Annotated in this window: 48 protein-coding genes; 32 read left to right on the top strand and 16 right to left on the bottom strand. The window is 67.1% G+C overall.

Annotated elements, in window-relative coordinates; genetic code table 11:
• From VB734_RS08695 to VB734_RS08680, 4 genes are all read left to right on the top strand, one after another.
• Nucleotides 1–568: sigma-70 family RNA polymerase sigma factor (locus tag VB734_RS08695; protein ID WP_323243248.1), on the top strand; the 568-nt coding region annotated here is incomplete at its 5' end.
• 239 nt (nucleotides 569–807) lie between these two features.
• Entirely contained in the window at nucleotides 808–2,190 is a 1,383-nt protein-coding gene (locus VB734_RS08690; protein WP_197161096.1) for a glucosyltransferase domain-containing protein, read from the top strand.
• Nucleotides 2,191–2,203: 13 nt separating this feature from the next.
• Nucleotides 2,204–3,349 (top strand): 8-oxo-dGTP diphosphatase MutT, encoded by a 1,146-nt coding sequence (gene mutT, locus VB734_RS08685; RefSeq protein ID WP_322782149.1) that lies wholly within the window; start codon nucleotides 2,204–2,206, stop codon nucleotides 3,347–3,349.
• Entirely contained in the window at nucleotides 3,349–4,356 is a 1,008-nt protein-coding gene (locus tag VB734_RS08680) for a carbohydrate kinase (RefSeq protein ID WP_322782150.1), read from the top strand. Before mutT ends, VB734_RS08680 begins: the two co-directional genes overlap by 1 nt.
• Here the strand turns inward: VB734_RS08680 and tsaE are convergent.
• Entirely contained in the window at nucleotides 4,305–4,811 is a 507-nt protein-coding gene (gene tsaE / locus VB734_RS08675) for a tRNA (adenosine(37)-N6)-threonylcarbamoyltransferase complex ATPase subunit type 1 TsaE (RefSeq protein WP_322782151.1), read from the bottom strand. The two genes, VB734_RS08680 and tsaE, sit on opposite strands and share 52 nt — an antisense overlap.
• A 154-nt stretch (nucleotides 4,812–4,965) precedes the next feature.
• Here tsaE and ahcY point away from each other — a divergent pair, with 154 nt between their 5' ends.
• Both ahcY and VB734_RS08665 read left to right on the top strand, forming a co-directional pair.
• The gene (gene ahcY / locus VB734_RS08670; RefSeq protein WP_322782625.1) at nucleotides 4,966–6,375 is read left to right on the top strand and encodes an adenosylhomocysteinase; all 1,410 of its coding nucleotides are present in this window, start codon (nucleotides 4,966–4,968) and stop codon (nucleotides 6,373–6,375) included.
• Between the two features lie 61 nt (nucleotides 6,376–6,436).
• Nucleotides 6,437–7,093 carry a DedA family protein gene (locus VB734_RS08665; protein ID WP_197161116.1) on the top strand — a complete coding sequence of 219 codons (657 nt, stop codon included), beginning with the start codon at nucleotides 6,437–6,439 and terminating at the stop codon, nucleotides 7,091–7,093.
• A 21-nt stretch (nucleotides 7,094–7,114) separates the two neighbouring features.
• Here the strand turns inward: VB734_RS08665 and VB734_RS08660 are convergent, their stop codons facing one another.
• Nucleotides 7,115–7,510 (bottom strand): single-stranded DNA-binding protein, encoded by a 396-nt coding sequence (locus VB734_RS08660; protein ID WP_197161119.1) that lies wholly within the window; start codon nucleotides 7,508–7,510, stop codon nucleotides 7,115–7,117.
• 171 nt (nucleotides 7,511–7,681) lie between these two features.
• Between VB734_RS08660 and VB734_RS08655 the strand changes: the two genes are divergently transcribed.
• The 7 genes from VB734_RS08655 (at nucleotide 7,682) to VB734_RS08625 (ending at nucleotide 14,160) form a co-directional block, all read left to right on the top strand.
• The gene (locus VB734_RS08655; protein ID WP_197161122.1) at nucleotides 7,682–8,728 is read left to right on the top strand and encodes a rod shape-determining protein; all 1,047 of its coding nucleotides are present in this window, start codon (nucleotides 7,682–7,684) and stop codon (nucleotides 8,726–8,728) included.
• A gap of 5 nt (nucleotides 8,729–8,733) precedes the next feature.
• A complete protein-coding gene (gene mreC, locus VB734_RS08650; protein ID WP_197161124.1) occupies nucleotides 8,734–9,498 on the top strand; it encodes a rod shape-determining protein MreC in 765 nt (254 codons plus the stop codon).
• A gap of 3 nt (nucleotides 9,499–9,501) precedes the next feature.
• Entirely contained in the window at nucleotides 9,502–10,014 is a 513-nt protein-coding gene (gene mreD, locus VB734_RS08645; protein ID WP_197161126.1) for a rod shape-determining protein MreD, read from the top strand.
• Nucleotides 10,015–10,018: 4 nt separating this feature from the next.
• Nucleotides 10,019–11,344: an ABC transporter substrate-binding protein gene (locus VB734_RS08640; RefSeq protein WP_197161128.1), complete on the top strand. Its 1,326-nt coding sequence runs from the start codon at nucleotides 10,019–10,021 to the stop codon at nucleotides 11,342–11,344.
• Between the two features lie 131 nt (nucleotides 11,345–11,475).
• On the top strand, nucleotides 11,476–12,282 hold the full coding sequence (rpaB, locus tag VB734_RS08635) for a response regulator transcription factor RpaB (RefSeq protein ID WP_322782152.1): 807 nt from the start codon (nucleotides 11,476–11,478) through the stop codon (nucleotides 12,280–12,282).
• 46 nt (nucleotides 12,283–12,328) lie between these two features.
• On the top strand, nucleotides 12,329–13,849 hold the full coding sequence (lysS, locus tag VB734_RS08630; protein WP_197161131.1) for a lysine--tRNA ligase: 1,521 nt from the start codon (nucleotides 12,329–12,331) through the stop codon (nucleotides 13,847–13,849).
• A gap of 47 nt (nucleotides 13,850–13,896) precedes the next feature.
• Nucleotides 13,897–14,160 carry a hypothetical protein gene (locus VB734_RS08625; RefSeq protein ID WP_048016474.1) on the top strand — a complete coding sequence of 88 codons (264 nt, stop codon included), beginning with the start codon at nucleotides 13,897–13,899 and terminating at the stop codon, nucleotides 14,158–14,160.
• Nucleotides 14,161–14,196: 36 nt separating this feature from the next.
• Here VB734_RS08625 and VB734_RS08620 read toward each other — a convergent pair whose 3' ends face one another.
• The 5 genes from VB734_RS08620 to egtB all read right to left on the bottom strand — a co-directional run bounded on the left by VB734_RS08620 (nucleotide 14,197) and on the right by egtB (nucleotide 18,093).
• The gene (locus VB734_RS08620) at nucleotides 14,197–14,997 is read right to left on the bottom strand and encodes a YdcF family protein (RefSeq protein ID WP_197161134.1); all 801 of its coding nucleotides are present in this window, start codon (nucleotides 14,995–14,997) and stop codon (nucleotides 14,197–14,199) included.
• Between the two features lie 15 nt (nucleotides 14,998–15,012).
• Nucleotides 15,013–15,552: a hercynine metabolism protein gene (locus tag VB734_RS08615; RefSeq protein WP_197161137.1), complete on the bottom strand. Its 540-nt coding sequence runs from the start codon at nucleotides 15,550–15,552 to the stop codon at nucleotides 15,013–15,015.
• 25 nt (nucleotides 15,553–15,577) lie between these two features.
• The gene (locus VB734_RS08610) at nucleotides 15,578–15,802 is read right to left on the bottom strand and encodes a hercynine metabolism small protein (RefSeq protein ID WP_197161140.1); all 225 of its coding nucleotides are present in this window, start codon (nucleotides 15,800–15,802) and stop codon (nucleotides 15,578–15,580) included.
• A gap of 21 nt (nucleotides 15,803–15,823) precedes the next feature.
• Complete coding sequence (egtD, locus tag VB734_RS08605; protein ID WP_197167282.1) at nucleotides 15,824–16,798, bottom strand: L-histidine N(alpha)-methyltransferase; 975 nt, start codon at nucleotides 16,796–16,798, stop codon at nucleotides 15,824–15,826.
• 71 nt (nucleotides 16,799–16,869) lie between these two features.
• Nucleotides 16,870–18,093, bottom strand: a complete 1,224-nt coding sequence (egtB, locus tag VB734_RS08600) for an ergothioneine biosynthesis protein EgtB (protein ID WP_322782153.1) — start codon at nucleotides 18,091–18,093, stop codon at nucleotides 16,870–16,872.
• A 101-nt stretch (nucleotides 18,094–18,194) separates the two neighbouring features.
• Here egtB and VB734_RS08595 point away from each other — a divergent pair, with 101 nt between their 5' ends.
• The 8 genes from VB734_RS08595 to VB734_RS08560 all read left to right on the top strand — a co-directional run bounded on the left by VB734_RS08595 (nucleotide 18,195) and on the right by VB734_RS08560 (nucleotide 26,404).
• Complete coding sequence (locus tag VB734_RS08595) at nucleotides 18,195–19,220, top strand: cysteine synthase A (protein WP_322782154.1); 1,026 nt, start codon at nucleotides 18,195–18,197, stop codon at nucleotides 19,218–19,220.
• A complete protein-coding gene (locus VB734_RS08590; RefSeq protein WP_322782155.1) occupies nucleotides 19,220–21,265 on the top strand; it encodes a serine/threonine protein kinase in 2,046 nt (681 codons plus the stop codon). Before VB734_RS08595 ends, VB734_RS08590 begins: the two co-directional genes overlap by 1 nt.
• A 102-nt stretch (nucleotides 21,266–21,367) precedes the next feature.
• A complete protein-coding gene (gene queC / locus VB734_RS08585) occupies nucleotides 21,368–22,036 on the top strand; it encodes a 7-cyano-7-deazaguanine synthase QueC (RefSeq protein WP_197167291.1) in 669 nt (222 codons plus the stop codon).
• Nucleotides 22,033–23,367 (top strand): anthranilate synthase component I family protein, encoded by a 1,335-nt coding sequence (locus VB734_RS08580; RefSeq protein ID WP_197161168.1) that lies wholly within the window; start codon nucleotides 22,033–22,035, stop codon nucleotides 23,365–23,367. Before queC ends, VB734_RS08580 begins: the two co-directional genes overlap by 4 nt.
• Nucleotides 23,368–23,429: 62 nt before the next feature.
• Entirely contained in the window at nucleotides 23,430–24,182 is a 753-nt protein-coding gene (locus VB734_RS08575; protein ID WP_231594503.1) for an aminotransferase class IV, read from the top strand.
• Nucleotides 24,183–24,240: 58 nt separating this feature from the next.
• The gene (locus VB734_RS08570; protein WP_322782156.1) at nucleotides 24,241–24,738 is read left to right on the top strand and encodes a hypothetical protein; all 498 of its coding nucleotides are present in this window, start codon (nucleotides 24,241–24,243) and stop codon (nucleotides 24,736–24,738) included.
• A gap of 99 nt (nucleotides 24,739–24,837) precedes the next feature.
• Nucleotides 24,838–26,043, top strand: coding sequence for a formamidase (fmdA, locus tag VB734_RS08565; RefSeq protein WP_037981469.1), 1,206 nt, complete (start codon nucleotides 24,838–24,840; stop codon nucleotides 26,041–26,043).
• An 88-nt stretch (nucleotides 26,044–26,131) separates the two neighbouring features.
• Nucleotides 26,132–26,404: an FmdB family zinc ribbon protein gene (locus tag VB734_RS08560; RefSeq protein ID WP_197161173.1), complete on the top strand. Its 273-nt coding sequence runs from the start codon at nucleotides 26,132–26,134 to the stop codon at nucleotides 26,402–26,404.
• Nucleotides 26,405–26,474: 70 nt separating this feature from the next.
• On the opposite strand, the gene urtE is transcribed toward VB734_RS08560, so the two are convergent.
• From urtE to ureE, 8 genes are all read right to left on the bottom strand, one after another.
• A complete protein-coding gene (urtE, locus tag VB734_RS08555; protein WP_006172925.1) occupies nucleotides 26,475–27,200 on the bottom strand; it encodes an urea ABC transporter ATP-binding subunit UrtE in 726 nt (241 codons plus the stop codon).
• A gap of 29 nt (nucleotides 27,201–27,229) precedes the next feature.
• On the bottom strand, nucleotides 27,230–27,976 hold the full coding sequence (urtD, locus tag VB734_RS08550) for an urea ABC transporter ATP-binding protein UrtD (RefSeq protein WP_037981100.1): 747 nt from the start codon (nucleotides 27,974–27,976) through the stop codon (nucleotides 27,230–27,232).
• 68 nt (nucleotides 27,977–28,044) lie between these two features.
• Complete coding sequence (gene urtC, locus VB734_RS08545; protein WP_322782157.1) at nucleotides 28,045–29,151, bottom strand: urea ABC transporter permease subunit UrtC; 1,107 nt, start codon at nucleotides 29,149–29,151, stop codon at nucleotides 28,045–28,047.
• A gap of 60 nt (nucleotides 29,152–29,211) precedes the next feature.
• On the bottom strand, nucleotides 29,212–30,369 hold the full coding sequence (locus VB734_RS08540; protein ID WP_255142046.1) for an ABC transporter permease: 1,158 nt from the start codon (nucleotides 30,367–30,369) through the stop codon (nucleotides 29,212–29,214).
• Nucleotides 30,370–30,515: 146 nt separating this feature from the next.
• On the bottom strand, nucleotides 30,516–31,817 hold the full coding sequence (urtA, locus tag VB734_RS08535; RefSeq protein ID WP_197161195.1) for an urea ABC transporter substrate-binding protein: 1,302 nt from the start codon (nucleotides 31,815–31,817) through the stop codon (nucleotides 30,516–30,518).
• 148 nt (nucleotides 31,818–31,965) lie between these two features.
• A complete protein-coding gene (gene ureG, locus VB734_RS08530; RefSeq protein ID WP_197161197.1) occupies nucleotides 31,966–32,574 on the bottom strand; it encodes an urease accessory protein UreG in 609 nt (202 codons plus the stop codon).
• A gap of 21 nt (nucleotides 32,575–32,595) precedes the next feature.
• Nucleotides 32,596–33,297, bottom strand: coding sequence for an urease accessory protein UreF (locus VB734_RS08525; RefSeq protein WP_197161200.1), 702 nt, complete (start codon nucleotides 33,295–33,297; stop codon nucleotides 32,596–32,598).
• Nucleotides 33,294–33,785 carry an urease accessory protein UreE gene (gene ureE, locus VB734_RS08520; protein WP_416238049.1) on the bottom strand — a complete coding sequence of 164 codons (492 nt, stop codon included), beginning with the start codon at nucleotides 33,783–33,785 and terminating at the stop codon, nucleotides 33,294–33,296. Before ureE ends, VB734_RS08525 begins: the two co-directional genes overlap by 4 nt.
• 190 nt (nucleotides 33,786–33,975) lie before the next feature.
• On the opposite strand from ureE, the gene VB734_RS08515 reads away from it, so the two are divergent.
• Nucleotides 33,976–34,902, top strand: coding sequence for an urease accessory protein UreD (locus VB734_RS08515; RefSeq protein WP_197161203.1), 927 nt, complete (start codon nucleotides 33,976–33,978; stop codon nucleotides 34,900–34,902).
• A gap of 9 nt (nucleotides 34,903–34,911) precedes the next feature.
• Here the strand turns inward: VB734_RS08515 and VB734_RS08510 are convergent, their stop codons facing one another.
• Nucleotides 34,912–36,276, bottom strand: coding sequence for an MFS transporter (locus VB734_RS08510; protein ID WP_197161206.1), 1,365 nt, complete (start codon nucleotides 36,274–36,276; stop codon nucleotides 34,912–34,914).
• Nucleotides 36,277–36,400: 124 nt separating this feature from the next.
• Between VB734_RS08510 and VB734_RS08505 the strand changes: the two genes are divergently transcribed.
• From VB734_RS08505 to VB734_RS08460, 10 genes are all read left to right on the top strand, one after another.
• Entirely contained in the window at nucleotides 36,401–36,703 is a 303-nt protein-coding gene (locus tag VB734_RS08505; protein ID WP_006172936.1) for an urease subunit gamma, read from the top strand.
• Nucleotides 36,700–37,008: an urease subunit beta gene (locus tag VB734_RS08500; RefSeq protein ID WP_197161221.1), complete on the top strand. Its 309-nt coding sequence runs from the start codon at nucleotides 36,700–36,702 to the stop codon at nucleotides 37,006–37,008. The genes VB734_RS08505 and VB734_RS08500 overlap by 4 nt, the downstream gene beginning before the upstream one ends.
• A gap of 53 nt (nucleotides 37,009–37,061) precedes the next feature.
• A complete protein-coding gene (gene ureC, locus VB734_RS08495) occupies nucleotides 37,062–38,786 on the top strand; it encodes an urease subunit alpha (protein WP_322782159.1) in 1,725 nt (574 codons plus the stop codon).
• A gap of 137 nt (nucleotides 38,787–38,923) precedes the next feature.
• Complete coding sequence (locus VB734_RS08490; RefSeq protein ID WP_322782626.1) at nucleotides 38,924–40,363, top strand: circularly permuted type 2 ATP-grasp protein; 1,440 nt, start codon at nucleotides 38,924–38,926, stop codon at nucleotides 40,361–40,363.
• On the top strand, nucleotides 40,357–41,394 hold the full coding sequence (locus VB734_RS08485) for an alpha-E domain-containing protein (RefSeq protein ID WP_255142039.1): 1,038 nt from the start codon (nucleotides 40,357–40,359) through the stop codon (nucleotides 41,392–41,394). Before VB734_RS08490 ends, VB734_RS08485 begins: the two co-directional genes overlap by 7 nt.
• On the top strand, nucleotides 41,379–42,269 hold the full coding sequence (locus tag VB734_RS08480; RefSeq protein WP_322782160.1) for a transglutaminase family protein: 891 nt from the start codon (nucleotides 41,379–41,381) through the stop codon (nucleotides 42,267–42,269). Before VB734_RS08485 ends, VB734_RS08480 begins: the two co-directional genes overlap by 16 nt.
• A gap of 106 nt (nucleotides 42,270–42,375) precedes the next feature.
• On the top strand, nucleotides 42,376–44,829 hold the full coding sequence (locus VB734_RS08475) for a glycogen/starch/alpha-glucan phosphorylase (RefSeq protein WP_322782161.1): 2,454 nt from the start codon (nucleotides 42,376–42,378) through the stop codon (nucleotides 44,827–44,829).
• Between the two features lie 4 nt (nucleotides 44,830–44,833).
• Complete coding sequence (locus VB734_RS08470) at nucleotides 44,834–46,924, top strand: transglutaminase family protein (protein ID WP_231594505.1); 2,091 nt, start codon at nucleotides 44,834–44,836, stop codon at nucleotides 46,922–46,924.
• A complete protein-coding gene (galE, locus tag VB734_RS08465) occupies nucleotides 46,921–47,961 on the top strand; it encodes a UDP-glucose 4-epimerase GalE (protein WP_197161237.1) in 1,041 nt (346 codons plus the stop codon). Before VB734_RS08470 ends, galE begins: the two co-directional genes overlap by 4 nt.
• Nucleotides 47,942–48,524: NAD-binding protein (locus tag VB734_RS08460; protein ID WP_323243249.1), on the top strand; the 583-nt coding region annotated here is incomplete at its 3' end. The genes galE and VB734_RS08460, both read left to right, overlap by 20 nt.

The raw sequence follows: 48,524 nt of genomic DNA, 5'->3' as shown, positions 1-48,524 counted from the left end.
CAGCACGTATGCGTACTGGTGGATCCGTCAGGGGATCACGCGGGCGATCGCGGAGAAGAGCCGGACGATCCGTCTGCCGATCCACATCACCGAAACGCTGAACAAGCTGAAGAAAGGCCAGCGGGAGCTGAGCCAGGAGCTGGGGAGGACCCCGACGCTGAGCGAACTGGCGGAGTCGGTGGAGCTGCCTGAGGAGGAGGTGAAGGATCTGCTCTGCCGTGCGCGTCAACCGGTGAGCCTGGAGACGAAGGTGGGGGACGGAGAGGACACGGAACTGCTGGACCTGCTGCAGGCGGATGGGACGCTGCCGGCGGAGAGCGTGGACGGGGAGTGCCTGCGTGGAGACATGCGTGCACTGCTGGAGCAGCTGCCGGAGCTGCAGCGGAGCGTGCTGACGATGCGCTACGGCATCGACGTCGAAGAGCCCATGAGCCTCACGGGCATCGGTCGCATCCTGGGCATGAGCCGCGATCGCATCCGCAACCTGGAGCGCGATGGCCTCGCCGCCCTCCGCCGCCTCAGTGATCAGGTGAAGGAGTACAGCGATGCGGCCATGATTCAGGTCTGACAAGATGTGACGTGGACGTTGTTTTCAGCTGCCCACGTTCCACTGCAATCCTGAGTCACGGGTTGACAGTCATCTGGTCGTGGCCTTGTCATCCATGGCCAGATGCTTTTGTCTTGTAGCGCTCAGGAATGATTGGCTCGACCATGTTCAGATATGGTTGGTACGCTCGGGGTCACCGCAGGGTCGTGGATGCAGCACACCCGCGGTGCAGATCGGATTGGTGCTGATCCTGCGGCTGGTTGGTACGGGACTCCGGGGAGAGTCTGTTCGTCAGTTCAAGGTTTGTCTGGCAGCCGGGATTGCTGCTGGTGCTGCCGATTCTGCTCTTCGTTCATCGCTACATCGACGACTACGGCCGCTCGATGGACGGAGAGCTCCGCTGGACCGCAGTGGGGCGTCACCTGGCCGATGGTCTCTTCGCCCTGGTGAATCTGGGAGCACCGGCTGTGGCCGTGGCACCGCTGCACCAGTTGCTGGCCGTTGTCGTGCTGGCGCTGACCTTCGTCATCGCAGCCCGTGCCTATGGCCTGCACTCACCCCTCTGGAGTGCCCTGGCCACGCTTCCACTGCTGGGGCAGCCCTATGCCCTGGAGAACCTGTCCTGCGGATTCGATTGTCTGGCGATGGCCCTGGCCCTGGGGCTTGCGGTTGTGGCTGCGGTGGTGCTCCACCGGGTCGTGACGCGGCAGGCGCTGCTTCTGGCCTCCCTCTGCCTGTACCAGCCAGCCACCAGCGGGTTTCTGCCCTTCGCGCTGATGTTGGCGCTGGGGGAAACCTTCGGTCTGGCGGCGCCGGTGCCCGAACGGCCCTCCCTTCTGCACCGGCTGGCATGGGTGATCGTCACCTATGACCTGGCCCTGGCCAGTTACCTGCTGTTGATGCGACCGGTGCTGAAGGAGCGCACGTCCTACGCCGCCGAACAGGGCCAGGCGCTCGTCATCGACCCCTCCTTGCCCGCCCAGCTCCTGCGCCATGCCCTGGAGTTCTGGCGGATTCACTTCGACGACAGGAGTCGCTGGCCCATCAGTGTCCCCTGGCTGATGCTGGTTCTGGCCTATGCCGTCGTGGTCTGGATCGCGGCCGGGCGGTGGCCGAAGGCACGCCATGGCCGCCTGTCGAGGCTGGCCGACACGGCTCTGGTGCAGGGCTCCGTGGCGCTGATTGCCCTGGTGTCCCCCGGTGCCCTCCTGGGTCTGGCGGATCCCCTGGCCAGGGTGCCGCGACTGTTGCTGTTTCTCGGCCCGTTGCTTTCGGCGCTCGCTCTTCAGATCGTGGCGGGGACGACCCGGTCCCGCAGGAGGGGGATCACCCGGCTGCAGATGCGGCTGCCGGAGACCACGATCACGGCGATCCGCTTCGACGGCGGAATGCCTCAATCCCCGGTGCTGCGCAACAGTCCGAAGAAGTTTCCCCTGCTGGACCGACTGGTGCCCAGGCTGATCAACGACGACTGGAGCTGGGGCCGCAATCAGCTCCAGTTCCATGGTCTGGCGCTCGAGCACAGCCAGCTGGAGCCAGGGGCATTCCGTGATGAGCCCTGCGTTCCCTCGGACACCAGCGCCTGCTCGGCCGAATACAGCCTGCAGGTGCAGGGTGAGACCCTCCTGGTGCGCATGCTCTGAAGCCTTGGGGGACGTGACCCTTCATCTGTCGGCCCTGCGCCGGGATCTGCTCGTCTGGTGGGGATTGCATGGCCGCCAGGGGATTCCCTGGAAACTCCGGCTGGATGGCAGTGAGCCCGAGGACGGTGAACCCCTTTGCCCCTTTCGCATCTGGACTGCCGAAGTGATGCTTCAGCAGACCCAGCTGGCGGTGATGCGCCCTTACTGGGAGCGCTGGATGCTGACGTTCCCAGACATCGATGCCCTGGCGGAGGCGAGTCAACAGCAGGTGCTGCTCCTGTGGCAGGGGCTTGGCTACTACTCCCGTGCCCGCCGGATGCACCAGGCCGCCGGACGGCTGGCCGCCCATGGCTGGCCCGGGGATCTGGAGGGCTGGCAGGCTCTGCCGGGGATCGGCCGCAGCACGGCTGGGAGCATCCTCAGTGCCGCCTTCGATCGCCCCTATCCGATCCTCGATGGCAACGTGCGGCGGGTGCTGGCGCGCCTGCTGGCCTGGCCGCAGCCGCCCCAGCGTTCACTCGCCCGGTTCTGGGCCTGGAGCGAGGAGCTGCTCGATTCGCAGCGGCCGCGGGTCTTCAACCAGGCCCTCATGGATCTGGGTGCCACCGTCTGCACTCCCCGCCGGCCCCGCTGCGGTGAGTGCCCCTGGCGGTCCCACTGTGCTGCGTACGCTGCCGGGGACCCCACCCGCTACCCCGTGAAGGACTCCAGCTCCCCAGCGCCGTTCCAGGTGATCGGTGTGGGGGTTGTTCTCGATGGCGCCGACCGGGTGCTGATCGATCAGCGCCTGGAGGAGGGTCTGCTGGGGGGCCTGTGGGAGTTCCCGGGCGGCAAGCAGGAGCCCGATGAGCCGATCGTCGACACCATTCGCCGGGAACTGCGTGAGGAGCTGGCGATCGAGGTGGAGGTGGGTGAGGAGCTGATCCGCCTCGACCACGCCTACAGCCACAAGCGGCTGCGCTTCATCGTCCATCTCTGTCGCTGGAGCAGTGGCGAGCCCCAGCCTCTGGCCAGCCAGCAGGTGCGATGGGTTGAGCCGCAGCGGCTCGAGGAGTTTCCCTTTCCGGCCGCTAACGCCCGGATCATTGCCGCCCTGCATGCCTGGGTCGGCCGTCATGGCACCCCCCGTCATGCTGGTCGGGAGCTGCCATCGGTCTGATGCCCCCACCGCCCGAGGTGTTGTGTTTCGGAGAGGCGCTGGTCGATCGCCTCGGCCCCCCGGGCGGTGACCCTGCCACCGATCTGCCGGTCGAGGACTGCCTTGGTGGGGCACCCGCCAATGTGGCCTGCGCTCTGGCCAGGCTGGGCACGGGCTCGGCCCTGCTGGGGCGCCTCGGCGAGGATGCGATCGGCGCTGCCTTCCGCGAGCTCTTCACCTCCCGGGGCGTGGACATCCGTGCCGTGCAGTGGGATCCAGTGCGGCCCAGTCGCACGGTGCTGGTGCGTCGTGACAGCGCGGGGGATCGCAGCTTCGGTGGCTTCGCCGGTGAGCAGGGAGACGGGTTCGCGGATCAGGCCCTGGAGGCTTCCGCCCTGGCGGGCCCGCTGGAGGAGCTGCTCGCGGCTGCCCGCTGGTTGCTGGTGGGCACCATTCCGCTGGCCTCCGACGCCTCTGCCGCTGCCCTGCACCTGGCCCAGGCTCGTGCCGAGGCGGCCGGGATCCCGCTGGCCCTTGATGTCAACTGGCGCCCAACCTTCTGGTCCTGCTCCCCTGACCAGGCCCTGGACGTCATCCGGCCCCTGCTGGCCGGTGCAGCCTTGATCAAGGTGTCTGCCGAGGAGGCCGACTGGATTGCCGGCAGCCGTGACCCCCGGCGGATCAGCGCCTCCCTGCCCCACGGCCCGGCCGTGTTGATCACAGATGGTCCCGGCGCCCTGAGCTGGTGGCTGGGCGGCCAGGCCGGTCGCCTCGAGGCGTACAGGGTGCCGGTGGTGGACACCACCGGCGCCGGTGACGCCTTCCTGGCAGGTCTGCTGCACCGTCTCTGTCAGGACCCTGAGCTGCTGGGCTCCGGCAGCGGGGAGCGGGTGATGGACGCCATGCGCTTTGCCAGTGCCTGCGGCGCCCTTGTCTGCCAGGGTGCCGGGGCGATCGAACCCCAGCCCACTCAGGCTCAGGTGCTGGCGTTTCTGGACGCGATGGCCTCGGGCTCCCCGGGAGCCTGAACCCGGGCCAGGCGACCGTCAGCATCGATCAGCAGGTGCACCTGCCAGGCCGGGTCTGGCGTGACGCTCAGTCGCTCGGGCCATTCCACCGCCAGCACCGCCTCCTGGGCCAGGGCTTCCTCCTCCTCCTGGGCGAACAGCTCTTCGGCCGCTTCGGGCTGCTCCAGCCGGTAGAGGTCGAGGTGCACCAGGGCCGTGTCATGGCCGTTCCGCTGACCGCTGTAGTGCTGGGCGAGGGCGAAGGTGGGACTGGTGATCGGCTCGTTGATCCCCAGGGCCAGGGCCAGGCCCTGCACCAGGCAGGTCTTGCCGGCGCCGAGATCGCCGTGCAGCAGCAGGAGCCGGGGACCCTGGCTCAGCAGCATGGGCGCCAGTTCACAGCCCAGCTGACGGGTGGCCGCGGCGTCACTGAGGTGCTGCTGCCAGCTCTGCCTGCACCCGTTGCGCTCGCCCATGCCCTCGCACCGCCTGTAGATTCAGCTCCAGCGAGCCCGAAGCCTCGGCGTCTCTGCAGATATTTCAACCCATCGTCCTCCCTTGAGGGAGCGTCTTCAACCCATGGTGGTTTCCCCCCCCGCGGCCGTGGCCGACTCCACGCTGAGTGAGTCCATGTCGGGCCTGCAGGTCACCGCGTCGTATGTGATCGCTGATCTCGGTCTCGCGGAGTTCGGCCGCAAGGAGATGGCGATCGCCGAAACCGAGATGCCCGGCCTGATGGCCCTGCGCGAGACGTACGGCAGCCGGCAGCCGCTCAAAGGCGCCCGCATCGCCGGCAGCCTGCACATGACGATCCAGACGGCCGTCCTGATCGAAACCCTGGTGGCCCTCGGCGCTGACGTGCGCTGGGCTTCCTGCAACATCTTCTCCACCCAGGACCACGCTGCGGCCGCCATCGCCGCCGCTGGCATCCCTGTGTTCGCCTACAAGGGCGAAAGCCTGGATGAATACTGGGCGTTCACCCACCGGATCATGGAGTGGGCCGATGGCGGCACTCCCAACATGATCCTCGACGACGGCGGTGATGCCACCGGCCTGGTGGTGCTCGGCACGAAGGCGGAGCAGGACCCCTCGGTGCTCGACAATCCCGGCAGCGAGGAGGAGGTCGCCCTCTTCCACTCCATCCGTCAGCGTCTGGCCGCCCAGCCCGGCTTCTACTCGCGCATTCACGCCCAGATCCAGGGCGTCACCGAGGAAACCACCACCGGTGTGGCCCGGCTGTACCAGATGCAGAAGAACGGCGAACTGCCGTTCCCGGCCATCAACGTGAATGATTCGGTCACCAAGAGCAAGTTCGACAACCTCTACGGCTGTCGTGAATCACTGGTGGATTCGATCAAGCGCGCCACCGACGTGATGGTGGCCGGCAAGGTGGCGCTGGTGATCGGGTATGGCGATGTGGGCAAGGGTTCGGCCCAGTCGCTGCGGGGCCTCGGCGCCAGCGTGATGATCGCCGAAGTCGATCCGATCTGTGCCTTGCAGGCGGCCATGGAGGGCTACCGGGTCGTCCGCCTCGACGACGTGGTGGCCGACGTGGACATCTTCGTGACGGCCACAGGCAACTTCCGCGTGATCACCCACGACCACCTGATCCAGATGCGCGATCAGGCGATCGTCTGCAACATCGGCCACTTCGATAACGAGATCGATGTCGCCTCCCTCAGGCAATACCCCTGGGACAACATCAAGCCCCAGGTGGATCACGTGCTGCTGCCCAGCGGCAACAAGATCATCCTGCTGGCGGAAGGCCGTCTGGTGAACCTGGGCTGCGCCACCGGTCATCCCAGCTTCGTGATGAGCAACTCCTTCACCAACCAGGTGCTGGCCCAGATCGAGCTGTTCAGCAAGGGCGACCAGTACGGCAAGCAGGTCTATGTGCTGCCCAAGCACCTCGATGAGATGGTGGCCCGCCTCCACCTCGACAAGATCGGTGCCCGCCTCACCGAGCTCACCTCCGAGCAGGCCGACTACATCAATGTGCCGGTTGAGGGTCCCTTCAAGTCGGACCACTACCGCTACTGAGGTCGTCCACGGAACCGGCTGTCTCCCATGGAAGACTTGCGGGCACCGCGGATGACGCCCGATGGCGATTGAACTGATCCAGAAGCTGCCCGATCTGATCGGTGCGGCCGTGGCTGCCAATCCGATCGCCGGTTATGGGGCCATCTTCGGAGCCATGTTCCTGGAGAACCTCTTCCCGCCCATCCCCTCAGAGCTCATCATGCCTCTGGGGGGCTTTTACGTGCAGCAGGGGCAGCTGGCCCTCGTGCCCGTGGTGCTGGCCGGCCTGGCGGGCACCGTGCTGGGGGCACTGCCCTGGTACGGCGTCGGCCGTCTGGTCAATGAGGAGCGGATCGAGCACTGGCTCGAGCGCCATGGCCGCTGGATCGGCATCAGTCCCCAGGAACTGCACCGCAGCCGCACCTGGTTCGGCCGCCACGGCACGGCTCTGGTGTTCTGGGGCCGGCTGGTACCTGGCATCCGCACGCTGATCTCCGTTCCCGCCGGCATCGAGATGATGCCGCTGGTGCCCTTCCTGATCTGGACCACGGCCGGCAGCCTGATCTGGACCTTGCTGCTGACGGTGGCCGGCATGGCCCTCGGGCAGGGCTACGCCAACGTGGAGGTCTGGCTGCAGCCCGTGACTCAGGTGATCAAGGTGGGGCTGGTGCTGGCGGTGCTGGCCTTCGCGGTCTGGCTGGGGCTGCGGACCTGGAAGAAGCGCCAGACCAGCCGCTGAAGCAGGCCTTCGGGATCAGCGTCAGAACGGCACTTCCTCACTGCTGGGTTCGCCACCGCCGTAGGCACTGCCGCCATCGCCGTAGGCCCCCTGCTCGGCGTCCCGCTTGGAACCCAGCAGTTCCAGCCGGTCGACCCGGACCACCGGCTTGCTGCGCTCCTCACCGGTGGCACGGTCTGTCCAGCGGTCGAGTTTGAAGGATCCGATGATGCCCAGCAGGGAGCCCTTGCGGACGTAATCGGCGGCCACCTGGGCCTGCTTACCCCAGATCTCGAGGTTGAACCAGTCGGGTTCGTCGTCGCGGCTGCGGCGGTTCACGGCCAGCGTGAGATTGGCCACAACGGTGCCGGATTCGAAGTAGCGCACTTCGGGGTCGCGGCCGGCACGGCCGACGAGGGTCACGGAATTCACACCCATGGGGTCTCCAGAAAAAGGGGGGGATGGGGTCTCTTGGACCCATGATGCGCCACGTCCTGCAGCGCTTCTCTCTGCTGGTTCCACCCTTTGGCCTGGGTGTCCCACCCCGGCTCCGGCCGAGGGCCTCTTCAGGGGGTCCACCTATGATTCGCGCCGCTTGGCTGCTCACCAGTGTTCTTTCGTCGTTTCCAGCTCTCCCGTGACATCGGCATCGATCTGGGAACGGCCAACACCCTGATGTATGTCTCAGGCAAGGGGATCGTTCTTCAGGAACCGTCGGTGGTGGCGCTCGATCTGGAGAAGGGGGTCCCCCTGGCGGTGGGCGACGAGGCCAAATTGATGCTGGGCCGCACTCCAGGCAATATCCGCGCCGTGCGTCCCCTGCGCGATGGGGTGATCGCCGACTTCGACGCCGCCGAGATGATGATCAAGTCGTTCATCCAGAAGGGCAACGAAGGACGCGGCATCGTGGCTCCACGGCTGGTGATCGGCATCCCCAGCGGTGTCACCGGCGTGGAGCGCCGGGCGGTGCGGGAGGCCGGTCTGGCCGGTGCCCGCGAGGTGCATCTGATCGATGAGCCGGTGGCGGCCGCGATCGGGGCCGGTCTGCCGGTCACCGAACCCGTCGGCACCATGATCGTCGACATCGGTGGCGGCACCACTGAAGTGGCTGTGCTCAGCCTTGGCGGCACCGTGCTCAGTGAGTCGGTGCGGGTGGCGGGTGATGAGATCAGTGATGCCGTCACGGTGTATCTCAAGAAGGTCCACAACCTGGTGGTGGGTGAGCGCACCGCCGAGGAGATCAAGATCCGGATCGGCTCCGCCTTCCCCGACGACGACCACGATGAGTTCTCGATGGATGTGCGCGGCCTGCACCTGCTCTCCGGTCTGCCCCGCACGATCAACATCCGCGCCGGAGACATCCGCGAGGCGATGGCCGAGCCGCTCAACGTGATCGTCGAAGCCGTCAAACGCACCCTGGAGCGAACTCCGCCCGAGCTTGCCGCCGACATCGTCGATCGCGGCATCATGCTCGCCGGCGGCGGTGCCCTGGTGCGCGGCATCAGCGAGCTGATCAGCCACGAGACCGGCATCCTCACTCACGTGGCCCAGGACCCACTGCTCTGCGTGGTCAACGGCTGTGGCCAGGTGCTGGAGGACTACAAACGTCTGGAGCGGGTCCTCGACACTCCTGACTTCTCTCGTCTCTCCACCTGAGTCCGGTGCCGTTCGGACGCCTCTTCCGCGTCCCCTGGCTGAGGCCGGTGGTCGGAGCCTGGCCCTGGGCCCTGGTGGCCGTTGCCCTGGTGGCCGTGCGCCTCAGCAAGGGCGCCCTGCTCAGTGATGCCTATGCCGTGATCAGCCGCCCCTTCTGGCCCGGCAGCGCCCAGAAGGAGTGGCTGCAGGCGGCGCAGCAGCTGGATCAGCAGACCAGGCTCAGCCAGCTGGAGCTCGACAACCGCCGCCTGCGCCACCTGCTCGATCTGCAGCGGGCCGATCCCGGCAAGGTCACCGCGCCGGTGATTTCCCGTGAGCCGGGCGACTGGTGGCATCAATTGGTCCTGGGGGCCGGAGGGCTTCAGGGGATCCGCCCGGGGGATTCGGTGATCGCTCCCGGCGGCCTGATCGGGCGGGTGGACAGCGTCACCCCCACCACCGCCCGGGTGGTTCTGCTCACCGACAGCGCCAGCAAGGTGGGTGTCTGGGTGGCGAGGACCCAGCGTCATGGGCTGCTCACCGGGGTCGGCAGCAGCAGGCCGGTTCTCCGTTTCCTTGAGAAGGATCCCCAGGTGCGCCCGGGCGATGTGGTGGTCACCTCCCCCGCCAGCACCCTGGTGCCGCCGGGCCTGAGCGTGGGGGTGATCCAGTCGGTGGATGAGAAGGCGGTGCCGGCCACACTGGCGGTGGTGCAGCTGAGCGCGCCGGTGGCTTCGGTCGACTGGGTGCAGGTGCTCACCCGCCGGGGACCCGCTCCGGCGGGAACCTGAACCATGGCCAGCCTGCACCGCCGCCCCCTCTTCGTGGTCAGCGCCCTGGTGGTGCCTCTGCTCACCCTGGCGGCGCCAGGCGTGCTGCGGATCGGCGGGGTTCCCCCCAGCTGGGCGGTGCTCTGGCTGCTGCCCTGGTCGCTCGCGGATGGGCCCCTCTCCGGTGCCCTGGCGGGGCTGGCCCTGGGCCTCCTGCTCGACACCCTCCACCTCGGCGGTGCCACCCAGATGCCTGCCCTGGCCCTGCTGGGCTGGTGGTGGGGGCGGTTGTCGCGGCGGGGCCCGCCGATCGAGCGCAGCTTCAGTCTTGGCCTGCTGGCCATGCTCGGCACGGCTCTCCTGGGGCTGAGTGTGCTGCTGCAGCGGCAGGCGGCCAGCGGCTGGGCGTCGCTGCTCAGCGCGGCGAACCTGCACACCCTGCTGGCCCAGGTGCTGGTGACGGCCCTGCTGGCACCCATGATCTGTTCGTTGCTGCTGTTGCTCTGGCGACGGCACAGTGCCGTCGCACGGGGGTGATGGGATGACGAAACCTTTGCTGAATCGGCCCTTCCATCCCGGACGACGCTGGAGCCGGCGTGAGTTGATGGGCGGCGCCCTGCTCGCCCTGCTGGCCGGCTGTGGGGTCCGTCGCTCCAGCGGACCGGAACTGCAGTTCTGGACCCTTGATCTGGCACCGAAGTTCAACGACTACCTGCGTGGGGTCATCTCCGCCTGGGAACAGGAGAATCCGGGCCTCAAGGTGCGCTGGACGGATGTGCCCTGGGGGTCGGTGGAGCGCAAGCTGCTGGCGGCGGTGTTCGCCCGCACGGCACCGGATGTGGTGAACCTGAATCCGCTGTTCGCGGCCAACCTCGCCAGCAAGGGCGGTCTGATGGATCTGGATCCGCTCCTGCCTCCGGGGGCCTCCGCCACCTACCTGCCCCTGATCTGGCAGGCCAGCCGCCAGGGCGGCAGGCAGTTCGCCATTCCCTGGTACCTCACGGCGAGGATTTCCCTCAGCAACAGCGACCTGCTCACCCAGGCGGGGTATAGCCAGCCCCCCGGCCGCTGGGAGGAGGTGCCGGCCTTTGCCGAGGCCGTCAGGCGCCGCACCGGCAAGTACGCCCTGTTCGTCACGGTGGTGCCCGATGACTCGGCCGAGCTGCTGGAGTCGATGGTGCAGATGGGGGTGACCCTGCAGGATCGGCGCCAGCGGGCTGCCTTCAACACTCCGGCTGGCCGCCGGGCGTTTGCGTTCTGGAGCGACCTCTACAGACGGGGACTTCTGCCTCGGGAGGTGGTGAGCCAGGGCTACCGCCGGGCTGTGGAGCTCTACCAGAGTGGTGAACTGGCCCTGCTCTCCAGCGGCGCCGAGTTCCTGCGCAGCATTCAGACCAATGCCCCCGGCATTGCCGCCGTCACCCGGCCGGGGCCGCCCCTGACGGGCCCCGACGGCCTGGCGAACGTGGCGGTGATGAACCTGGCCGTCTCACGCCAGAGCACGAAGGCGAAGCAGGCGCTCAGCTTTGCCCTCTACCTCACCAATGCCGCCAACCAGGCCCGCTTTGCCGAGGAAGCCCGGGTGCTCCCTTCGGCGAGGCAGGCCCTGGAGCGCATCGAGCAGGGATTGCGCCGGCAGACCCCCGCGGATGCCCAGGAGCGGCTGGTGCGGCAGGCGCGGTTGCAGTCGGCGGAGACCCTCGGCCGGGCGCGGGTGCTGGTGCCAGCCACTCCGGGGGTGAAGCGGTTGCAGGCGATCCTTTACCGCCAGCTGCAGCGGGCGATGCTTGGCCAGATCGAGAGCGATCAGGCCCTGGCGGAAGCGGAGCGCGACTGGAACGCGTATGCCGAAGCCCGCTGGCCCTGAGCGGGGGCTGCCCACCGGGCTTCGTGAATAAATCATTAAGTCTTGACTGAGTCCCCGCGGAGAGGCCTGGCGATCGCCGCTCTGTAACTGCCTCACAAGGTAAGGTTGCTTTTCTTCATGACTGGACTCCGATGCCCCTGGAAGCGGATCCCCAGCAGCGGCAGGGTGAGTCTTCCCCGGAGTCCTCGACAGAACCCCGTGGCACCGTGCTGGTGGTCGACGACGAGGCCACGGTGCGCCGTGTTCTGGTGATGCGCCTGCAACTGGCCGGTTACCGGGTGGTCTGCGCCGAGGATGGTGAGCAGGCCCTTGCCCTGTTCCACGACGAGCAGCCCGACCTGGTGGTGCTCGACGTGATGCTGCCCAAGCTGGATGGCTTCGCGGTCTGCCGCAGGCTGCGGGCCGAGTCCTGTGTGCCGATCATCTTTCTCTCGGCGCTTGATGCCATCGCTGAACGGGTGGCCGGCCTGGATCTCGGCGCCGACGACTATCTGCCCAAACCGTTCAGCCCCAAGGAGCTCGAGGCCCGGATCGCCACCATCCTGCGGCGGGTGGGCAGAGGCTCCGCCGCCGCCGAACCCCGCGACGTGCCTGCCGGGCAGGGGGTGATGCGGGTGGGCGATCTGGTGGTCGACACCAATCGCCGCCAGGTCACCCGCGAGGGTGAGCGCATCGGCCTCACCTACACCGAATTCAGCCTCCTGGAGCTGCTCTTCCGTGATCCCGGCCGGGTGGTGCCGCGAGCCGAGATCCTCGAGCAGCTCTGGGGGTATCCCCCCCGCCGTGCCGCCGACCTGCGCGTGGTCGATGTCTACGTGGCCCGCCTGCGCGGCAAGCTCGAGCCCGATCCACGCAACCCCGAGCTGATCCTCACGGTGCGAGGCACCGGTTATGCCTCCCAGCGGATGGCCGAGGCGGCCGTTGCGGCCACGGCCTGAGACCCTCGGTCCTTCAGGATGGGGCTCCCGTCTGAGATCCGCCCCCTTGCCGGAGACGCGCTTCAACCGCCTGGAGCAGGCCCGACTGGAGAAGGCCGAGGTCCTCAGGGGCCTGGGTCAGGGACCCTATGGCCTGCGCTTCGATCCCAGTCACCGTCACGCCGAGCTGCAGCGTCTGCATGCCGATCTGGCCAACGGTCAGGAACGGGACGAGCGGGTGTCGGTGGCCGGTCGGGTGATGACCCGCCGGGTGATGGGCAAGCTGGCCTTCTTCACTCTGCTCGATGAGACCGGCCCGATCCAGCTCTTCATCGAGAAGGCCACCCTGGCGGCCGCCCTCCCGGATGAGCCCGAGGCCTTCACCCAGCTGACCACCCTGGTGGACGCCGGCGACTGGATCGGCGTGAGCGGAAGCCTGCGCCGCACTGATCGGGGCGAGCTCTCGGTGAAGGTGACCGGCTGGCAGATGCTCACCAAGGCCCTGCAGCCCCTCCCCGACAAGTGGCATGGCCTGGCGGACGTGGAGAAGCGCTACCGCCAGCGCTACCTCGATCTGGTGGTCTCTCCCCAGACCCGTGAGACCTTCCGGCGCCGGGCCCTGCTGGTGAGCGGCATCCGCCGCTGGCTGGATGAGCGCCAGTTTCTGGAGATCGAAACGCCGGTCCTCAACGCCGAGGCCGGTGGCGCCGATGCCCGGCCCTTCACCACCCACCACAACACCCTCGATCTGCCCCTGGTGCTGCGGATCGCCACCGAATTGCACCTCAAGCGCCTGGTGGTGGGTGGTTTCGAGCGGGTCTATGAACTGGGCCGCATCTTCCGCAATGAAGGGGTGAGCACCCGCCACAACCCTGAGTTCACAACGGTCGAGATCTATCAGGCCTACGCCGATTACATCGACATGATGGCGCTCACCGAGGAGCTGATCGCCTCGGTCTGCCAGCAGGTGTGCGGCACCACGGCGATCGAGTACCAGGGCGCCGCCATCGATCTGACCCCTCCCTGGCGCCGGGCCACCATGCATGAGCTGGTGGAGCAGGCCACGGGCCTGGATTTCAACGGCTTCAGCAGTCGCGAGCAGGCCGCCGCCGCCATGGCCGCCGTGGGCCTGGAGGTGCCGGAGGCGGCCGACAGCGTGGGCCGGCTGCTCATCGAAGCCTTCGAGCAACGGGTGGAGGACTCGCTGATTCAGCCCACCTTCGTGACCGACTACCCGGTGGAGAACTCCCCCCTCGCCCGTGCTCACCGCAGCAAGCCCGGTCTGGTGGAGCGTTTCGAGCTGTTCATCGTGGGCCGTGAAACCGCCAACGCCTTCAGTGAGCTGATTGATCCGATCGACCAGCGCCGGCGGCTGGAAGCCCAGCAGGAGCGCCGCGCGGCGGGTGATCTGGAGGCCCACGGGGTCGACGAAGACTTCCTTCATGCCCTTGAAGTGGGCATGCCCCCCACCGGTGGACTGGGCATCGGCATCGATCGGCTGGCGATGCTGCTCACCGACAGCCCGAGCATCCGGGACGTGATCGCTTTCCCCCTGTTGCGGCCGGAAGCGCCGCCGCCGGTGGGCTGAACCGGCGCAATGAGATAATTGACGCTACTCGGACTATCCCCCAGCCCATGAGCGGTGAGCGCGTCGGTTTCCGCTTCAAACACGCGGATGCGGTGGTCAAGCGCAATCCCCAGGGCCGCTCCCGCAGGGGCTGGGTGATGGAGCCAGTTGAGCAGACCACCAGCCGTGGCACCAAGATGCCGGCGTATCGGATCCGCTGGCGCGATAGCGAGCGGCCCGAGATCGTCCTCCAGCACATGCTGATCGCCGATCCCGATCCCACGCCTCCCCCCGAGGGGGTGAGCCTTGTGCCCCCGGCTCCCAAGAAGTAGCCACGTTCCACCCCTCGGCCGCTCCTTCGGTTCAACTCAGCTCCAGCCCCGGAGCTGGTACACCAGCAGGCCGAGGTGCTCCTTGATCGCCAGGCTGCTCAGCAACAGGGAACCGGCGTCTGGCCAGAGCGACAGCATCACCGATCCGACGGTGGGCGTCCCGAGCTGATCACGGGCCGGCAGCAGGTAGTCGCAGGCCACCGGCACGACCTCGAACCCGCTCTGGCGGCGGAAACTGGCCAGGGCCCTGGGCATGTGCAGGGCGCTGGTCACCAGCAGCACCGTCCTCCAGCCGCGGGACAGGCCGATCCGCCGCAGATCCTTCGCTTCCTCGGCGGTGGTCCTGGCCTGATCACTGAGCAGAAGCCGATCCGCGGGCACCCCGAGCTCCAGCGCCAGGCTGCGGGCGCTCAAGGCTTCGGCCGGCGCCGGGTCTCCACTGCTGAAGCTCACCCGGCCTCCGCTCAGCAGCAGCAGGGGCGCCCGCTGCTCCCGCAGCAGCCGGATCCCGCTCAGCAGCCGGTCGCCGGCCTCGTTCACCTCCACTCCGGTCCTGGGGGGCAACGCCGCCCGCAGGCCCCCGCCCAGCACCACAATGGCGTCGCCCACGGGGACTGGGGCGGGTGTCAGGGCCGCGCTGCGGTCCTCCAGCCCCCAGACCAGCTCCCTGGCCGTGAGGGGCATGGCGCTGATCCAGAGCAGAGCCAGGCCCAGCCCCCCAAGGGAACCGCTCCAGCGCCGTCGCGGCCGCATCAGCTGGCCGGTCAGAGCCAGCAGCAGGCCCAGGCTCAGGGGATAGAGCAGTTGCGGCAGCAGTTTCGAGAACAGAAAACCCACGTGACGGATCCCCGCTCAGGGGCCGGAGGGTCTGGTGCGGCGGCGCAGGTCCTCCAGCTCCTGGCGTGACTCGAAATCGGCCCAGGCGCGTTCCAGGTCGGGACCGGTGGTGGCCGGTCCGGCCACCGGTTCTGTGGCGGGCTGGCCGGAGGGCCTGGGCCGGGCCTGTTGGCGCTGCTCCAGCTCCTGCAACTCCTGCTCCACCCGGGCGAACTCCTTGCCGAGCTCTCCCAGCTGCTGCCAGCGGTCGCGCCCCTGCCCCATCAGCTGACCCTGATGGGCTTCGGCGCGGGCCGCCAGCTCCTGGGCACCGGCGGCCCGTGCCCGCCGCACCCGCTCCTGCCACTGGGTGATCTCGCCGGCTATCTGCAGCAGGGCCTGACGCAGCTGCTCCGCCTGGGCCTGGATCTGCAGGCGCCGCCGGCGCAGGCGCCGCTGGCGCTCCAGCAGCTCCTCCAGCTCCAGCAGCTCCTGTTGGCCCGGATGGCTGCCGAGGAACGCCTCCAGCTGCTGCTCCAGCTGCGACTCCAGTTTCTCGAACCAGCTGCTGCTCATGGGCGTGTCTCGGTCAGGGGAGGATTCACTCCGGGGCGCGGGTGATCAGGGGCGCCTCGATCTCTTCCTCCAGGGGGCTGATCGCCGCTTCGCGGGAGCGCAGCAGCAGCTGGGTGAGGCGGGCGATGGCCCCCTCGCCGAGATCCTGCTCACCGATGCGATCGAAAGCCTCGCGGTAGAGCTGCTCCAGTTGCTCGATCAGTCCTTCTCGGGTCTCGCGCATGGCCCGACGCTGGTCGTCCCTGCTCATCGTCGGTCCTCTCCCTGCTGATCAGATGCTGAGTCTGCCTGGTGCGCTTCCCGCTGAAGCCGGTTGCAGCAGGTGCAGGCTGAAGCTGCCATCGTCGGCGCTCCAGCGCTCCAGCGCCTGCCAGCCCGCCGCCGCCGCCAGGGCCGTGAACGCCTCCGGGCTGTACTTGTGGCTGTACTCGGTGATCAGGGCCTCGCCGGCGGCGAACCACCAGCGGCGTCCATGGAGGCTCACCTGCTGGTCCCGTTCGCTCACGAGGGCCATGGCGATGCGGGACTCCTCGTTCTCCCAGTGGGCCTCATAGCGGAAGCTGCCGGGATCGAAGCTGCCCGCGAGCTCCCTGTTGAGCCGCACCAGCAGGTTGCGGGCGAAGGCGGCGGAGTGGCCGGCCCGGTCGTTGTAGGCCGCTTCCAGCACCGCCGGCGAGCGTGGCTGGTCGATTCCGATCAGCAGTCGCCCATCGCCTCCCAGCAGGCGGGCGAACTGGCCCAGCAGGGTCACGGCTTCGCCGGGATCGAAGTTGCCCAGGGAACTGCCGGGGTAGAAGCCGAGCCGCCGCCGCCCTTCCAGCAGGGTGTGCTCCGGCAGCTCCCTGAGCTGGCTGTAGTCGCAGCAGATGCCCAGCACCGGGATCGTGGGGTGGCGTTGCTGCAGGTTGCGGCAGGCCTGCTGCAGATGCTCGGCGCTGATGTCGAGGGCCACATAGGCTGGCGGGGCCAGGGCTTCCAGCAGCGGCGACACCTTGCGGGCGCTGCCGGCGCCGAACTCGACCAGCACACCCTCCCCCATGGCCGCGGCCATCGAGGGGGCGTGGCGGTTGAGCAGGGTGGTTTCGGTGCGGGTGAGACCGTATTCCGGCTGTTCGCAGATGGCGTCGAAGAGGCGTGAGCCCTCGTTGTCGTACAGGAACCAGGCAGGCAGTTGCTTGGGTGTGCGGCTCAGCCCCTCGATCACCAGCCGGGCCATGTCGGCCGGGGCCGGATGCAGATCGAGCATGGTGATGGCAGGCTCCGGCGGCGGCTGGGCGACCTGTGTCACCAGCCTGGGCCTGAGGCCTGGCTGACTGCTCATCGCCGCTCCTGGGCCAGGCGGAGACCACTGGCCACCCAGCGGCTGGCGGGCGGGAAGAAGTTGCGGTAGGAGTGGCGGCCGTGACCGGGAGGGGTGAAGTCGCTGCCGCCGCGCAGCACCATCTGGGAACTCATGAATTTGCCGTTGTATTCACCCACCGCGCCGGCGGCTGGCGTGAAGCCCGGATAGGGACGGTAGGCGCTGGCCGTCCACTGCCAGACCTGACCCTCCAGCTCCCGCAGGGCGGGGTGGCCGCCCCGGGAGGCGGATTCCCACTCGGCTTCCGTGGGCAGGCGGGCACCAGCCCAGCGGGCGTAGGCCTCGGCCTCGAACCAGCTCACATGCCGCACCGGCCCTTCCGGACGCAGGGGACGCCTCCCTTCCAGGCTGAATTCCCAGCTCCAGCCGTCGCGTTCCGAGCCGCGCCAGTAGCGAGGCGCCCGCCAGCCGCGCTCCTGCACCAGGGCCCAGCCTTCGCTCATCCAGAGCTCGGGCCGGCGGTAGCCCCCCGCGGCGATGAAGGCCGCGAATTCGCCGTTGCGCACGAGCCGGCTGGCGATCGCATGGGGCTCCAGCCAGTGCCGGTGCCGTGGCGCCTCGTTGTCGAAGTGGAAGCCGTCCTCGGGGCCCGCGCCGATCTCCACCAGGCCGCCCGGGTGCTCGATCCACTCCAGCGGCTCCGCCGCCTCGACCTGGAGCCCGCCGGGTTGGCGGTAGGCGGGCTCCAGGGGGTTACGGCTGAAGCCGTCGAGCAGATCCATCAGCAGCAGCTCCTGGTGCTGCTGCTCATGCTGCAGTCCCAGCTCCAGCAGCTCCAGCACCGGCGCTGCTGTGGCCTGGGGCTGCCGGACCAGCTGCGCCAGCAGATCCTCCAGCCCGGCATCCACCCGCCTCCGCCAGGCCATCACCTCCCGCATCGGCGGGCGGGAGAGCAGCCCGCGCTGGGGGCGGGGATGGCGCTCGCCGACCGCGTCGTAATAGGAATTGAACAGAAAGCCCCAGCGGCTGTCGGCGGGCTCATAGCCGGGCAGGTGGGGCTGGAGCAGGAACGTCTCGAAGAACCAGGTGCTGTGGCCGAGATGCCACTTGGGCGGACTGGCGTCGGCCATGCCCTGCAGGCAGAGGTCTTCGGCCTCGAGACCAGCCACCAGCTCCTCGCTGCGGCGGCGGATCGTCCCCAGCCGCTCCAGCAGGGCCGCGCTTGGAGCCGCGGAAGCCATGGCATGGGGAACGATCTGGGGTGGAGCCTAGTGGGGATCGGCGGTCGTGGCTGACCCCCTTACGATCGGCCACAGACAACCGTTGCGACAAAGCCGCCGCCATGGGCATCCGCCAGGGATCCTGCACCCAGGCAGGCATCAGCCAGGGTTTTGTCGAAGCCGTCGGCAACACCCCCCTGATCCGTCTGCGCCTGCTCAGCGACCTGACCGGCTGCGAGATCCTCGGCAAGGCGGAGTTCATGAACCCCGGGGGTTCCGTCAAGGACCGCGCTGCCCTCGGCATCCTGCTGGAAGCGGAGGAGTCGGGCACCCTCCAGCCGGGCGGCACCGTGGTGGAAGGCACGGCCGGCAACACCGGCATCGGCCTCACCCATCTCTGCAATGCCCGCGGCTACCGCAGCCTGATCGTCATCCCCGACACCCAGTCGGCGGAGAAGATCGGCCTGCTGCGCAGCCTCGGCGCGGAGGTGCGCACCGTACCGGCGGTGCCTTACCGCGACCCCAACAACTACGTGAAGCTCTCGGGCCGCATCGCCTCCGAAATCCCCGGTGCCATCTGGGCCAATCAGTTCGACAATCTGGCCAACCGCCGCGCCCACTACGCCAGCACCGGTCCGGAGATCTGGGAGCAGACCGGCGGACGCATCGATGCCTGGGTGTCGGCCACCGGCACCGGCGGCACCTATGCCGGCGTGGCCCTGTTCCTCAAGGAGCGCTCCGAGCGGGTGCGCTGCGTGCTGGCCGATCCCCACGGCAGTGCCCTCTATGCCTGGGCCACCGGCGCCGGGCTGCAGGCCGAGGGCAGCTCGATCACCGAGGGCATCGGCAACAGCCGCGTCACCGCCAATCTCGAGGGGGCACCGATCGACGACGCGGTGCGCATCGACGACCAGAGCGCCCTTGAGACCATCTACCAGTTGCTCTGGCGGGAAGGGCTGTTCATGGGCGGCTCGGTGGGCATCAACGTGGCGGCGGCGGTGGAAACGGCCCGTCGGCTCGGGCCTGGCCACACGATCGTCACCGTGCTCTGCGACAGCGGTGACCGCTACCGCTCCCGCCTCTACGACGCCGACTGGCTCGCCTTCCGTGGACTGAGCCAGCCCTGCCGCGAGCGGGTTCCCGCCTGATGGATCCCGTTCAGGCTGCCGAGCCAGGTCTGCTGATCGCGGATCGTTACCGCCTGGAGGCGGAGCTCAGCCGCAGCCCCCAGGGGGTGCTCTGGCGCGCGAGCGATCAGCTGGCCGGCGGGGCGCTGATGGCCCTGCGCCAGCTGGGCCCCGAGCAGGATCAGGAGCGCTGGCGGCAGCTCTGGAGCCGCCTGCAGGGAGTCCTCCATCCCCAGATCCCCCGCATCGGTGAAGCCATCCCGCGGGGGAATGAACTCTGGCTGGTGCGCGAGTGGCAGGGGGGACCCACCTACAGGGAGCTGCTGGAGGCGCGGCGCGAGCGTCAGCTGGTCTTCGGGGCGGGGGAGGTGCTGCTGCTGGTGCGGCAGCTGCTGCCGGTGCTGGCGGCCCTGCATGGCCAGGATCTGGTCCATGGCGATCTCTGTCCGGCCAATCTGCTGCGCCGTGACCGCGACGGCCTGCCGGTCCTGCTGGATTTCGGCCTGGTGCGCGACGGTTCGATCGAGGCTCCCGCCGGTGGGGCCACACCCGGTTACGCGCCAGCTGAGCTGGGCCGGGGCGAACCCGTGCAGCCCTGGATGGATCTGCATTCCCTGGGGGTCGTGGCGCTGGTGCTGCTCAGCGGGGATGAGCCGGCGGCCCTGCTCGATCCCAGCACCCTCGCCTGGAGCTGGCCGTCCGCCGACCAGCTTGATCCGGCCCTGCGGGACCAGCTGGAGCGTTTGCTGAGCTCCGATCCCGATCAGCGCTTCGCCACGGCGTCCCAGGCACTGGAGGCCTTCCAGCAGCTGCCGATGCCCGAGAGCCTCGGCCCCGTGGCCCGGGCCGACCGCACCGTCGTGCTGGTGCCACCCTCTGTGCCGTCTGCGGCGGAGGCCGAGTCCCCGCCGGCTCCTCCGCAGGCTGAGCCTCCCCCCGCCCAGGTTCCCCCGCCGCCGCCTGTCGCCGCTCTGCGAAGCCGTCAGCAGGTCAAGGACGAGGCCGTGGAAGGCCGTCTCTGGCCGGTGGTGATGGCGCTGGTGTTCTCGGCCGTGGTCGGCATCAGCCTCGGCTGGTGGCTGCTCGGCCGCGGCAAGGCCCCCAGCGAGGAGGTCAGGGAAGCCCCCCAGCGCCCCCTCACCGCCAGCCTGCCGCCCGGTGAGGTGGACCAGCGCCAGGAGTTGCTCAACCGGCTGAGGGCCCTGCAGGTCGACCGTGGCTGGTTCCTCAACCTGGTGGACGCCAACCTGATGGCCCAGTTTCCGGAGCGGGGAGGGCGACTGCCCAGTGATGCGCTGGAGGATGCCCCCCTGCGCAAGGTCTGGAATGAGCTGGCGGAGGAGTGGCTGGCCCGGGTGGAGCAGCTGCCGATCGCCGTGCGCCGCAAGCTCGGCAGTTTCAGCGCCTCCGACTGGGAGGGCCAGCAGCGGCGTCTTGCCGCCCAGGGGCTGAGCGCCCCGGTGCTCCGCCAGCTGGTTTCCGGCAACGCCCAGGCCCTTCTGCCCGGCCGATCGAGCATGGACATCCCACCCGAGCCCTTCCGCCAGCTCTGGTATGCCGCCGCCCAGCAGACCCTGGAAAGCCTCCGGGTCGAACCGATCCTGGCCACTCCCGGTCAGGCCCGGGTGCAGTCGGCGGAACTGGAGGCCAACGGCGCCCGGGTCTTCCCGATCCGCATCCCCAGGGGCCACCAGCTAGTGCTGGGGGTGAATGGCTCACCGCTGATGCAGATGAGCGTCTTCGACGCCCAGGGGAATCTGCTCGAGCCCAAGGGTCCCCTGCGGGTGGTGAGTCTGGGGGTTGTGCCCGGGAATCAGGCCCAGCTGCTGATCAGCAATGAAGGCGTGGCCCCGGCCTTCATCACCCTGTCGCTGCGGGCCGACCCTCCCCCGCCTGTGCCGAGCCCGCCTGAGCCCGCTGAGCGCCCCCAGCCGGAGAGCCCACCCGAGGAGTCACCCTCGCGCCAGCAGCCTTCCGCTCCCGCCACCCCTGAGCCCGACCAGCGCCGCCCGTCCCAGCCGCTGACACCTCCCCCCCCGGAGAGCGACTCGCCCCAGACCCGCTGATCAGAGCTTCACAATGGATTCCCAAGCCCCTGCTCAGCGTTGATCGGCGCCATTCCCCAGCCATCCGTTCCGGCGGCTCCGGATCCAGCGTCCCCGGCACCGCTGGCCGTGGCACTGATCTCCGGCGGGCTTGATTCGGCCACGGCCGCGGCCCTGGCGATCGAGGCGGGCTACCGGCTGATCGGTCTGTCGTTCGATTACGGTCAGCGTCACCGCAGGGAGCTGGAGGCTGCCGCCCAGCTGGCGTCTGCACTCGGCCTGATCGAGCACCACACCATCGCCGTCAACCTGGCTGCCTGGGGTGGCTCGGCCCTCACCGACCCTGGCATCGCCCTGCCCGGCGCAGGGGCGGTGGAGGGGGTGATCCCTCCCACCTATGTGCCGGGCAGGAACACGGTGTTCATCGCTCTCGGGCTCAGCCTGGCCGAGGCCCGGGGGGCCTCCCGCCTCGTGCTGGGGGTGAATGCGGTGGATTATTCGGGTTATCCCGATTGCCGTCCCGACTACCTCGCCGCGTTTCAGAGCCTGGCGGATCTGGCCAGCAAGGCCGGCCGGGAAGGACACGGGGCCCGGCTCTGGGCACCGCTGCTGAGCTGGAGCAAGACACGGATCGTTGAGGAGGCCCTGCGTCTGCGGTTGCCGATCGAGAGCACGTGGAGCTGTTATGCCGGCGGGACTGTCCCCTGCGGCCGCTGCGACAGCTGTCGCATCCGCGATGCCGCTCTGCGGGACGCGGGGCATCCCGAGCTGGCCAGCCACGGACCTGGATGAGCCGGGAGCCTTTGATCCGCCCCCTGCCGTGGCGGGAACCCTGGCCCCTGGTGAACCGGCTGGCGCAGCACTACGGGCTGGAGGGGCTGGTCTGGCTGGATGGGGATGGAACGGCCCTGGGACGCACCTCGACCCTGGCCCTGGCCCCCCTGGAGCAGGTGGAGTGCCGGGGCCTGCCGGCTGAGTCCGGAGCCGGCGATCCCTTCGCGGCCCTGCGGCGTGTCCTGGGGACGGGTGGGGCCTGGCTGGGCTGGCTGGGCTATGAGGCGGGAGCCTGGGTGGAGCCGGGATCCCACTGGCGCTCGCCGGACACAGCCACCCTCTGGGCCGCTCGCTACGACCCCCTGCTCCGCTTCGATCTGCAGGAACGGCGTCTCTGGCTGGAGGGGGACGACCCGGGGCGGCTGCGGGACCTGGCGGCCTTGATCGGATCAGGCCCTGAAGACCCAGGAACGGCGGAGGCCGCAGCGCCGCCGGCCCCGGGTCTGCCGCCCGGCCACTGGCACTGGCACACCACCCCGGAGGCCTTCGCCCACCAGGTGACGGCCCTGCGGGAGTGGATCGCCGCGGGGGATCTGTTCCAGGCCAATCTCACCGCCTGCCGCGAACTGCTGCTGCCACAGCCGGTCTCACCCCTGGAGCTCTACGGCCGGCTCAGGCGCCACTGCCCGGCGCCCTTCGGTGGAGTGGCGATCGCCTCGCTCGGCGAGGACGGTGAGGCCGTGCTCTCCGCGTCGCCGGAACGCTTTCTGCGTCTGGAGGAGGATGGCCAGGTGGAGACCCGTCCGATCAAGGGCACCCGGCCCCGTCACACCGCCGCCGCCGCCGATGCCGCCGCCGCTGCCGACCTGATCACCAGCGCCAAGGACCGGGCCGAGAACGTGATGATCGTCGATCTGCTGCGCAATGATCTCGGCCGGGTCTGCCGCAGCGGCTCGATCGGGGTGCCTCAGCTGCTGGGGCTGGAGAGTTACCGCCAGGTGCACCACCTCACCTCCGTGGTGGAGGGATCCCTGCGCCCCGAGGCCGATCTGGTGGACCTGCTGCGGGCCTGCTGGCCGGGCGGGTCGATCACCGGGGCCCCGAAGGTGCGCGCCTGCCAGCGCCTGGGTGCCCTGGAGCCCGTGCCCCGGGGGCCCTACTGCGGATCCCTGTTCCTGCTCGAGGCCGACGGCCGCTTCGACAGCAACATCCTCATCCGCAGCCTGATGCTCAGGGGCCGGCGCCTGCGCGCCCATGCCGGCTGCGGCATCGTGGCCGATTCCAGCCCCGCCGCCGAGGCTGAGGAACTGGCCTGGAAACTGGATCCCCTGCTGGAGGCCCTGGCCTGAACGCGATCGCCTGGATCGATGGACCGGACGGAGGCCGCTGGGGTAAACCGGGCAGCCTGGCGGTGCCGCTCTCGGATCGGGGCCTGAGTCTGGCCGATGGGCTGTTCGAAACCGTGCTGGTGGAGGGGGGGCGCCCCCGGTTGCTGGCCCAGCACCATCAGCGCTGGCGCTGCGGGGCGGAGGTGCTGGGTCTTGAGCCCCCACCGCCGCTGGAGCGGGTGGCGCTGCTGGCCCGCGAGGCGATCGATCGCAGCGGCATCGCCTGCGGGGCCCTGCGCCTCAACTGGAGCCGGGGCGATGGTGCCCGGGGCCTCGAACCCTCCGCGGGACCTGCACGCTTCTGGTTGCAGCTCAGCCCCGCCTGGCCTGATTTCAGCTCGGTGTCCGTGATGGTGAGCCGGCTCGAGCGGCGCAATGCCGCCAGCCGCCTGAGTTCCTGCAAGACCTTCGCCTATGGCGCTTCGGTGCTGGCCAGACTGGAGGCCCGACGGGCGGGTCAGCAGGAGGCGCTGCTGCTGAGCACGGCCGGGGGGCTCTGCTGCGGCACCTGCGCCAACCTGCTGGTGCGTCACTCCGGGGGGTGGTGGACACCGCCGCAGGCCAGCGGCTGCCTTCCCGGCGTGATGCGGGCCAGAGCTTTGGCCCTGGGGCTGGCCCAGGAGGCTCCGGCGCCGATCGAGGCCTCCCAGCTGCGGCACGGTGCTCTGCTCATCAACAGCCTCGGTTGCCGGCCGATCCGGTCCCTGGAGGGGGAGGTGGTCTCCACCTGGCCCGAGCCGGAGCACTTCTGGCGTCGCTTGCTTGCGGACGACTGATCGACTGGTCCAGGGTCCGTCACCGAAGGCACCTGTCATAGCGTCGGGTCATCAGCGGATGAACAGCGTGAGGGTCGGGGCTGCAGCGGTGATCCCGGGGTTGGCGTTCCTGCTGGCGGGGCTTTCGGCCTGCGGCGGGCCGAAGGAGGTGGCCGTTCAGAACGCCCGGCTTGGCGATGCGCTGGTGGAGGTCGAGGGGACCCGGGTCGAGCTGGCCCAGACCTTCAAGCCGGGGGTGTCCAACGGCCTCTACAAGGGAGCCGTGCGCCTGCATGGGCCTGGCCAGCCGGCGGAAGGACGCCTGCATGCGCTCAATGCCGTCTGCAGCATCAAGGACACACCCGGCTGGCCCGCCTACGACAACGTCTATGGCTACCCCATCTCGGACGTTGCCGAGGCCGCTCAGCTGAGCGGCAAGAGTCGCTGGCAGATTCTGTATCACTTTGATGGGCGGATCGAGGCCAGTGGCGGCCTAAAGCCTCAGGCCTGGACGGCGCGCCTCAGGGACAACCTCTGCCGCCGCGGTGATTTCGATGACAGCACGGCACGCCAGTGACAGGGCCGCTGAGCGCGGGGTCCAGTAGCCGATGACACTGTTCCTCCTGGAGGGCTCGCGTTGGATGTGGGCGAAAACCGCAACGAACCCCTCCTTTCGATGCCGAAAACACTGTTCAAGGTTGATCTCACCAAGACGATGGACCAGCAGGAGATGCCGGGCCACAACCGCTGGCATCCCGACATCCCGGCAGTGGTTTCAGTCAATCCGGGTGATGTGTTCAGGATCGAATGCAAGGACTGGACCGATGGCCAGATCAAGGACAACGATGATCCGCAGGACATCGCCGATGTCAATCTCGAGGTTGTCCATGTCCTGAGTGGGCCGATCTGGGTGAATGGTGCCCAGCCCGGCGACATCCTGGTGGTCGATATTCTCGATGTCGGTGCCCTGCAGGGAGATGAATGGGGCTTCACGGGCATTTTCGCCAAGGAAAACGGAGGCGGCTTCCTCACCGATCACTACCCCAAGGCGGCCAAGGCCATCTGGGATTTTGAAGGGATCTACACCAGCTCCAGGCACATCCCCGGCGTGCGTTTCGCTGGCATCACCCACCCCGGCCTGATCGGCTGCGCCCCCTCCCATGAGCTGCTGAGGGAGTGGAACCGGCGTGAAACCGAGCTGGTGAACACCGCCCCCGACCGCCGCACCTATGGCGCCGGTCTCTCGGGCAGTGAGCCGGTGCTGGCGGCTCTTCCCAATCCCAACAGCGCCATCCTCGGAACCCTGCCCAGCTCGGAGTTCGAGCGGGTGGCCAATGAGGCGGCCCGCACGGTGCCTCCCCGGGAGCATGGCGGCAACTGCGACATCAAGAATCTCACCAAAGGAACCAAGATCTACTTCCCCGTCTACGTGGAAGGAGCCAAGCTCTCGATGGGAGACATCCACTTCTCCCAGGGGGATGGTGAAATCTCCTTCTGCGGCGCCATCGAGATGTCTGGCTACCTCGATCTGCACGTGGAGATCATCAAGGGTGGCATGGAGAAGTATGGGATGGTCAATCCCATGTTCAAGACCAGCCCCGTCGAACCTCATTTCACTGATTACCTCGTGTTTGAGGGGATCTCGGTTGATGAGTTCGAAGGCAAGCAGTACTACATGGATGTACATATCGCCTATCGTCGTGCCTGCCTCAATGCGATCGAATATCTCAAGAAGTTCGGCTACACGGGCGAGCAGGCCTATCTGCTGCTGAGCTGTGCACCGGTCGAGGGGCGAATCAGCGGCATTGTCGATATCCCCAATGCCTGTTGCACCCTGGCCATACCAACTTCGATCTTTGACCAGGATATCCTGCCCTGCTGATCAGTAACTGTGGAACGGGGGGCCTGAGCATCAGGCCCCCTTTCTGTTGTGCTGATCATTTTTTGAACGATCTCATCTTCCGCCCGCCATGCCTGTCTACGAATTCAGCTGCACCAACGGTTGTGAAAACTTTGAAGTCTGGCGCAGCATCGATGAGCGCCAGAGCAACACCAACTGTCCCGCCTGTGAGGCAGAGGGCAAGCGCGTGTTCACACCGGTGATGTCCCTCACCGGGCCCCTGCGGCTGAAACAGGAGCAGTCGGAACCGCGACTGGTGCGCAAGCAGGCCACTCCCCCGGCAGGAAAGCCCCGGCTGAAGCAGAGCAGCACCCGCCCCTGGATGCTGAATCGAGGCTGCTGACACTCACGACAGTGAGTGCTCCGACCTGGGCGTTGACTCCTGCTGGGAGCCAACGCCCAGGCGCGTTCGATCAGACCGTCAGGAACTCCTTGATCACCTCGTCGGAGAGCTGATCCGTCTTGCCACTGGCCACAATGCCTCCACGCTGCATGGCGTAATAGAAATCGGACTGGCGCACGAAGTGAAGATGCTGCTCCACCAGCAGCACGCTGATGCCGGTCTCCTTCATGATTCGCTGAACGGCGTGCTCGATGTCGAGGATGATCGAAGGCTGAATCCCTTCGGTCGGTTCATCCAGCAGCAGCAGTTTCGGCTTGCCCAGCAGAGCTCGGGCGATGGCCAGCTGCTGCTGCTGACCGCCACTGAGGTCGCCACCCTTGCGCTTGAGGAACTTCTCGAGAATCGGAAACAGATCGAAGATCAGAGGATCGATGTGGCGGTTCTTCTCGAGCCCTCCGGGAAGGGCCTCCATGCCCAGCAGGAGATTCTCCTTGACCGAAACCTGGGGAATGATGTCCCTGCCCTGGGAGACATAGCCGATGCCTGCACGAGCTCTCCGGTAGGGAGGCTGGCTGGACAGTTGACCGCTGCCGTATTCGATGGTGCCCGAACGCTGCTGCAGCAGTCCGATGATGGTCTTGAGAAACGTGGTTTTGCCGACGCCGTTGCGACCGATCAGGCAGACCATTTTCCCTTCATGGATGCTCAGGTCCACGTTGCGGAGAATATGGCTTTCTCCGTAATACACATTCAGACCGTTGACCTGGAGCAGGGGTTTTTCGCTGGTGGTAGACATGGGGGCGGTGGTTGAAGGTCGGAAAACGGTTACTGTTCGGGCGGCCCCAGGTAGACCTCGATAACCCTTGGATCGGCTTTGACCTGGTCCAGCGGACCCTCAGTGAGCACCTGCCCCTGGTGCAGAACGGTGACGTCGAAATCGAGATCCCGGATGAATTCCATGTCGTGCTCGATCACCACCACGGTGTGGTCGCCGGCCAGGGACTTGATCAGTTCGGCCGTTCGCAGGGTTTCCTCATCGGTCAGACCGGCAACCGGTTCATCCAGGAGCAGCACTTCCGGGGCCTGGGCCACCAGGCAAGCGATGGCCAGCCACTGCTTCTGGCCATGGGAGAGGGAGCCAGCCTTCACGGTGGCGAAGGGTGCCAGGCCCACATAGTTCATGATGCGATGAACCTCGTCCTTGGCCGCCTGGGGAAGGCCCGACCCCAGCAGGCTGAAGGCGTTTTTCAACGGGGAGGCGGCCAGCTCGAGATTGCGAAGCACGCTGAGGTTCTCGAAGACCCTCGGGGTCTGGAACTTGCGGCCGATCCCCTGACGAGAGATCTTCTGCTCTGACACACCGAGAAGCGATTGTCCCTTGAAGGTCACCGAGCCCTTGGTAGGCCGCACCTTGCCGGTGATCACATCCAGAAATGTTGTCTTGCCGGCACCGTTGGGCCCGATGATCGACTTCAACTCACCCTTGTACAGCTTCAGGCTGAGATCGGTGAGGGCATAGAAGCCATCGAAACTCACGCTGACGTCATTGAGCTCAAGTAGAGGTTCTGACATGGACATCGGAAAGGAGCGTATTCGAGAAAGCAGTCACGAAGAAAAACCTGGCAGTATTGTCGGACTGACTAGTCCACGGGGAGAGCCTCCTCATCGATCCGGGGATAGGTTTTTGCCTTCTTGGCGATGCCGAAGGCGGCCAGCAGACTCCTGAATCCGCCGTTGACAACCCAGCCATAAATGCCATCGGGCATGAGCACAACCACGAAGATGAACAGGGCACCCTGGACGAAGAGCCAGGCCTCCGGCAGGGCCTCGCTTACCAGGCTGCGCAGGTAGTTGACCACCGTGGCGCCGATGATGGGACCCACCAGAGTCCCCCGGCCGCCCACGGCCACCCAGATCACCATCTCGATCGAGAAGGAGATCGACATGTACTGGGGCGAAACGATGCCGGACTGCACGGTGTAGAGCGCGCCGGAGATTCCGCACAGGGCTCCCGCCACCAGGAAGACGATGGTCTTGAACGGGACCGGATTGAAACCGGCAAAACGAAATCTTGTCTCATCATCACGGATGGCGATCAGGGCATCACCGAAGCGCCCGCTGGTGAAGTACCGGCAGATCAGAAAAGCCAGGGGGAGCAGGATCACCGTGAGGCGGTAGAACCACACCTGCATGTCAGGGGAACCCACCAGTTGGCCGAACAGCTGCGAGGTGCTGGTTTTGAGGCCGTTGGTGCCGTCGAAAAGCTTCTGCTGGCCGTTGAAGAAGTGGAAGAACACCATCAACGCGGCTTGGGTGATGATGGAGAAATACACTCCTTTGATCCGGTTTCTAAAGATCAACCAACCCACCACACCAGCCACCACGGCTGGGATCACCCAGATGGCGATCAGCGTGAATACAGGTGACCAGAAGGGCTTCCAGAAAAAGGGCAGCTCAGCGACGCCGTAGTTCTCGAAAAATTTGGGGATGCCATTACCGCCAGCCAGGCTCTTGGTTTTGAGCATCAGGTACATGGCCACCGCGTAGCCACCCAACGAGAAGAAGATCCCCTGACCCAGGCTCAGCAGACCGGTGTATCCCCAGATCAGATCGATCGCCAGAGCGGTAATGGCGAGCGCGAAATAGCGACCGAAGAGGTTGAGCCGAAAATCGTCGAGCGCCGCCGGCAGGATGAACAGGGCCACCGCCAGCAGAATCCAGGGGACAAGTCTTTGGAAGAGTTTCAAGGTAGAGGCCTCCTCGTGGGGAGATGGAACGGGAATCTGCAGCGGGTGGGGATGATCGGGTCAGGCATCGACCGAGCGACCCTTCTGAGGGAACATGCCGTTGGGACGGAACTGGAGGAAGACGATGATGAAGATGAAGACGAGGACCAGCGACATGCTCGTGGTCGCGAAGAATTCAGTGACCCCTCGGGCGGCCGCCGGCATATCCGGGAAGATGGTGAGCAAGGTGCCGGAGCCGATCACCGATTGAATGATCCCGAGCAGAATCGCCGCGATCACGGTGCCGAGCAGGTTGCCCACCCCGCCCAGCACGATCACCATGAAGCAGGACACGATATACGCGGCTCCAAGGTTGGGGCCCACCGATCCCAGCAGAGTGATGGCGCACCCAGCCACACCGGCCAGTCCGGATCCGATACCGAAGGTGATGCTGTCCACGCGATCGGTTGGAATACCGAGACAGTTGCTCATCTGACGGTTCTGGGTGACTGCGCGGATCCGCAGACCCCAGACGCTTTTATTCAGGAACCAGTAGGTGGCCAGAAGCAAAAGGGCCGACAGCAGGATGATGAAGATCCTCAGACCGGGCAGTTCGATGGTGCCGATCATCCCCCAGCTACCCTGCAGCCATTTCGGTGCCGTCACATCGATGTTGCGGGGACCGAACCAAGGCTTGGAGAGTGGCCGGAACTGATCGAAGAGATTCACGGCAATCAGACCGATGAGGATGGAGAGAGCCCAGCCCAGTCCATTGAGATAGGTGAAGAAAGGCTTCTGTGAGAACTTCGCGCGCAGTAACTTAGAAAGTAAGACCCCGGAAGCTACACCCACAATGATGCCAAGCATCATGGCCGTTGAGACACTTCGAATCAGCTGGATGAGAATCAGGCTGACTCCCCAAGTGGCGAGCAGTGTTTCCAGGGGTCTGCCGTAAAGCTGTCGGATCAGCGTTCTCTCCAGCAGCACTCCAATCAATCCCGTGACGATGAAGGCAAGCACCAGAGAGACCGGGAAATACAGCTCGAAGATCACACCACCCATGGGTTTGAACGCCGACTGCACCACGTAGGTGACATAGGCGCCCAGCATCATGAACTCACCATGGGCGAGGTTGATGACCCCCATCAAGCCAAAAACGATGGCCAGACCGGTAGCTGCAAGCAGCAGAACCGATCCGATGCTGAGGCCATCGAGGATCTGAGAAAAGAAAAGTTCCAACGGAATGAATGTTGAAAGTTAGGTCCAGCATCGCGTCAGCGATGCTGGACCAGGTCGAACGGGGTGGTGGTGTATCGATCTGGATGGCGGGCGGTGGTTCCTGGAGGAACCACCGATTCTTCATCGCCTCCCGGGGATGGCCCTGATCACATCTTGAACTTGCCGGCATCAGGACGATCCTGAGTCCAGTCGCAGGTGAAACCCTTGGTTTCGGGCACGAACTGGTTCCAGGGGATGGGCGGAATGGCCGTCTTGCTGTCCTCGAGGATCTTGAACTGACCGTTGGCTTCGGCTTCACCGATCAGCACCCGCTCGGAGGTGTGGTGATTGGGGAACATTTCGATCTCGCCCTGGGGCGCATCGAATTTGATGCCGATCATGGTCTTGCGGACCTTGTCGAGATCTTCGAAGGTACCGGCCTTCTCAACAGCGTTCTTCCAGAGGTACACCATGTTGTAGGCCGATTCAGCTGGGTCACCGGTGACCCGATCGGCGCCATACATCGCCTGGAAGTCGGAGGTGAACTTCTTCGAGGCCGGGGTGTCCAGGCTCATGAAGAAGTTCCAGGTGGCATAGGTGCCAGTGGTGTACTCAGGGCCGATCTGACGGATCTCCTCCTCAGCAATCGAGAAGGACATGATCGGGTATTTTGCCGGGTCAATGCCGGCGGCCTTGAATTGCTTGAAGAGGGCAACGTTGGAGTCGCCGTTCAAGGTGTTGATGATGATGCCGCCATCCGGGAACGCCTTCTTGATCTTGGCGATGATCGGGGCTACCTCGGTGTTGCCGAGAGGGATGTAGTCTTCGCCAACGGTTTCACCGCCAAGAGCCTTCATCTGCTCCTTGATGATGGTGTTGGCGGTCCGAGGATAGACGTAGTCTGAGCCAACCAGGTAGACCTTTTTGCCCAGCTTATCGCCGTAGGTCTTCATCAGCCAGTCAACGGCTGGTTCAGCCTGCTGGTTGGGAACGGCGCCCGTGTAGAAGATGTTCCTGGAGCACTCCTGCCCTTCATATTGAATCGGGTAGAAGAGCATATGGTTCTTGGCCTCATACACCGGCAGCATGGCTTTGCGGCTGGCGGAGGTCCAGCCTCCGAACACTACGGCCACCTTGTCGGAGTCGATCAGCTTCTGCGATTTCTCGGCGAAGGTGGGCCAATCGGAGGCACCATCTTCGGCAACAGCGACGATTTTGTACGATTTGCCGTCAACCTTGACGCCGCCGGCGTCGTTGATCTCCTTGATCGCCATCTCTTCGACCTCTTTCAGGGTCGTTTCCGAGATGGCCATGGTGCCACTCAGGGAGTGGAGGATGCCAACTTTGACCTCGCCGTCGAAGTTGCCAGCGGAGTCTCCACCGCCACCGCCACCGCAGGACACCAGAGTGATGCTGACGGCGGAAGCAGCAAGTCCAGCAAACAGCCGCCGAGAGAGATTCTGAACCATTGGTGCTTTGTCAAGGTGAGGGTATGCCGCGATGCTGACGGCAGCTCGGAACTTACGGAGATCGCCCAGGGCGCTATGTATCCGATCGCACGAAACCTCTGTGCTGGCTCAGGGTGTGTGGATTTGCTGGTGAAGCCAGGTCCCTGACTCAGGCCCTTGGGCTGGGTAACTGTTCACGCAGAAAGGATTCGACACGCTCCAGGCCTTCTCCGCTGCGAAGGTTGGTGAAGCACCAGGGGCGGCCCGGTCGCATCAGTTCAGTGTCTCGTTGCATCACGCTCAGATCGGCGCCCACCATCGCTGCCAGATCGATCTTGTTGATCACCAGCAGGTCGGAGCGGGTGATGCCCGGCCCCCCCTTCCTGGGGATCTTGTCCCCGGCGGCCACGTCGATCACATAGATGCACAGATCCACCAGCTCCGGACTGAAGCTGGCCGCGAGATTGTCACCGCCGCTCTCCACCAGCACCAGATCGAGATCAGGGAACTGGTTCTCCAGTTCCTCCACCGCGGCGCGGTTGATCGAGCAGTCTTCCCGGATGGCGGTGTGGGGGCAACCTCCCGTTTCCACCCCGCGGATGCGCTCGGGCTCCAGAGCGCCGGCGCGGGTCAGGAACTGGGCGTCTTCCTGGGTGTAGATGTCATTGGTCACTACCGCCAGCTCCAGCTCCTGGCGCAGCCGCCGGCAGAGGGCTTCAACGAGGGCCGTTTTGCCGGAGCCCACGGGTCCCGCCACTCCAACGCGCAGTTTGCTCATGCTGGTGGGCCGCCTTGAGGGTCAACTGCGAAACAGCCTGGAGTAAAGCTCGGCGTGGTGGAGCTGGCAGAGGCCAGAGCCGATGCCGCCGGTCCATTGCTCGCGGGGATCGGCGAGCGCCAGCTCGCGGCCCCGCTCCACCAGTAACGGTGCCAGGGCCAGCTGCAGCCGTTGTCCCTGGGTGGGCCCAAGGGGCACCAGGCGCACGGCGGCACTGATCTGGTTGGCGCACCAGCCATAGAGGTAGGCCTCCACCAGATCAGGCAGTGGGAGCTCCAGGCAAAGCCCCGCCCAGGCCCAGGCCGCCGGCCAGGCCAGCTCGACGGCAGGCTGCAGCGGCCAGCCCAGCTGCGCCAGCAGCTGCAGCAAGGAGCGTCCCATCTGACGTTGCTGGGACCGCAGTTCAGGCGCTTCGCGCTGGACCAGCAGCCAGCTGTCGAGATCCATCAACGTTGCCCGGGCACGCTGAGCCCCCTCGCTCTCGGCTCCCGCTGCAGCCATGAGCTGGTGCTGGCGCAGGGCCTCCTGCAGAGGGCCCAGGGCCGCCGCCTCGATGCCGATGCTGCCGCGCCGGAGCTCGGCTTCGAGCCAGTCCTGCAGAGCCCTCGCCGTGGTGATGGTTCCCCTCTGCACCAACACCTCCAGCCCCTCCGAGTAGCTGAACGCCCCCACAGGCAGGGCGGGGCTCACCAGTTGCAGCAGATGCAGCCCGGCGACACTCATCGCGGCTGGTCGCTGTCGTGGTTGTGGATGTGGGAATGGGCGTGACTGGCTGCGGCATAGGCACCAGGTTCCGGCAGAAATGGCGCCAGTCGGTGCTCGATCAACAGGCCCCGTTGCCGCATCAGCTCCTCCAGTACCCCGTCCTCCAGCAGTCTCAGTTCCCCTGAGCGCACTTCCAGCGACACATGGCGGTTGCCCAGGTGGTAGGCGGCCTGCAGCAACGTCAGGGGATCCGGGCTGCGCACCACCAGCACAGGCTCAGGCGCCGGCACCACCACCACCACCAGGCTGCGATCGGCCGGCATCAGCCGCTCGCCCGGCTCCAGGGCCGGTCCCCGCGGGAGATGCAGCAGCAGTTCACGGCCGCAGGAGGTGCGTCTCCGCCCGCGCAGGCTGGTGCGCTCCTGGGCGCTCATGGGCAGATGCAGCACGGGCACATCCCCGTCCGGCTCCTGCTCCTGGCCGGAGGGCTGATAGCGCAACTCCAGCTGCAGCGGTGGTGAGACGGGTGGTGAGCTCGAGCTCGGGGGCGTGGACACAGGGCCATCACCCTCACAACAAGGCGCCAGCCTCCTCAGACCGTGGAGCAGCCCCTGTGGCGATGGCTACCAAAACCGCCCTTGCGGCCTGGGTCAGGATTCTCCGGATGGTGCCGACTGTCCTGGAGCGCAACTGTCCATGCTGAGCGCCCCCCCGAAGCCCTGGTGTGCGGAGGCCCGCCTTCACTTCCATCGAACGGCAGAGCGTGGCACCCAGTACCAGGGCGGCGCCACGGCCCCCCTCAAGATCCAGAGGGCCTTCGCCCGCGCCGATGGCCGCTGTGAACTGCCGCTGCTCCACACCGGCGGTGGTCTCGTGGGAGGGGATGAGCTGAGCATCGAGGTCGGGCTCGGGCCCTTCAGCCGTGCCCTGCTCACCAGCGTCGCCGCCCAGAAGGTGTACGGATCGGTGGGCCGCTCCCGCCTGGCCCCCCGCGGCAGCTGGAGCCGCCAGCGGCTGAGCGTCGAGCTGACGGAGGGGGCCGACCTGGAATGGCTGCCCCAGGAGGTGGTGGTGTTCGCAGGAGGCTTGATCGAGCAGAGCTGCCGGGTGGAGCTGGCCGAGGGAGCCAGCTGGCTCGGGGCCGACGTGGTGCGCCTGGGACGCAGCGCCGACTCCGAAACCCTGGGGGACGGCTGCTGGCGCTCCCGCCTCGAGATTCGCCGACAGGGGCGCTGGAGTGTTGTCGATCAACTGGAGCTCACGGGAGAGACCTTGCGCTCCCCCCACGGGCTGGGGGGGATGCCCGTGTTCGGCAGCCTGGTGTGGGCGGCGCCGGCGCCGGTGCCGGACGCGCTGCTGGACCTCTGCCGAGCCGATCGGACCGGGCTGGAGGGGGAGATGGCCTGCGGCCGGCTCGATCAGGGGCTGGTGGCTCGTTACCGGGGCGGCTCCACCCAGGCGGCCCGCTGGTGGTTCACCCGCATCTGGGCCCGGATCCGCGCCGAGCGTGGCCTGGCGCCGCCGGTTCTCCCGAGGGTGTGGCCGTTCCAGGAGGATCCCTGGCTGGAACCCTCGGACAGGATCCCCAGTCTTCGCGAGGCCCACACGGCGGACTCCAGCTGATCTCAGGGCTCATCGGGGCCGGCAGGACGGCTGGGGCCAGCGCCGCATCACCACAAGTCCCAGCACCACGAGGACAGCCGGGATCAGGCCGATGCAGAGGCGGATCATCACCAGGGCCGGACGGGGCTGGCCACCGACCAGCCCAGCCACGTAGCCGCTCCAGCTGAGCAGGTTTCCCAGCAGGAAGACCGACACGGCGCTGCCCAGCTTCTGGGTCATCACCATCCAGGCGGTGAACAGTCCGGCCGGCCGCTCCGGATCGGCGTCGATCGCGTCGGGCAGCAACGACCAGGGCAGCAGGTAGGCGGTGGCGGCCCCCAGGCCCAGCAGAATCACGACCCCCACCAGCAGTGAGAACTTGAGGCCGTTGCCCCCGGGGGCCAGCGGGGCCGCGGCGGCATCCAGCGGCACCAGCACCATGGCCAGGCCGCCCATCGCGATCCAGAGGCCACAGCCCCAGCGCAGGGCGACCAGCCGTCCCTGCCGGGCCGCCAGCCGGCTCCACAGCTCCAGGCCGGCCATGGCGCTGAGCTGGAAGGGGATCAGCATCCAGGTGCTCCAGGCCTGGGGCAGATGCATCACCTCGGTGAGATAGAGCAACGACACGGGCTGCATCAGTTGCAGCGCTCCCCAGAGCAGGAGGTACAACCCCACCACCCGCAGGAAGCGGCCATTGCGCCGGATCCGCCCCAGCTGGGCGGTGATGGGCTCGGGCGACCCCGAGGGCCGGCGGCACACCCGTGCGGCCGGCGCCAACCCCCAGGCGGACAGCAGGGTGCCGACGACCACCACCGCTCCGGCGGCCACTCCCATCGCCAGGTAGCCCGGGGCGCCATAGCCCACCAGCAGGGCCCCGAGCATCAAGCCCAGCAGGCTGCTGAGAATCGAGCCGGTGAAGCGGGCCGCGTTGAGGCGGGTGCGCAGCCGGGTGTCCTCGCTGAGCTCGGTGGCCAGGGCGCAGAAGGGCAGGTTCACGCCCGTGTAGGCAGCCATGAACACCACGGAGATCAGCACGAACCAGCCGAAGCGCAGCAGTTCACCGCCAGGGGGGAACCACCACATCAGCGCCATGCTCAGCCCGAGGGGCACCGCACTCCAGACCATCCAGGGGAGGCGGGGGCCGAAGCGGCTGCGGGTGCGGTCGCTGAGCCAGCCCAGCAGCTGATCGTTGATGGCGTCCCAGAGCCGCCCCACCATCAGCACCAGGCCCGCCAGCCAGGGGGGCAGCCCGGCGATCTGGGTGTAGAAGACGAACAGATAGAAGCCGATCAGGGCCGCCGCCAGCCCGGTGCCGGCGTCACCGAGGCCGTAGGCGAGCACCGTCCGGCGACGCAGGGTCACCGGCAGCTCCATCAGATCGATCGGCTCGGCCATGGCGGTGGGGCTGCGGACACTCCGGGCATGCTGCTCTCCAGGCCCTGAGCCGGCGGTGAAAGTTCCTGCTGAACCTGGCGGCCTGCCGGACCACTGCCAGAGTGATGGCGGAACGCCCCCGCCCATGTATCTCACTCCCCAGGAGAAGGACAAGCTGCTGATCGTCACCGCAGCGCTTCTGGCGGAGCGTCGGCTGCAGCGGGGTCTGCGCCTCAACCATCCCGAGGCCGTGGCCTGGCTCAGCTTTCTCGTGCTGGAGGGGGCCCGCGACGGTCGCAGCGTGGCTGAACTGATGGCCGAGGGCACCACCTGGCTCAGCCGCGAGCAGGTGATGGAGGGGGTGCCGGAGCTGATCCCCGAGGTGCAGATGGAGGCCACATTCCCCGATGGCACCAAGCTCGTCACTCTGCATGAACCGATCCGATGATTCCCGGAGAACTCTTTCCTGAACCCGGCAGCCTCGAGCTCAACGCCGGCCGGCCGGTCACCACGATCGAGGTGGCCAACCGGGGTGATCGTCCTGTGCAGGTGGGATCCCACTTCCACTTCCACGAGGCCAACCATGCCCTGGTCTTCGACCGGGAGGCGGCGAGGGGCCAGCGCCTCGACATTCCGGCCGGCACCGCGATCCGCTTCGAGCCAGGGGATCAGCGCCCCGTTCAGCTGGTGCCTCTGGCCGGAGCCCGCTGTGTGTTCGGCTTCAACGGTCTGATCAACGGCCCCCTCGACTGATCCGCCCAGGGCGGCCCCGCCCATCCCCCGTTCCTTCGTCACCCGCACCAGCCATGCCCTACCGGATGGATCGCCGGGCCTACGCCGAGACCTACGGCCCCACCACCGGCGACCGGCTGCGGCTGGCCGACACCGAGCTGATCCTGGAGGTGGAGGACGACTTCACCAGCTATGGCGAGGAGGTGAAATTCGGCGGCGGCAAGGTGATCCGCGACGGCATGGGCCAGGCCCAGACCTCCCGCGCCGACGGGGCTGTGGACACGGTGATCACCAACGCCCTGATCCTGGACTGGTGGGGGATCGTCAAGGCCGATGTGGGCCTCCGCGACGGACGCATCTGCGCCATCGGCAAGGCCGGCAACCCCGACATCACCGACGGCGTGACGATCGTGGTGGGGCCCGGCACCGAGGCGATCGCCGGGGAGGGCCACATCCTCACCGCCGGCGGCATCGACACCCACATCCATTTCATCTGTCCGCAGCAGATCGAGACGGCCCTGGCTTCGGGCGTCACCACTCTGCTGGGCGGCGGCACCGGCCCGGCCACCGGCACCAATGCCACCACCTGCACCCCCGGGGCCTTCCATCTGGCCCGGATGTTCCAGGCTGCCGAAGGCCTGCCCGTGAACCTGGGCTTCTATGGCAAGGGCAACGCCAGCACGCCCGAGGCGCTCGAGGAGCAGGTGCGGGCCGGAGCCTGCGGTCTCAAGCTCCACGAAGACTGGGGCACCACCCCGGCGGCGATCGATTGCTGTCTCACCGTGGCCGACCAGCTCGACGTGCAGGTCTGCATCCACTCCGACACCCTCAATGAGGCGGGTTTTGTGGAGGACACGATCCGGGCGATCGGCGGCCGCACCATCCACACCTTCCACACCGAGGGGGCCGGCGGCGGCCATGCCCCGGACATCATCCGGATCTGCGGCGAGGCCAACGTGCTGCCCAGCTCCACCAACCCCACCCGCCCCTACACCCGCAACACGCTCGAGGAACACCTCGACATGCTGATGGTGTGCCACCACCTCGACGCGGCCATCCCCGAAGACGTGGCCTTCGCCGAATCGCGCATCCGCCGCGAAACCATTGCCGCCGAGGACATCCTCCACGACCTGGGGGCCTTCAGCATCATCGCCAGCGACTCCCAGGCCATGGGCCGGGTGGGTGAGGTGATCACCCGCACCTTCCAGACCGCCCACAAGATGAAGGTGCAGCGCGGCACCCTGCCGGAGGACAGCGCCGGTCCCGGAGGAGGCCGCAACGACAACGTGCGCCTCAGGCGTTACGTGGCCAAATACACGATCAACCCAGCGATCGCCCACGGCCTCGACAGCCAGATCGGCTCGGTGGAAGTGGGCAAACTGGCTGATCTGGTGCTCTGGAAGCCCGGCTTCTTCGGGGTCAAGCCGGAGCTGGTGGTCAAGGGGGGCTCGATCGTCTGGGCCCAGATGGGTGATGCCAACGCCTCGATCCCCACCCCCGGTCCGGTGCACGGACGGCCGATGTTCGCGGCCTACGGCGGTGCCCTCGCCCCCAGCTGCCTCACCTTCCTGAGCCAGGCGGCCCTCGACGATGACCTGCCCCGCAAGCTGGGCCTGAAGCGGCCCTGCGTGCCGGTGGTTCACACCCGTGGCATCGGCAAGGCCCAGATGCGCAACAACAGCGCCCTGCCCAAGGTGGAGGTGGACCCCCAGACCTATGAGGTTTTCGCCGACGGTGAACTGCTCACCTGCGAGCCCGCCGACGAGCTGCCGATGGCGCAGCGCTACTTCCTGCTCTGAGGGCCCGCGCCAACAACGGGCCCTGGCCGGGTGTGGATCTGGATCGATCCAGCTCAACCCACCGGCAATCGGTAGCGATAACCACCAGAGTTGTCAATGCCGCTGTCCATGATCAAGCCATGGCCACGCCACCGTCGATGTTCACCGACTACAAGCCCAGCAAGGGTTACGACGAGTATTTCAGCGCGGCCTCCGAGCCGCGCTCGGCCCTCAGCCCCCTGCTCTCGTCTCTCGGTCAGCTGGGGATCGAGGAGATCAACCGCAACCATGCCGCCGCCGGCATGCTGCTCAAGCGCCTCGGCGCCACCTTCCGCCTCAACGGATCCGGAGAGCGGGGCGGTGAGCGGATCCTTCCCTTCGATCCCCTGCCGCGCCTGATCCGCTCGGGCGAGTGGCAGCGTCTTGAACTCGGCCTGATTCAACGCCTGGAAGCGATCGACAGTTTCCTGGGCGATGTCTACGGCGATCAGAAGATCCTCAACGACGGGGTCCTGCCCCGGGAGGATGTCGAGAGCTCCCAGGGCTGGCGGCCGCAGATGCAGGGGTTCAAACCGCCCCTGGGCCGCTGGTGTCACATTTCCGGGCTCGACCTGATCCGCGACGGTCAGGGCACCTGGCGGGTGCTGGAGGACAACCTGCGCTGCCCGTCGGGGGTGGCCTACTTCCTCGAGAACCGCCGCGTGATGAAGCGGATGTTCCCCAGCCTCTTCGCCGGCCGCACGGTGCAGCCCATCGACGACTATCCGTCGCACCTGCTGCAGACCCTGCGCGACCTGGCCCCCTGGACCGACACCCCCAAGGTGGTGCTGCTCACCCCCGGGGTCTTCAACAGCGCCTACTTCGAGCACAGCTACCTGGCCCAGCAGATGGGCATCCAGCTGGTGGAGGGTCGCGATCTGGTCTGTGAGGGGAACCGGGTCTGGATGCGCAGCACCTCCGGGCTCGAGCCGGTGGATGTGATCTACCGCCGGATCGACGACGACTTCCTCGATCCGGCCGTGTTCCGCCCAGACTCGATGCTGGGGGTGCGCGGGCTGATGGAGGCCTACCGGGCCGGGCGCGTGGCGATCGCCAACGCCCCCGGCACCGGTGTGGCCGACGACAAGCTGATTTACGCCTACGTGCCGGAGATGATCCGCTACTACCTGGGGGAGGAGCCGATCATCGAGAACGTGCCTACCTACATCTGCTCGCGGCCCGACGACCAGGCCTATGTGCTCGCCCATCTCAGCGAACTGGTGGTCAAGTCGGTGGCGGAGGCGGGCGGCTACGGCATGCTGATCGGCCCCCATGCCGATCAGGCCGAGATCCTGTCCTTCGCCGAGAAGATCAAGGCCGATCCCCGCAATTTCATCGCCCAGCCCACCCTTGAGCTCTCCACCGTGCCTTCCCTCAGTGAAGGCGAGCTCTACCCCTGTCACGTCGATCTGCGTCCCTACGTGCTGCGGGGCAAGGGCGCCTGGGTGAGCCCCGGGGGTCTCACCCGCGTGGCCCTGCGCCGCGGCTCCCTGGTGGTGAACTCCTCCCAGGGAGGAGGCTGCAAGGACACCTGGATCGTGGATGAGACTTCATGCTGAGCCGCGTCGCCGAATCCCTCTACTGGATCAACCGCTACGTGGAGCGGGCGGAGAACATCTCCCGCTTTCTCGAGGTGAGCGAGGCCATGGCCCTCGACTGCCCCCCCGGCAGTGCCGAGCCCTGGCTGCCGCTGATCGACGCCAGCGGCGACCGTGAACTCTTCGATCAGATCTTCCCCGCTGGGGGGCCCGAAGAGGTGGTGCGCTTCCTGGTCCAGGAGCCGGAGAATCCCAGCAGCATCGTCAACTGCATCGACGCGGCCCGCGAGAACGCCCGCCAGATCCGCGAGGTGATCACCACGGAGATGTGGGAGCAGCTCAACGATCTCTATCTCACCCTGCTCGAGAGTGATTCGTTCTGGCGGCTTCCCGGCCAGGAGCAGCTCCACGAGGTCCGCAAGGCCTGTCAGCTCTTCTACGGCATCACCGATGCCACCTTGAGCCGTGACCTCTCCTGGCAGTTCAGCAAACTGGGTCGACTGGTGGAGCGCGCCGACAAGACCAGCCGCATCCTCGACGTCAAGTACTACCTGCTGCTCCCCAGCCCCGAGGAGGTGGGAGGTGTGCTCGATGAGCTGCAATGGATTTCGCTGCTGCGCTCCGCCGGGGCGTACCAGATGTTCCGCCAGTCGCAGCAACAGGGCATCACCCCCCGGGCCGTGGCCGAGTTCCTGCTGCTCGATCCCATCTTTCCCCGCTCGGTGCGCTACTGCCTCGAAGGTCTCAGCAAGTCCATGCGGGTCATCCGCGGCAATCCGGTGCCCGGCCCCCCCGACGACCTCGAGTGCCTGACGGGACGCATGCTCGCCACCTGGAGCTACGTGCGCATCGACGAGCTGATCTCCCAGGGGCTGCATGAGGCCATCGACCGTTTCCAGGGCGATCTCAACCGCCTGCATGCCTTGATCGACGCCAACTACTTCGTCGTGGCCTCGCCCCAGGCGGAGCCGGACGACACTGCCGCGGCCGCCGACCCCAGCCCCTCCTCCAGCACCGTCGTTCCTGCATCCTCGGCATGCGCGCCCGCGTAACCCACACCCTCAGTTACCGCTATACAGCTCCTGTCCTGCTGGGTCCGCACCGCATCTGCCTGAAGCCAAGGGCCCATGGCTTCCAGCGCCTGCTCAGCTTCGATCTCTATCTCTCCCCGGATCCCCATCGCCTTCACCCGCTGGTGGCCGCCAGTGGCGACGACATCCTGCGGGCGCGCTTCAGTGGCGCCACCGATGCTTTCGACATCCGCTCCCAGTGCGAGGTGGAGACCCAGGTGCCGCCCCTGCTGCAGGTTTGCCTGGAGGAGAACGAGCCGTCCCTGCCCTATCCCAAGGGTCAGCTCAACGGCGACCTGCTGGGCAGTCTCGAGGGCTGGCTGCCGAACGGCCAGCATGATCCCGCTGCCGTGGAACTGGCCCAGGAGGCCCTGATGGGCAGCGACCAGCGGGCGCTGATGTTCCTCGACCAGCTGGTGGAGATGATCCAGGACCGGGTCAAGTACACCCAGCGGCACGTCGGGCCGGCCTGGCCTGCCGGACGCACCCTCAAGGAGCGTGTGGGGTCCTGCCGAGACCTGGCCGTGCTGATGATCGAGGCCTGCCGCTGCGTGGGGCTGCCGGCCCGCTTCGTGAGCGGATACCACCTGGTGGAGCCCAGGCCCGACCGCTACGACCTGCACGCCTGGGCCGAGGTGTACCTGCCGGGGGCCGGCTGGCGTGGCTTCGATCCCAGCGGGATGGGGGCGATCGACGATCGCTACATCCCCCTGGCCACCTCCTCCAAGCCCAACCTGGCCGCGGCCGTGATGGGCAGCTTCAGCGGACCAGCCGGGGTCACCAGCGAGATGCAATGGTCGATCGCGGCCGAAGTGCTCAGCGAGGACCACACCGTCCCCAACCTCCTGCACTTCTGAGGCGAACCTTCAGGGAACCTGGAATGAACCTGAATCGGTAACCGTTCCAGCAGCGATGGGGGTGGGTCCCGCAGCATGAAGGGACGAGTCGACACAATCCGCCTCCATGGCAGCCAGCACCGTCCCCCCCACCGACCTCGGCGCGTCGCCATCCCTGGATGGCCACGCCCTGGCCGAGGCGATGCGCCGGCATCTGTTCTTCACCCAGGCCAAGTCACCGTCGCTGGCCACCAGCCACGACTACTACCGGGCCCTGGCGATGGCCGTGCGCGATCAGCTGCTGCAGAGCTGGGTGGACACGGCCGAGGCCTACACCCAGAGCGGGGTGCGCACGGTGTCCTACCTCTCGGCCGAGTATCTGCTTGGTCCTCACCTGGAGAACAACCTCGTCAATCTGGGGCTGCGCGAGGCGGCCCAGGAGGCCTGCGACGAGCTGGGCCTCGATCTGATGCACCTGATCGCCCAGGAGCCGGAACCGGGGCTGGGAAATGGCGGTCTCGGACGCCTGGCGGCCTGTTTCCAGGAATCGATGGCCAGCCTCGAGCTGCCGGCGATCGGCTATGGCATCCGCTACGAATTCGGCATCTTCCGCCAGCAGATCCTGCGGGGCAGCCAGGTGGAGAGCACCGATCCCTGGCTGGCTCAGGGCAACCCCTGGGAAGTGATCCGCGCCGAATGGACCTACCCGGTCACGATCGGGGGTCACACGGTGATGGGCGTGGCCTACGACACCCCGATCCTGGGCTATGGCGTGCACACCGCCAATACCCTGCGGCTGTGGTCGGCCCAGGCCCCGGAATCCTTTGATTTCGCCTCCTTCAATGCCGGTGATTACACCCGTGCAGTGCTGCAGAAGATCAATTCGGAGACCCTTTCGAAGGTGCTCTATCCGAACGATGAGACCGACCAGGGCAAGCAGCTTCGCCTGAGTCAGCAGATCTTCTTTGTGAGCTGCTCCCTGCAGGACATGTTCCGCATCCTCAAGGGGCAGGGGTTGCCGGTCACGGAGTTCCACACCAAATTCGCCGTTCAGCTCAACGACACCCATCCGGCCATCGCCGTGGCCGAGCTGATGCGGCTGCTGATCGATGAGCACGGTGTCGACTGGGACACCGCCTGGTCGATCACCACGGCCTGCATCAGCTACACCAACCACACCCTGCTGCCGGAGGCCCTCGAGACCTGGGGTGTCGACCTGTTCGAGCAGCTGCTGCCGCGCCAGCTGGAGATCATCTACGAGATCAACACCCGCTTCCTGCGCATGGTGCGCATCCGGAATCCAGGCCAGCCGGCCCTTCTGGAGAAGATGTCCCTGATTCAGGAGGGTCCCTACCGCAAGGTGCGCATGGCCAACCTGGCAGTGGTGGGCAGCCATCGGGTCAACGGTGTGGCAGAACTGCACAGCAAGCTGGTGCGCAAGGATCTCTTCTCACACTTCGTGGAGCTGTGGCCGGAGAAGTTCACCAATGTCACCAATGGTGTCACTCCCAGGCGCTGGATTGCCGTGGCGAATCCGTCACTCTCAGCCCTGCTCGATGACACGATCGGCAGCACCTGGCGCCGCGATCTCGGCGAGCTCTCCCGCCTCGAATCGTATGCCGACGATGGAAACTTCCTGGACCGCTGGCGCGGTGTGCGGGATCACAACAAGCAACGACTCTCCAACCTGATCCACCAGCAACTGGGCGTACTGGTGGATCCCGCCTCCCTGTTCGATGTGCAGGTGAAGCGGATCCACGAATACAAGCGCCAGCACCTGGCGGCATTGCAGATCGTTGAGCGTTACCTGCGCATCCGCAACGGCGAGGACCTGCCGCCGCGCACCTTCATCTTTGGAGGTAAGGCAGCCCCGGGCTACGCCATGGCCAAGCTGATCATCCGCCTGATCGGCGGCATCGCCGAGATCGTGAACATGGATCCGGCCATGGATGGGCGCCTGCGGGTGGTGTTCCTGCCCAACTTCAGCGTCAGCCTGGGGCAGAAGGTCTACCCGGCGGTGGATCTCTCCGAGCAGATCTCCACCGCCGGCCTGGAGGCCTCCGGCACCGGCAACATGAAGATGGCCCTGAACGGGGCTGTCACGATCGGTACCCTCGATGGCGCCAACATCGAGATCAGAGATCTCGTGGGCCACGACAACTTCTTCCTGTTCGGCCATACCGCCGAGCAGCTGGAGGTGATCAACCGGGGCGGGTACCATCCGATGCCCTGGCTGGAGAGCGACCCGATCGCGCGGGAGGCCATCGACCTGATCGGCTCCGGCCATTTCAGCGAGGGCGATCGCGATCTGTTCCACCCCCTGCTGGCCAACCTCTGCGGCAGCGATCCCTTCCGAGTCATGGCCGACATCGGCGACTACCGCAGGGCCCACAACGCCGTGGATGCCGCCTGGGTGGATTCCGTGGGCTGGAGCCGCATGTCGCTGCTCAATTCAGCCCGTTGCGGTTTCTTCAGCAGCGACCGCTCGATCCGCGACTATGCAGAACGGATCTGGAACGTGGAGTCGATGCCCATCAATGCCTGCACGGTGCTTCCCTCGGCCCAGCCGGGTTCCCGCTGAGCCGATGGTGGTCACTGAGTCGATCCGGCCGGCCTCCGCGGAACCTGGCTGGATGCCCGTCACCGCCGCGGAGGCGGAGAAGCGCCTGAGCGCCAGGGGCATCCAGCTCACCCTCGGCGGTGAGCCCACGGTGGTGCCGTTCGAACCCGAGGGGGCCGAGTGGTCGGTGGCGGCCGATGGCCCCACCAAGCTCAGCTATGCCCGTCGGCTGGCCGCTGAACTGCAGCGGCGGGTCTGGCCCGGCAGCACCCTGATGTACTGCCCGGGCAAGCGCTACGACGGCGAGGTGAATCCTCGCTGGGCCCTGCGACTGATCACGGGCCTCGATGGCGGTCCCCTGGTGGCATGGCCTCAGCAGGCGCCGACCACATCCCCGGCCGATCAGGCCTCTCTGCCCCACCTGCCGGCCAAGCGGGCCGAGGATTTCCTGCATGGGATCGGCAAGTCCCTCGGCCATGAGGTGCACCCCCTGCGGCTGAAGGATCCCCTGGATCCCAGCTCCAGGATCTGGGCCGTCCCCCTGTCCCACAGCACTCCGACCGAGGAGGAGCCTGACCTCCCCGAAGGCTGGCAGGCCGCCCGCTGGCCGCTGGCCAAACCCCTGCGCGAGCTGCTCCCCGCCAGTGGACCGGCGGGGCTGCGCCTGCCGCTTCAGCACTTCCCGGAAGGTGTGCTGCGTCAGGTGCTCACCCTGGAGGTCAGCCCCCGCGGCTGGAACCTCTTCCTGCCGCCCCTGCCCCGCCAGCCCCTCGAGCAGCTGCTGCATCTGATCGCCGAGGCCAGTACCGGCTGGAGTCAGCCTGAACTCAGCGGCGTGCTCCCCGCTGATCTCGATGGCCGCTGGAATGTGCTGGGGCTGACGGCCGATCCCGGCGTTCTGGAGGTGAACCTGCCCGTCTGCCACGGCTGGGCCGACTACAACTTCTGGATCCACACCCTGACCGAGGCCTCCGAGGCGGTGGGGCTGCGCAGCTGGAAGCAGGTGGGGGAGCGCCAGGAAGGCACCGGCGGTGGCAACCACCTGCTCTGGGGAGGCCCAAGCCTCGAGACCAATCCCTTCTTCTCGAGGCCGGCCTGGCTGGTGGCGATCCTGCGCTTCTGGCAGCGGCATCCCAGCCTCTCCTATCTGTTCGGAAACAGCTCCGTCGGCCCGGCGTCCCAGGCCCCCCGTCTCGATGAAGGCAGTGCCAGTTCCCTGGATCTGCAGCTGGCCCACCGGGCAATCGAATCGCTTCCTGAGGGTGATCAGCGCATCCTGATCAGTGAGACCCTGCGCCACCTCCATGCCGACCGCAGCGGGAACACCCACCGCAGCGAGATCAGCTTCGACAAGTTCTGGAATCCCGCCTGGGCGGCCGGATGTCAGGGCCTGATCGAGTTCCGGGCCATCGAAACCCTGCCCGATCCCGCCTGGACCGGTGCCATCGCCCTGCTGTGGAGCGCCCTGGCCGCCCACCTGCTCGATCCGGCCCACCGCCCCAGCCGGCTCGAGCCCTTCGGCGAGCGTCTTCACGATGCGATGCAGCTGCCGCAGGCCATCTGGACCGACCTTCAGGCGGTGCTGGATCTGCTGGCCCGAGATGGTCTGGTGCTGGAGCCTGAGCCCTTCCGTGGGATCTGGGAGTGGCGTTTCCCCCTGCTGCTGAGCTGGGAGCAGGAGGGAGCCCGGCTGGAGATCCGACGGGCTCTAGAACCCTGGCCCCTGCTCTGCGACACCCCGGTGCAGGGAGGAAACACCAGCCGCTTCGTCGACAGTTCTCTGCAGCGGCTCGAGCTGAAGGCCAATACAGCGTTTCTGCAGTCCTGTTCGCTGCGGTTGAACGGCCGGGAGCTGCCCCTGGGCGACGGCTGGCTCGGCGTGCGCTACCGGCACAGCCGCCTCTACCCCTCCCTCCACCCCTGCATCGATCCCCATCTGCCATTGCGGCTGGAGATCAGTGGCCTGGCCATGGCCGGCTATGAGCTCGGGGCCGAGGGCTCAGACCGGATCAGCTTCGAACCCGTCCCCGTTCCCGAGGATGACGGCAGGCCCCAGGCCCCTCCCTGGCCCGCACCGTCTCCAGGTCTACGCACCCTTGATCTGAGGCTGGGATGAGTCAGCTGCTGATCACCGGCGGTGCCGGCTTCATCGGAAGCCACACCTGCCTGGTTCTGCTGGAAGCGGGCCACAGCCTGGTGGTGCTCGACGATTTCTCCAACAGCTCCCCCGAAGCCCTGAGGCGTGTCCAGGAGCTGGCTGGCCCGGTCGCGGCCCCACGGCTGCAGGTGATCGAAGGTGACCTGCGCCGTTCAGGGGATCTGGCGCGGGCCTTTGCCGCGGCGCCCATCGAGGCCGTGGTCCACTTCGCCGGTCTCAAGGCGGTGGCTGAATCCGTGGCCGATCCCCTGCGCTACTGGGACGTGAATCTGTCGGGCAGTCGCGCCCTGCTGGCGGCCATGGTTCAGGCCGGTTGCCGCACGATTGTCTTCAGCAGCAGTGCCACCCTCTACGGCTCCCCGGAGTCGGTGCCGATCGCCGAATCCGCCCGGGTCGAACCGGTGAACCCCTACGGCTACACCAAGGCGGCGGTGGAGCGGATGCTGGCTGATGTGCATGCCAGCGAGCCGGGCTGGCGGGTGGCGCGGCTGCGCTACTTCAACCCGGTCGGGGCCCACCCCAGCGGACGCATCGGCGAGGATCCAGGGGGCATCCCCAACAATCTGTTCCCCTTCCTCAGCCAGGTGGCGGTGGGCCGCCGCCCACGGCTGCAGGTGTTCGGCTCCGACTGGCCCACCCCCGACGGCACCGGCGTCCGCGATTACATCCACGTGATGGATCTGGCGGAGGGCCACAGGGCGGCCCTTGAGGTGTTGATGGCCGAGCCCCCCCAGCTGCTCACCCTCAACCTGGGCAGCGGCCGGGGCCATTCGGTGCTGGAGGTGGTGGCGGCCTTCGAGCGGGCCTGCGGCACCCCCGTTCCCTATGACCTGGTGCCCAGGCGGTCAGGAGATGTGGCGGCGACCGTGGCGGATCCGTCGCTGGCGGAACGGCGCCTGTCCTGGCGTACCCAGCGCGACCTCGACGCCATCTGTCGCGATGGCTGGGCCTGGCAGCGTGCCAATCCCCAGGGCTATGGGCCTCGTGGGGACTGACGACCCACTCCAGCAGCACCTGATCCTGGCCGGGGGCGGCCACAGCCATGCCCTGCTGCTGCGCCGCTGGGCGATGGAGGGTCTTCCCCGGGGGGTGCTGATCACCCTGGTGAGCCGCACCAGCACCGCGCTCTACAGCGGGATGGTGCCGGGCCTGATCGCCGGGCTCTACAGCCGCCGCGAGACCGGCATCGATCTTCGTCGCCTCTGCGACCGTGCTGGGGTGCGCTTCGTGCGGGCCGAGATCACCGGTCTGAATCCGGCCGAGCGTGAGCTGCGGCTGGCTGGCCGTCCTTCCCTGCACTGGGACAGGCTCAGCCTGGATGTGGGGGCTGTCACGCCGGGTTCCGGCGGCATGGCGATCAAGCCGCTGGAGCCGTTTCTGGCCTGGTGCGGGGCCCTGACGCCCGGCGAGGCCCCCAGCCGGGTGCTGGGTGGCGGGGCTGCCGGGGTGGAGGTGGCCCTGGCGCTGAAGGCCCGGGGCCTGAGGGTGGAGCTGGTGCGACGCGGGGACAGCCTTGCCCTGGGCTCGCCAGGGGCCAACCGGGCCGGCGAGCGGATGC

Source organism: Synechococcus sp. BA-124 BA4 (genome assembly GCF_034931165.1).
The sequence above is the reverse complement of the archived record's forward strand: the minus strand, read 5'-3'. Positions and strand labels throughout refer to the sequence as shown.

Coding starts and splice junctions, on each gene's coding strand:
- VB734_RS08680 (WP_322782150.1), top strand. CDS start 3,349: ATGCCCCCACCGCCCGAGGTGTTGTGTTTCGGAGAGGCGCTGGTCGAT.
- tsaE (WP_322782151.1), bottom strand. CDS start 4,811: ATGGGCGAGCGCAACGGGTGCAGGCAGAGCTGGCAGCAGCACCTCAGT.
- ahcY (WP_322782625.1), top strand. CDS start 4,966: ATGTCGGGCCTGCAGGTCACCGCGTCGTATGTGATCGCTGATCTCGGT.
- VB734_RS08665 (WP_197161116.1), top strand. CDS start 6,437: ATGGCGATTGAACTGATCCAGAAGCTGCCCGATCTGATCGGTGCGGCC.
- VB734_RS08660 (WP_197161119.1), bottom strand. CDS start 7,510: ATGGGTGTGAATTCCGTGACCCTCGTCGGCCGTGCCGGCCGCGACCCC.
- mreD (WP_197161126.1), top strand. CDS start 9,502: ATGGCCAGCCTGCACCGCCGCCCCCTCTTCGTGGTCAGCGCCCTGGTG.
- VB734_RS08640 (WP_197161128.1), top strand. CDS start 10,019: ATGACGAAACCTTTGCTGAATCGGCCCTTCCATCCCGGACGACGCTGG.
- rpaB (WP_322782152.1), top strand. CDS start 11,476: ATGCCCCTGGAAGCGGATCCCCAGCAGCGGCAGGGTGAGTCTTCCCCG.
- VB734_RS08625 (WP_048016474.1), top strand. CDS start 13,897: ATGAGCGGTGAGCGCGTCGGTTTCCGCTTCAAACACGCGGATGCGGTG.
- VB734_RS08615 (WP_197161137.1), bottom strand. CDS start 15,552: ATGAGCAGCAGCTGGTTCGAGAAACTGGAGTCGCAGCTGGAGCAGCAG.
- VB734_RS08610 (WP_197161140.1), bottom strand. CDS start 15,802: ATGAGCAGGGACGACCAGCGTCGGGCCATGCGCGAGACCCGAGAAGGA.
- egtD (WP_197167282.1), bottom strand. CDS start 16,798: ATGCTCGATCTGCATCCGGCCCCGGCCGACATGGCCCGGCTGGTGATC.
- egtB (WP_322782153.1), bottom strand. CDS start 18,093: ATGGCTTCCGCGGCTCCAAGCGCGGCCCTGCTGGAGCGGCTGGGGACG.
- VB734_RS08595 (WP_322782154.1), top strand. CDS start 18,195: ATGGGCATCCGCCAGGGATCCTGCACCCAGGCAGGCATCAGCCAGGGT.
- VB734_RS08590 (WP_322782155.1), top strand. CDS start 19,220: ATGGATCCCGTTCAGGCTGCCGAGCCAGGTCTGCTGATCGCGGATCGT.
- VB734_RS08580 (WP_197161168.1), top strand. CDS start 22,033: ATGAGCCGGGAGCCTTTGATCCGCCCCCTGCCGTGGCGGGAACCCTGG.
- VB734_RS08570 (WP_322782156.1), top strand. CDS start 24,241: ATGAACAGCGTGAGGGTCGGGGCTGCAGCGGTGATCCCGGGGTTGGCG.
- fmdA (WP_037981469.1), top strand. CDS start 24,838: ATGCCGAAAACACTGTTCAAGGTTGATCTCACCAAGACGATGGACCAG.
- VB734_RS08560 (WP_197161173.1), top strand. CDS start 26,132: ATGCCTGTCTACGAATTCAGCTGCACCAACGGTTGTGAAAACTTTGAA.
- urtE (WP_006172925.1), bottom strand. CDS start 27,200: ATGTCTACCACCAGCGAAAAACCCCTGCTCCAGGTCAACGGTCTGAAT.
- urtD (WP_037981100.1), bottom strand. CDS start 27,976: ATGTCAGAACCTCTACTTGAGCTCAATGACGTCAGCGTGAGTTTCGAT.
- urtA (WP_197161195.1), bottom strand. CDS start 31,817: ATGGTTCAGAATCTCTCTCGGCGGCTGTTTGCTGGACTTGCTGCTTCC.
- ureG (WP_197161197.1), bottom strand. CDS start 32,574: ATGAGCAAACTGCGCGTTGGAGTGGCGGGACCCGTGGGCTCCGGCAAA.
- VB734_RS08525 (WP_197161200.1), bottom strand. CDS start 33,297: ATGAGTGTCGCCGGGCTGCATCTGCTGCAACTGGTGAGCCCCGCCCTG.
- VB734_RS08515 (WP_197161203.1), top strand. CDS start 33,976: ATGCTGAGCGCCCCCCCGAAGCCCTGGTGTGCGGAGGCCCGCCTTCAC.
- VB734_RS08510 (WP_197161206.1), bottom strand. CDS start 36,276: ATGGCCGAGCCGATCGATCTGATGGAGCTGCCGGTGACCCTGCGTCGC.
- VB734_RS08505 (WP_006172936.1), top strand. CDS start 36,401: ATGTATCTCACTCCCCAGGAGAAGGACAAGCTGCTGATCGTCACCGCA.
- VB734_RS08500 (WP_197161221.1), top strand. CDS start 36,700: ATGATTCCCGGAGAACTCTTTCCTGAACCCGGCAGCCTCGAGCTCAAC.
- ureC (WP_322782159.1), top strand. CDS start 37,062: ATGCCCTACCGGATGGATCGCCGGGCCTACGCCGAGACCTACGGCCCC.
- VB734_RS08490 (WP_322782626.1), top strand. CDS start 38,924: ATGTTCACCGACTACAAGCCCAGCAAGGGTTACGACGAGTATTTCAGC.
- VB734_RS08485 (WP_255142039.1), top strand. CDS start 40,357: ATGCTGAGCCGCGTCGCCGAATCCCTCTACTGGATCAACCGCTACGTG.
- VB734_RS08480 (WP_322782160.1), top strand. CDS start 41,379: ATGCGCGCCCGCGTAACCCACACCCTCAGTTACCGCTATACAGCTCCT.
- VB734_RS08475 (WP_322782161.1), top strand. CDS start 42,376: ATGGCAGCCAGCACCGTCCCCCCCACCGACCTCGGCGCGTCGCCATCC.
- VB734_RS08470 (WP_231594505.1), top strand. CDS start 44,834: ATGGTGGTCACTGAGTCGATCCGGCCGGCCTCCGCGGAACCTGGCTGG.
- galE (WP_197161237.1), top strand. CDS start 46,921: ATGAGTCAGCTGCTGATCACCGGCGGTGCCGGCTTCATCGGAAGCCAC.